The following is a 57,671-nucleotide window of genomic DNA, read 5'->3' on the forward strand; positions in this document are numbered from 1 at the left end:
TTGTCGCCGTCGACGCGGAACTGCAGGATGATGTTGCGGGCGAAGGCGCCGGTGACACGTTCGCGGCGGTGGACGACCGCGTCTTCCGCCAGATTTTCGGCAGGTCGGTTGCCGCGCAGCGTGACCGTGTTCTGGTGGACGGCGATGTCCAACTCCTCCGGCACGACGCCCGGTATCTCGGCCATGACCACGGCCCCGTCGGTTCCGGCCCAGATGTTCATCAAGGGGAACTCGGGGGGCGCCGCGAGCCGGAGATTGTCAAACATCCGGCTCATGTCCGTCTGGGCGGAGCGCATCTGGCGCAGCGGGTTGTACCAGCGCCCCGTGTTTTCAGGAATTTGCAGCATGCCGATCTCCCTTCTTGCCTCGCATGGCGCGACGATATCTGCGCAGCGTGCATCCTCACCGCGTCGGCGGCATTGATGACCGTCAGTTTGTGACTGGGGGAAATCCGGTAGTTGCTTTCGGCAGCACGATGCACGCTACCAGCGATCTTCCTCCTGACATCGGGACGTGCGCGAAGGACAGGTCTGCGAAGATGCCGATGAACAGCGGCGATCCCTATGATGTTCTTGGCGTCAAGCGCGACGCCTCGCAGAAGGATATCCAGTCGGCGTACCGTCGCAAGGCGAAGAAGCTCCATCCCGATCTCAATCCCGGAAACAAGCAGGCCGAGCAGGAATTCAAGGACCTCTCCGCGGCCTATGAGATTTTGCGCGACGAGGAAAAGCGCGGCCGCTTCGATCGCGGCGAGATCGATGCGAAAGGGGCGGAAAAAGCCGAACGTCGCTATTATCGCGACTTCGCCGGCGCCGGCGCCGGTGCCGGAGGCGGACCCTACGACAACAGCGCGGGCTTCGCGGACTTCGGTGACGACATCTTTGCGGAGTTCTTTTCCGGTCGCGGGCGCAGCGGCTTCCGGATGCGCGGGCCCGACGTCAGATACTCCATGGAGATAGATTTTCTCGAGGCGGTCAATGGCGGCGTACGCCAGGTGACGCTGTCCGACGGCAAGAGCCTGGAAATCCGCATTCCGCCTGGCGCGCGCGACGGGCAGACGCTGCGGCTGCGCGGCAAAGGCGGTGCCGGGGAAAGTGAGGCCGAGACCGGTGATGCCCTGATCGAACTCCAGGTGCGTCCCCATCCCTTCTATCGGCGCGATGGGGACGACATCCGCCTCGACCTTCCGGTCTCGCTCGTGGAGGCAGTGCTTGGCGGCAAGATCAGGGTGCCGACGCCTGCCGGCACGGTCGTGATGTCCGTGCCTGAGAATTCTTCGAGTGGCAGGACATTGCGGGTGAAGGGAAAGGGCGTTGCTCGACGCAATGGCACCCGGGGCGACGTCTATGCAACGCTGAAGATCGTGCTTCCGGAACGGCCGGACGCCGATCTGAAGGCATTCGTGGCCGGATGGTCGGCTGGCAAGGAACACAACCCGCGCCATGCGATGGGGGTATAGATGCTTGATTCTCAGGAATTCGCGCGGGTTCTTCACATGAAATTGGAGAGATTGGACCTCTTCATTGCCCACGGGTGGGTCATGCCGATTGTCCGCGACGGGCGGCCAATGTTTCGGGATGTCGACATTGCACGCGCTGCTCTGATCGTCGATCTCACTGATGAGATGGGCGTCAACGACGAAGGCGTCGATGTGGTGCTGGATCTGCTCGACAAGTATTACGGCCTGCGCGTCGCCTTCGCCACATTGATGGACGCGCTGGACAACAGTCACGGCATGTCCAGCCTGAATGACGTCCGGAAGCTGGCTACGTCGGGGCGAGGGGGATCACGGTCCGTAAGCTGAACATCATTGAAAGCCCGGCCATTTCACGCGGCGGCTGGCCCGTCACTATGGCCGTGGCGGGCCGCGACGCCGACCATCGCCGGACGCAGTACGCGGCCGTGAAGCGTGTAGCCGGGTTGCAGCACCTCGACGACGGTGCCTTCCGCGGCAGTCGCATCCGGGCGCTGGAAAACGGCGTGATGATGGTGAGGATCGAACGCGGTGCCAAGCGCGTCGATGCGCTGCACGCCATGGCGAGCAAGTGTTGCCAGCAGATTGCCTTCCGTCGTCTCAATTCCCTTCAAGAGGGGCTCGATCGAGTCCTGACCGGAGGTCTCGGCGTTCACGCTATCGATCGCGCGACGCAGATTGTCGAGCGTGTCCAGGAGGTCTTCGGCCAGATGCGAGGCGGCAAACTTCACCGCCTCTTCACGCTGGCGCTGCATCTGCTGGCGGATGTTCTGCTGCTCGGCCAAGGCGCGCAACAGTCTGTCCTTGGTATCGGCGAGTTCGGCCTGGAGAGTTGCCGGGTCCGCCGGCGCGCTGGCGACCGGCCCATCGGATACAGGTTTCGGTTCCGCGGGGTTTTGTCCGTGGCGCGTGTCAGGCATGGCGCTGACCATCCTTGTCATCGACTTCCTCGAAGTCCGCGTCGACGACGTCCTCGCCTGACGAGGTGTCCGATGGCTCGCCGGAACCGGCCGAGGTGCCCGAAGCCGCATGCACCTTGGCGCCGAAATTCACCGTAGCGATCTGCAAGGCCTTCGTCTTGGCCTCGATCTCGTCCACCGAATCTCCGGCCATTGCCGATTTGAGTTCGCCGATTGCGTTTTCGACGGGCGTGGCGTCGGCAGACGGCGCCTTCTCCTTTGCCTCGTCCACCGCCTTCTCGCTGGTTCCGATCTGCGCATCCGCCTGGTTGCGGGCTTCGACCAGCACACGCCTCTTCTTGTCGGCCTCGGCATTCGCCTCTGCCTCCTTCACCATCCGATCGATATCCGACTGCGACAGTCCGCCGGAGGCCTCTATCTTGATTTGCTGCTCCTTGCCCGTCGCCTTGTCCTTGGCCGTGACATGGACGATGCCGTTGGCGTCGATGTCGAATGTTACCTCGATCTGCGGCATGCCGCGCGGCGCGGGCGGAATACCGACGAGATCGAACTGGCCGAGCAGCTTGTTATCGGCAGCCATCTCACGCTCGCCCTGGAAGACGCGGATCGTCACCGCGTTCTGGTTATCCTCGGCGGTCGAGAAAACCTGGCTCTTCTTGGCTGGAATGGTCGTGTTGCGCTCGATCAACCGCGTGAACACGCCGCCGAGCGTTTCGATGCCGAGCGACAGCGGCGTGACATCAAGCAGCAGCACGTCCTTGACGTCGCCCTGGAGAACACCTGCCTGGATGGCTGCGCCGATCGCCACGACCTCGTCCGGGTTTACGCTCTTGTTCGGCTCCTTGCCGAAGATGTCGGTGACGACCTCCTGAACCTTGGGCATGCGCGTCATGCCGCCGACGAGAACCGCTTCATCGATGTCCTCGGCTTTCACCTTGGCGTCCTTCATCGCGGCCTTGCACGGTTTCTCTGTGCGCCGGATCAGGTCGTCGACAAGATCCTCGAGTTTCGCGCGCCTGAGCTTGATCTCGAGATGCTTGGGGCCGTTCTGGTCGGCGGTGATGAAGGGCAGGCTGACGGTGGTCTCCAAGGCCGAAGAGAGTTCTATCTTGGCCTTTTCAGCCGCCTCGCGAAGGCGCTGGAGTGCCAGCCGGTCGTTGCGCAGGTCGATGCCCTGGTCCTTCTGGAACTCGTCCGCCAGCCAGTCGACGATGCGCTTGTCGAAATCCTCGCCACCGAGGAACGTGTCGCCATTGGTGGCCTTCACTTCGAACACGCCGTCGCCGATGTCGAGCAACGAGATGTCGAACGTGCCGCCGCCGAGATCGTAGACCGCGATCTTGCCGGCCTCCTTCTTGTCCAGCCCGTAGGCCAGAGCGGCGGCGGTGGGTTCGTTGATGATGCGCAGCACATCAAGGCCCGCGATCTTTCCCGCGTCCTTCGTCGCCTGGCGCTGGCTGTCGTTGAAATAGGCTGGAACGGTGATAACTGCCTGGCTGACCTTCGCGCCAAGATAGGCCTCAGCCGTCTCCTTCATTTTCACCAGGATGTGGGAGCTGATCTGGCTCGGGCTGTATTTCTTGCCGTCGACTTCGACCCAGGCATCGCCATTGTCCCCCTTGACGATCTTGTAGGGGACAAGCTTCTTGTCTTTCTCCACGACGGGATCGTCGTATCGGCGGCCGATCAGGCGCTTGATGGCGAAGATCGTTTTCTCGGGATTGGTTACGGCCTGACGCTTCGCCGGCTGCCCCACGAGGATTTCACCGTCCTTCGTGAAGGCCACGACGGAGGGAGTGGTGCGACCGCCTTCGGCGTTCTCGATAATCCTGGCCTGCGTACCTTCCATGACCGCGACGCAGGAGTTCGTCGTGCCCAGATCGATACCGATCACCTTGCTTGCCATAACCGTTTCTCCGTCGAAATTTCGGGTCGGTGCAGCCGTTGCGCCGGCACCATTGTCGTGAGTCTTGCAGACGACGTTGGTCGACGGCGTTGACGGTCGTCAGTTTCGGCTTCTGCAGTTCTCAGCGGTGAGCCAGCGGTTCGTCGCCCAGCCACGGATCGGGCTTGAGCTTTGAGAGCGGAACGTCGTCCAGTCTCTTTTCGATCTCGATTTCGTGGACGCGGATATTTTCGCCACCAAACCGCCCCAGGATTTCCTGCGCTCGCGCCTCGCTTTCGGGATCGCGCGAGCGAACCCAAACCACGATGCCTCCCGACATCAACTGCAGTTCCAATTGTTCGGCCTGCTTCTTGCCGAGAAGATGTATGGCGGACGCCCCGATGCCGGCGCCAACTGCGCCTGCGGCCGCGGCGGCAGCCACAACAAGCGCCAAGCTTCCCCCCGAGGCCACCACGGACATCGCCGCCGTCGCCGCGCCGAGATAAAAGAGCATACCCGCAACGCCGGCGGTCGCGGTGGAGATGTCGTCTCGGGCGATGTAGGCACGGCGCGGCGTTCCCGGCACGTCGGCAATTTCCTCGGACGGCACATAAAGCGCGCCCAGACGCTGCCGCACCGTTTCGATGTCACTCATGATGTCGATGTCGACGCGGTCGAATCCGGCGTGAAGCAGGGCCTGGATCGCGTCCTCGAGAATGTCTTCCCGGTGGAAAACCGCGGCGACCTCGCGCACCACAATCCGTTCGAGCACATCGTCTTTCTCAGTCATGGCGGCAACTCCTCGTCGAGGCGCCGGCCGGATGACTGACGCCGGTGTTTCCACCACCGCGCCCCTACCGCCCGGCGCCCCGATGGCCTAGTCACTCGGCCTTCGCATGATCGTGATGCGGCGTGGACCCTGCAGGGAAATGACGCCCCGCTCTCGCAAATCCGTAAATGCCCTGCAGACCGTTTCGGCAGATATGCCCAGCATGTCGGCGATGTCGTAGCGTGAGATGGGCAGTGCGAGACCGTTGTCATTGCCGGTCGAAAGCCGATCGTGAAAATAGAGCAGGAATTCGCGGACCTTTTCCTGTGCCGTCATCGTGCCGATGACCAGTATCTGCTCCTGCAGCCGTTCCAGCGCTTCGAAGCCCTGCATCCTGATCTCCCGCGCCGTGGCGGGGTCTTCTTCTGCAAGCGCCTCGACGCGCAGGCGCGAGTAGCACGCGATCAATGTGTCGTCCGCAACGGCCTGGACGGCAAATTTGTGATGCGCGCGCGACGTGAACCCGAATAGGTCTCCGGGCAGGTAGATGTCGACAAGCTGCCTGCGCCCATCGGCGCGCATAAGATATTTGCGAGCGGAACCTGAAACGACACGGTACCAGGTGTCGCTACGCTCCTCCTGGCAGTAGATGTCCTGCTCGCGGCGATAGCGACGCAGATGAGCCAAGGATCGGAGCCGTGGTGGTTCGGGCGGCGCGTCCGAGATGCGCTGCAAAGAGACGGGTCCAGCGGCAGCGTCTAGCATGGTGGGTCCCTTCCTTGGTTGGCGTCCCGCACCGTTGCCCTCACCATTGGCCAGACTCTACGGGAAGGGAATTTGGGGACTGCCCGTATCGTAAAATCCCGCAATCTCTTGAGTTCGGCCTCTTCGTACCGCAATGGGACGCCAGTGGATCGAGGTGTGCACGAGCGCGCGCGTTAGCCTGAGGCTCGTGAGTTGGCATGCGTCCCCAAGGCAAGCCGGGCGATCCACCTCTGAAACCCCACAGGTCGGGCGCTCTGACCACCGCGACGTCGACCGCCGTGTAGCGGACAACGGTGCGCGTTCGTGTCAGTCGATGGCGCCGGAGATGATTGCGAGCTTGATGGCTTCGGCCAGGGTGCGCACGCCCAGGCGCCTCATCATCCGCGAGCGATGAACTTCGATGGTCCTGACGCTTATGCCGAGTTCGTGAGCGATCACCTTGTGGGAGTGTCCGGCGACAAGAGCGCTAAGAACCTGACGTTCCCGTTCCGACAGGCTTTCAATACGCGCCACGGCCAGCATCGCCTGGCGGGTTTTTTGCAGGTCCGGTTCGTCGTGCGACCCAGTTTCCGACAGGTTCCAGTTGCGGATATCTATGCTGATCGTGCCCACTGCAACGGGCTCCCCTGTAGGAGCATCGATGCGGAAACACTCGACCAGAAGCGGGGTGGCCATACCTGTCTTGGCATTCAGGAAGGAAAGTTGACCGCTCCACCGTCCGCCGTACAAGACTTCGGGCCAGACCTCGTAACGGGCCCGATCACGATCCCGGAAATCGAGAAAATCGACGACATGAAGCTCCAGTGCTTCCTGGATGCCTGCCATGCCGACAAGCCTGAGGCCGGCCTGATTGACGAAAAGCGGCATGCCTTGAAGATTGGCCACGCCGATGAAATTGGAGGAAAGGCTGACCAGCTTCGCCAGATGCCTGGCAATCGCCAGGCTTTGCTCCCGCTCCATTGCCGCCATCGCCTCGTTGGCTGCCATGCGCAGGATGAGCCTGTCGACCGCCGTGGGATAGTCGCATCGTTTCGAGCCGACGACCAAGGTGGCCTCGCCCTTGAACCGCAACGGTGTCGAAAGGACTGTCACCAGTTCTCCGGTGAGTGCGCTGCAGATCTTGCCAGGGCGGCTGAAAGGAGACCCTGCAAGGGACGTTCGAATTGCGGGGATCAACGCCGCTGGCACGCGTCCTTCGGGCGCCCATGCCAGTTCCACGACATGCTGACGAGCGTTCAGGATCAGGTAGGCGAAATCGGCATCGATGATCTTGACGAGAACCGAAGCAAGACGCCCGGCGATCGCCTCGTCGTCCAGATCGTCTGATAGAAGCGGTAAGCCGGATAGCGGCGTCAATGCCCGCAATACGCGCCGCACTTTGCCAATCTCGGTCTGAGGCATGCGATCCTCCGTCCTCAGAATCAGAGGTGGAGCCGCTTGGTGAGACATTTGGCCGACTTGGCTACGCTGTATCGGTCTTCTTCTATGCCGCCAGTTGCTCCTTCGTTCTCATGATAGCATACCGCGCTCAGCATTCCATCGGCAACGTGCCGCATGTGGTCGTTGCCATCCGTGGTAGCCTACACGAATCCCGCCGCCACCACCGGTTGGTGAACGCCATTCTCGCTGCTTCAAGCCCCATTCGCGCTGTCAAAAAATCGCTCCCATCTGACACTTGACGAAGGGAGCAATATCCATTGAATTTCGTTACACCGCATCGAGCTGGAAATGCTCCGTCCAAGAATCGGGCGATGGGTTCCCAATGGCGATGTCGACAGGCACGAAGAGCTATATCGTTCTTGATGATCCGAACTCGGCAGTAGAGAACGAAGTAATCGTAACGATCTTCAACTGGCACGGAAGCGCGCCGGTGCGTGCGACGGTGGGCTGGAATGCACATTCCCGCAGAGGGCGGGATGTGGGGTCCGACGAAGGCGCCGAAATGGATGTCGAAGCGGCGCTCGCTCAGGCACATCGGCTCGTGAAGCGCTACGGATTTCAATGCATTTACGTCGTGCTCGAACATGAAGATCTATGGGATCCAAAGTGGGGCACGCTCGCCCGGCGGTGAGACGGCCGCATCCACCGGTTCGTCATCGCGCATCGGCTAGGCTGCATTGTCGTCGAGCGCTTCCAACGCTTCGCGAAATGAGATCTGACATTGGGGTTCTCGATAATTGAATTTGCGCACGGGTGCAGACGCGCTGCCGCATCCCGATAGGAACACGACGCAGCTTTCGAGCCATGACGCATGTCAGTTTTCTTCTTCCGATCGCTGGAAATTGGCGTGCACGCCCGACGCAGAAAATTGCTGGCTCTGACGACCGTCAATGAGCCTTCCGCGACACCCTCCTAAGCTTGTGGGCAATCGTGACGGCACGATGGGAGGCAGCGATGATCAAGGTGGTATTGGTGCGGCTTGATGGTACATCCGGCGACGAGTTCCGGCTAGCCGCCGCAGAGAGCCTTTCGAAGCTGTTCGATTCCCATCTTGTCGGGCTGATGCTCAACATATTGCCCGAACCGGCAGTGGCCGAAGCCGGTGTGAGCGTCGAATTCTGGACGCGCCTTCTCGAGCAGGCCCGCGAGCGCGGCAGGGAACTGGAGTCCGCGCTGGGGCCGCGGCTGCGAGCAATCAGTCCGACGTCGGAATTGCGGCGCTTCGACGTCTATACCCATGAGCAGGCGCGCGTTGCCGCCCGCGAATCCCGCACCGCCGACGTCTTTCTCGGCCTCAGGCTCAGCGACATCGACAAGACGGTGGAACTCCATGATGTGGTGGAAGAGGTTCTGTTCGAATCGGGAAGGCATCTGTTTCTCGTTGCCGACCAGAAGGACTTCGAGAACGGCTTCGAGCATGCGGTCATCGCCTGGAACCGGAGCCGCGAGGCCGCCAGGGCGGTCGCCGAGGCGTTGCCGTATCTGGCGAAATCGCGCACCGTCACCGTGGTCGTGATCGACGACAGCGCTCCGTCGGACGTGGTGGCTGGACGTGGGGACGAACTGGTCGGCTATCTGCGTCGTCACGGGATCGCCGCATCCGTTCACGTCGCAAGTGGACGCGGGCTCGATACGTCGTCGTCGCTGCTCGAGGCGGTGACAGAGCGCAAAGCCGATCTCGTCGTCATGGGCGGTTATGGACACTCCCGATTGCGCGAATGGCTCCTCGGAGGCGTTACCTATACCCTGCTGCGTAAATCACCGGTGTCGCTTGTCATTGCTCACTAGCTGAAGGGAGCAATTGTTTGGCGAACCAACGCCGCGGGGCGGAGGCATCTACATGCAGGTCGTCATCTTCGTGCCGTCGAACGTCCACTCTCTCGAGCTTGCCGGCCTGATGGATGTCTTCACCGAAGCGAACGCCCGCGTCGCCGAAGTGAACGCCCGCGTCGCCGAAGCATTCTACGATGTCATGGTTGTGGCGGAAGACGACCGTCCGATCCGCTGCGGGTCCGGACTAAGAGTACTGCCGGATTCAGCGTTCCACCGAATCCTGAATGGTCCGGATACGCTGCTTGTGGCCGGGAGTGCCGGTGTTCCCAAAGCTCCTGGGCGTGATGTCATCGAGTGGCTGAGCCGAGTGATTCCGCAGACGCGACGGTATGGTTCGGTTTGTACCGGAGCCTTTCTGCTGGGCGAAGTCGGTCTTTTCGGCGGCCGACGTGTTGCCACGCATTGGCAATATGCGCCCCTGCTTGCCGAGCGCTTCCCCGAAGCCAAGGTGGAAGGCGACCGCGTGTTCGTTCGCGATGGCCCCATGATTACATCGGCGGGATCGAGTGCGGCGATCGATCTCGGCCTATCGCTGGTCGAAGAAGATCTCGGACGGGATGTGGCGCTCTACGTCGCGCGACGCCTGGTCGTGTTCCTGAAGCGGCCCGGAGACCAGTCCCAGTTCAGCGTGCATCTGGCGGCGCAGGCCGTCGACCGCAGCCGGCTGTACACCGTCCAGCAGTACATCCTGAACCACCCCGCGGCGGACCTGTCGGTCACCGCTCTGGCAAGGATGGCGGCCATGAGCGTGCGCAATTTCGTGCGGGTGTTCACGCAGGAGGTCGGGGTGCCGCCGTCCGACTATGTCGATCTCACCCGGATCGATGTCGCCCGCTATCTCCTCGAAGGCAGCCGCCTGTCGATCGAAGCGATTGCGATCAAGAGCGGCTTCGGCTCCGCGCGCTCGATGCGCCGCGCCTTTCTCGCGCATCTGGGTACGACCCCTTCCGAATACCGCGAACGCTTCAGGAGTTCCGGAGACGGATCAAGGCCGACTTTGTCCGATATCGGCTGACGTTTGTCTTGAAGCGGCTGCGCGCGCGGATTGCCTCGCCGCGGAGAGCGCGCCATTGCTCGGGTCATGGAAGAGTTGAAGCGACTTAAGTTGAGGCCGGTCGGCGACGAAGCAAATCCCAATTCCGGCTCCTCTCGATGGTCCGTTTCCGCAATTGTGATGCTGGGTGAAGCCGAGCTCGAGGGCGACCAACGCGCCCCGGCGCACTGCCAATTTTCACCCCTGTTCCAGGAGCGCTTTACCGAGGCCAAGGCCGATGGCGACCTCATCTTCGTTCGCGACGGCGCACTGATGGTGTCGTCAGGATCGAGTGCGGTGATTGACCTCGACCTTTCGTTGGCTCAGGAGAATCTCATCCGTGATGACTCGCTCCACGGCGCCCGTCGTCTGGTCGTGCTTCTGAAGAGGCCAGGGGACCAGTCCCGGTTCAACGTGCACCTCGCAGCACAAACTGTCGTCCACAGCCGGCTTTACAACGTCCAGCAATATATTCTGAGGCATCCGATTGCGGACCTCTCCGTCAATGCCCTTGCGCGGATCGCGGCGATGAGCGTGCGCAATTTCACGCGGGTCTTCACCCAGGAAGTGGGTGTCTCGCCGTCCGATTACGTCGATATGGCGCGGATCGATGTTGCACGATTCCTCTTGGAAGGCACCCGGATGTCCATCGATTCCATCGCCGCAAAGAGTGGCTTTGGCTCTTCGCGCTCGATGCGCCGTGCATTCCGTGCGCATGTCGGTGCTACACCGACCGACTATCGCGAACGCTGCCGGACTTCGGGGGAGGGGGCACTGCTCAATTTGTCCGATATCGACTGATTGTTGTCTCGAAACGGTCGTGGCCGGAGATTGCCGCGCCGCGTTGACCGCGTCATTGCTGGTCGTGAGAGGCGCGAGAATCGAACGCCAGGGGACGGAATGAGTATCGAGCCAGGTTCGACGGACAGCGCCGGGAATCCCGATTCCGGCTTCATGCATGCATTGATATTCCCGCATCTTGTCGAAGACCTGTCCGATGGCGTCGCGATCGCCCGCGTTTCGGCGGAAAGCGCGCCTCTCCTGTATGTCAACAAGGCCTTCGAACGACTGACGGGATATGAGCGTCACGAGGCGCTTGGAAGGGACTGCCGCTACCTTCAGGGCACCGAACGCGATCAGCCGGAGGTCGCACTCATCCGCGCTGCTCTTGAGAACGGCCAGCCGGTGGACGTCACGTTGCGAAACTATCGCAAGGACGGCTCGGCGTTCTGGAACAACCTCAGCCTCCGACCGATCGTGGTCGGCGACGACCTTCTCTATTTCGGCATTCTGCGGGATGTGTCGGCAATCCGGCATACGGAGATCGCGCTGGATCGCGCGGCGAATCTCGACTTCGCAACGGGATGCCTCAACCGTCAGTCGTTCATGGTTGCGGCGCAACGGCGTTTCTCAATGCCTGCGGGACCGATCATGATCGTGAAGCTGGACGTGGTCGGCTTCCACGATATCAACGCCGGATATGGCTTCGACGTGGGAGATACGCTCCTGCAGGAGATCGGGCGCCGTCTCCGTGATACTGGTGCCAGCCTGGTCGCCCGGGTCGGAGCGAATGAGTTTGCCATGGCCTTCGAGTTGCCGGACGCGGAGAGCGGGCCGCAGATCGCGAGCGACATCTCCGCCATGCTTTCAACCGACTTCATGATCCCCGGGGCAAATGTCTCCCTGCGTTTTGCCATCGGCTACGCGCTCGGTGAATCGGGCGGCAATACGATCTCGCTGATCCGGAATGCGAGTGCCGCTCTGCGCGCGGCCAAGCTGGACCCGCTCGGCGGGCCGCGCGGGTTCCGCCACGCGGATGCGGAAGAGGCTCGCCGCCGCGTCCGGATGACCCGCGAGTTGAAGGTCGCGATCGCAAACGACGAGTTCGTCTACCATTTTCAGCCGCAGATCGAGCTTTCAACCGGCGTTCTCGTGGGGGCCGAAGCCCTGATACGTTGGAACCACCCATTGTTCGGCAGCCAGCCGCCGGGCCTGTTCATCGAGGCGGCAGAACGCAGCGGACTGCTGCTCGATCTCGGCGAGCGTGGCCTCGCGTCCGTGGCGGGTTTTGCACGACGCGTCAACGAGTGCCGCGACCGCCCGCTGCGCTTCTCCGTAAACGTGTCCGCCACGGAGTTCCTGCACCGCGACATGGCCGATCTGCTGGACCGCATCCTGCGCCAGACCGGAGCCGAACCAGGCTGGCTGACGCTGGAGATCACCGAGAGCGTCTTTCTCAACGATACGCCCGCAATGCGGGACGCGTTCCGCCGGCTACGGGACATCGGTGTCGGCCTGTCCGTCGATGATTTCGGGACCGGCTATTCGAACCTCCGCCTGCTCGAGGCATTCCCCGTAACGGAGATCAAGATCGACCGGAGCTTCGTCGGCGAACTCGCCGCAAGTCCGTCGAAGATGGTCATCGTTCAGGCCATCATCGATCTCGGCCGCGCCCTCGGACTGGCGGTCGTTGCGGAGGGGGTGGAGACCGAAGATCAGCGCGCATTGCTGGCCGGCATGGGATGCCAGATCGGGCAGGGCTATCTGTTCGGCGCACCCGTGGACGCGGACCGCTTCGCGGAAAGCCTCCATCTGGCATCGCATCCGCAGGAAAGGGTGACGTGACAACGGAGCCGGGCAATGCGCAGCGGACATTCCAGCTAAATCACCTGGTCTGTGCGCTGCGCTGCTCCGAGCAAAAGGTCCGTCAGGAAAATGTCACGATCACGCCGCGCTGGCGGAAATAGGCCTGCATCGTCTTGCGGCCTGAACGGTTGTTTTGTGCCAACTTGGTCGGATCAAAAACTGCTTCTTTGACACCCTCCCGGGCCATCGCTTTCTTGAGGGAGGCTATATGCGTGTCGAGGTCCGCATTGTCCGATCGGAGTGAAACATAGATGGCATCAATTGCCTCGATCACGGTGGCCTCAGTCACAGTTCGCTCCTCTTTTGCATGTTGATTCACCGGCTACCACGATTTGGCGATTTGACCTACCGCGCCCACGCACACGCCAATGACAGCCAAGCGCCTTGGAGCATTATCATCTGGGCTAGGTATCTTGCTTGCCAAAGATGCTGCGGATGACATTGCGAATCCAGCGCAGCCCTGGATCATTGGCTTTGTCCTCCGGCCAGGCCAGAAACATCTTCAGTTTCGGATAGTCGAAAGGTGCGGGCAGTACCCGAAGCCTGTAGATCGGCGCCACCAGCTTGGCATATCGCTTGGGAACGACGGCGATCAGGTTCGAGATGGAGACGGTGGTCGCGAGATCGGAGGCGTTGGGCAGGACGCAGACTTCCCGGCGCGTGAGGCTTTCCGCCATCAGCATGTGGGGCACCTGAAGACGCCGTTGGATCTGGCTCTTGAGAACGGCATGGCCGCTGGCTTCAAAAAGCTCTCGTGTCAGCTCATGCCCGATGGTCGGATGGCCTTCCCGCACGATGCAGACAGCCTCGGCCTCCGCGACAGGCTCGAAAACGAGGCCCGGCGTCTTTTGTGGATAGACGTCAAGCATGAGGTCGGCCTCACCGCTGGCAAGACCGTCATGCGGTCGCATCCAGTCGGGCGTGATGATCTCGACGCTGCAACTGGACTCCGGGTGATCGAGAATGCGCAGCAGCGGGGGAAGGACCGACGGCACGCTGTAGTCGTGGAGGATGAGCCTGAAGTGCCTGTTGGCCGTGCGGACATCGAAATCGGCTTCCAACTGCAGTCCGCCCCGCAGGGTGTTCAACGCCTCGGCGATCGGACCTGCCAGACTTAGCGCGAAGGGCGTCGGACGGACGCCACGATCGAAACGCACAAAGAGCTTATCGGAAAACTGTGCGCGCAAGCGGTTCAGAGCATTGCTCACCGTCGGCTGGCTCATGCCGAGTGTCTGCGCGGCCTGGCTCACGCTGCCGGTCTTGTGGATCGCCTCGAAGATCACAAGCAGGTTGAGATCGACCCGGCGCAGGTCGCGTGCGTGAGCACCATTGGGAGTGTCAGACGGCGAGTCATTCATTTTCAGATCGAATGTCCTGAGTGCGGAGGCATATCGCGAATAGTGCAGCGTGGTGTGTCAGGCGGCGAAAGATATCAATCGCCGTCTGCCTATCGCAGCAATATTCCGGGTAGGCATATCACATATCAAAATAATGGCCATTGCACTTGAGCAGTTGCGACGTCATCGAAGCCATCAACTCATTGCATAGGGAAGAGGGTGATTAGTATGGCTGGTGGTGCAGGCGGAGGGAATCCGGCGGATGCTGGTGCCGGTGGTGTGTCGCAGCCATTGGGGCCGGGCGCTGCTGGTAAAGATGCCGTTGAAATCCAGAGCAGTCTTACGGGCGGTGGTGGCGGCGGTGCTGGGCAAGCCGGCGGTGCGGGTGGCCGTGGCCAAAGCGGGTTTACCGCGTCGGGAGGGAACGGTGGTTCGGGCGGAAGCCATGGAGGGGTTGGGGCCGGACTTCCAAATTCGGACTTTCTGGGCACCAACGGTGGCGACGGTTCTGAGCCAGTGAGATTCGGCAACGGCGGCGGCGGCGGGGCCGGAGGATATGGCTATGTCGAGACCAACGGTGGAGATCTCGAAGCGGCTCTCGACATCACTGGCGGGAATGGCGGCAGGGGTGGAGATGGCTTGAGTGGATTCTCCGGTGGATACGGCGGGGATGGTGGCGTCGGACTGTACCTCATCGGCACGCGGTCAAGCCTGACGATCAGCGGCAATGTCTCTGGCGGCAACGGCGGCCAACATGGCGGTCCATATAATCAGGAAGGAAACGGCGCTTCAGGCGGCACGGGCATCTATGGGCAGGATCTTACAATTACAATCGACGGGGGCACTGTCGCTGGTGGCCAAAGCCCCGGGACGAATGCACATGCCAGTGCAATCACCTTTGCCGGTGGAGTCAATCACCTTGCGTTGAAGAACAACTGGCAGCTCGATGGCGCTCTCGAAGTTCAAGCAGGATCGCTCACCCTCGGCCAGGATGAAGACATCAGCCTCGGCAATTCAATTACGGGTAGTGGGTCTGTCATAAAGGAAGGCACCGGTACGCTTACCCTCACCGGCGTCAATTCATTCACCGGTGGCTTGACACTCAGCGAGGGAATGCTCGCGGTTGATGGCTCAGTCACGTCTTCGATTGTTGCCTTGGCTGGCACGCAACTGAACGGCGAAGGTTCCACTGGCGCTGTGTCGATCGAATCCGGAGCGACATTGGCTGCCGGAAACAGCGTCGGCGTTCTCTCCACTGGCGATCTCCACCTTCATGCCGGATCAACGCTTCAGGTGGAGATCGCAGGAACCGCGTCGGACCAGTATGACCAGATCGATGTTGAAGGGACCGTGACACTGGCTGGCGAACTCGACCTGTCCTTCCTCGACTCGTTCGCGCCAGCTATCGGCCACAGCTTCATCATCATTGATAATGATGATGGTGATGGGGTGTCCGGCTCTTTCGTAGGATTGGCAGAAGACTCGATCGTTCGTTTCGACGGCCAAGACTTTCAGATCACATATCAAGGCGGCGACGGAAATGACGTTTCCCTGACCGCAATCGGAGAAGCTCCGACCGCGATTGCACTGGACTCGGTGACCGTCGATCCGACTTCTGCTGGCCCGTACGGAACCGTCGGCACCTTCACGACGTCGGATCCCGATGCGGGCGACACCCACAGCTACAGCCTGGTCTCAGGCGGTGCCGACAACAGCCTTTTCTCCGTAGTCGGTGATGAATTAAGACTGAACGATTTTGCAACTGTCTCGGAAGGCGACTACGACATTCGCATTCGCACGACCGATGCTGATGGCCTGACGTTCGAAGAAGACTTCACCATCTCGGTCGACGTTCATCCAACCATCACGTCAGTGGAGGGACCGGCAGAAGGCAGCTATCAAACTGGAGACACACTGAGCTTTACGGTGAATTTCAGCGAGCACGTTCAGCTGACGGGCGATTTTCAGCCTGTCGTCTTTCTCGCTATCGGCGAAGCATATAAGTTTGTCCCGCTCGTTTCGCCCACTGAGACGTTTTTCACTCAATCGACGTTCGAGTATGTCGTCCAGGCTGGCGATCAGGACCTGGACGGCATTCAGCTTGGCTTCGAGCAATCCTACGGCTCCTACGTGGATGAGGCCGGCAACAAGCTGAACTCCATGGTCGACGATCACTTTCCACTCGACTTCGACCCGACAGATATCACCGTCAACGACAAAGCCAACTATGCACCAACTGCGCTTACTCTGGATTCGCAGACAGTGGCTCATTCGGAAGGTGCAAACGCGACCGTTGGCACATTCACGACGACGGATTCCGATGCGGACGATTCGCATAGCTATAGCCTAGTCGACGGGGGCGCAGACAACGCTCTTTTCGCGATCAACGGCGAGGCACTCACCATCAATGATCCCGCTTCGCTCACGCAAGGTGAATATGACATTCGTGTCCGCACGACGGATGCAGCCGGCCTTACGTTCGAAAATGACTTCACCATCTCGGTCGACGACAATATCCAGCCAGCAATTACTTTCGTGGATGGACCGGCAGCCGGAAACTATGTGACGGGCGATGTTCTGCGTTTCACCGTCAACTTCAGCGAGAATGTTCGCTACACAGGCGAATCCACACCTTTCTTCAACGTGTTTCTGGATGGGAAGACTGTCGAGACCGAGCTCTTGCCGCAAGCTGACGGGTACGAGAGCGAATTTGTGTTCGAATACCAAATCCAGGCTGCTGACGTCGATCTGGATGGGCTTGATGGAACGAATTTTCAAGTCCGCCCCTTCGAGGATGCGGCGGGCAACCCCAATCGCTATGGTTGGTTCCAAAGCAATTATGATTTAGGCAGCATAACGGTCAACGTTCCGACCGGCGGCAGCCCTAACCCTAACCCTAACCCTAACCCTAATCCAGGTCCCGATCCCGATACAGATCCCGATCTGGGTGCTGGCCCACCAATATTCATTCCCGGCAGTGTGGTAGCGGTGGGGGCAACCGCGAACGCCGACGGATCGCCGGTCACCGTCATCGGCAACCCCGATACGGTCGACGAGGTGCAGATTGATGGCAGCGTTGTCCTGGGCGAGGATCTCGAAAACGCCTATCTCATGGGCGAGGGCGACTATTCCGTCGAGGGCAACGAACTCGACAATGTCATCTACGGCAACTCCGGCAACACCACGATCATCGCCAGTGGCGGCAACGACACTGTCGATGGAGGGTGGGGCGACAACGTCGTGCGCTTCGGCGGCCCGTCTTCCGACTATGAGATGGCGATTGTCGACGGTGTCGCCGAGGTAACGACGGTGGCGACGGGTGACGTCACCCGCATCGCCAACGTCGCCGAGCTGGAGTTTGCCGACGGCAGCGTGCCGCTGTTCGCAACCAGCCAGGTCGTTATCGCCGGTCTGTATGAAACCTTCCTCGGCCGCGAACTCGATCCGGACGGGTTTGCTTTCTGGATGGGCATCAGCGCCGACGGCAATGACGTCTTCTCCATCGCGGAAAGCTTCTTCAATTCGGCCGAGTTCAACGAGCGCATCGCAGAGACGACGCCAGCCGAGTTCGTCGACTATCTCTATGACGGCTTCCTCGACCGGCAGGCCGGCACGGGAGAGAGCGACTACTGGGTCGAACGCCTTGAGGATGGCGCAAGCCACACCGAGATCGCGCTCAACTTCGTCCTCGCTGATGAAGTCGGCATGCAGTTGGACGCGCTGTTCCAGAGATCGGACTGGATCGAGACTGCGTGAAGCCCGCCGAGGGGTGATCTCCGAACTGGCACCAACTGCAGATGTTGGGGGGAGAGCCAATGACGTCTCCGAAGTCGTTTATTGGATTACCTTGCTCATTTCTTGCCGACTTTTGCCTGCCGAAGAATAAATAATGGATGGAAATGTAATGCCGCCTTCGATTGTAGCAGACAGCTTTGCGACTGATGGTGTTGTCAATATAAACGAATCTAATGGCATCATACCCTTAAGATTTACACTATCGGGCCTTGTTGAAAGTGGTTTGGTGCGCGTTTCCATAAATGGGTCGCTTTCTCCCGCCTACGGTCCACTTAACAATGGAAGCTATCCCATCGACTACGGTGGAAGTCCGCCGCCAGACTCTGGTGATCGCGAAATATATCTGACGTTGGAGTCAGGAGGGGAGATATACACCTCGAATACGCTCACTTATTCCTATGATCTGGTAAGGCCCACTGCAACTCTATCCTTGGCCGACACGACGCTCGAACCCGGTGAAACGTCGCAGCTGACAATCACCTTCTCCGAAGAGACCACTGGCTTGGACCTCGGGGACTTCACAGTTGAAAATGGCACGCTAAGCGACCTGACCACATCGGACAATATCAACTATTCGGCTACCTTCACGCCCGCGACAGGGGTGACAGACACAACAAACGTTATCACCCTAGCAATAAGCAGTGTGGTGGATGCTTCCGGCAATGCCGGAGATGGCGTGGCAACATCAGACAACTATTCGGTCCAAGCACCCCTGCCGCCTGTCAACACGGTGCCTGCATCCTTCAGCGCATCAGAAGACGTACTGCTGACGATCGACGGCATCTCGATCGAAGATCCAGACGCCGGCTCCGCCGAGATCGAGACGAAGCTCTCGGTGACACAGGGCACGCTCGTCGCCACCTCAGGCGGCAGCGTAACGGTCACTGGTGGATCTGACGGAGCCCGAGAGGTGACTCTGACCGGCACTGCTGAGGACATCAACGCCTTCATCGCAGCCGGCAAGGTCGCCTACCAGGCCGATGCCAACTACAGCGGTCCTGATACGCTTACTGTGCGAACGGACGACAAGGGTGCTACGGGAGGCAGCGCAGGGGTCGATACCGATACGGTTGCGATCACCGTCACCGCCGTCAACGACGATCCGGTCCTCAGCGGTCTGCCTGGCGTTTCGATCCCGGCTGTCGTTGGCCAATCGACCGCTCTACCCGACTTCACCATCTCCGATCCTGACAGCGCCGACACGCTCACCCTCACCCTGACGGCCACGAATGGCACCATCAGCGGCTTGGACGACGTGGATGCAGTCGCCGCCGGCATTCAGCTGACGGGTACGCCGGCCCAGATCAACGCCGCGATCGCCGACGCGACCTTCACGGCATCGGCTACCGGCACAGCCAGCATTGGACTCAGCGTCACGGACGGCGTTGTGTCTAGTCCGATCACCGGAGCGTTGGACTTCAGCGTTACGGCGCAAAATAGCGGTGGTGGTGGCTCGCCTCCGACGCCCCCCGGCCCCGCCACCGTCGTCACCAATCCTGACGGTTCCACCACCGTCACGCTCAACGAGCCCCAGACACCAGAGCAGTTGGCCAAGTTTGCCACTCCCGGCATCGACACGGTCGTCTCGCCCTTTTCGGTGATCCTGCCGGACGGCATCGAAAACGTGACCCTGACGGGCACAGGGAACATTTCCGCCACCGGAAATACCGGTGACAACCGCATGACCGGCAACAGCGGCAACAACCAGTTCACCGGCGGCGGCGGTAACGACATCATTGATGGCGGCGACGGAATCGATGGGATTCAGCTGCGCGGTGGTAGCCTCGCCGACTACGACCTTGCCGTTGAAGACGGCCGCGTCGTCTTCGTGGACCGGAGTGGTGCCGACGGAACGTTGCAACTCGGCGGGATCGAGATGTTCAACTTCGCCGATGGGAGCATGATCTCGATCGCAGAGAGCGAAGTGGGCTCGCTGGAGCGGACCTACGAGGGCCTGTATGGGCGCTTGCCGGATCTGGGCGGAATCAACTTCTGGCTGGATGCCGTCAATGACGGTGTCAGCCTGGGCACGATCGCGAACGCCTTCGCCTCCTCGGACGAGTTTGCCAACCTTTATGGCAGCCTCGACAACCTCACCTTCATCGAGACGATGTACCGGAACATCCTTGATCGTGAAGGCGACGCGGGCGGCATCGAGTACTACCTCGACAAGCTGGAGAACGGCGGCGTGAGCCGCGGCGACATCCTCGGCAATTTCATCGCTTCTGACGAGGATATCGCCCTTGCAGGCCAGGTCAGCACCAGCATCGAGTACATCTGATCCCTCGCATGTGAGTTCTCCTCGGCCTTGTTTGGCCGAGAGAGAAACCTCGCAGGACACCATCGATCAGGGGCCAGAAGCGCCCGTCCGCTTCCGGCTGGAGCCGGGCATTGAACGGCCAAACCAGGTCGGCAGCGGACTGATGGCATGCGCCGACGAGGTCACTAAGCGGGACCGTCAGGGCAGGGGGGCGTAGCTTATCCGTATTACATTGTCGTCGATCTGTTCGCTACTGACCAGACGCAAGGGCGGACGAGCGGCAGCGAAGAATGGCGTTCCTTTTCCGAGAACTTCCGGATGAAGGTAGATGCGATACTCGTCGATCAGACCCAACTCCGTCAGCCTGCTCGCCAGGTTGGGTCCCCCGATCTCAATTTCCCCGTCAAACTCGGCCTTGAGCCTTCGCACTTCGGTCTCGAGGTCCGATCCTAAGAGCTCGGCGTTTGGCCCCACCGAACCTAGCGTACTGGATACCACCCATTTGGGTGCCTTGCGCCACGCTGCCGCGAATTCATACTCGGCACCTCCCCAGCCGGCCTGGTCATCATCCCAGTAGCGCATGAGGCCGTACAGATTGCGGCCGTAAAGGCTACCGGCAAGTCGATCGGTTTGGTCAATGAAGTGGCGAAAGAGCCTTGGGCTCGGCGGCGTCATCCGATCATGATCCACGTAGCCATCCAGTGACTGGTTCATGCCGAAAAAAAGCGTTGCCATCATTTCACTCCCTTAAGCCCGTCGCAGATCTCACTGCGTTCAAAACCTACTGGAATGTGGTAGCAGTTTGCGTGCAGCGAAAACCATAGTTGTTTTGCAACCAGTTTACGGATCATTTGACGAGGCTTGAGCGCTCTGCCCGAAACCAGCGATTTATGGACCTGCCGCCAGCCTGCGTGCTGTGGGGGCCTTGAGCAAGCAGGGCGATCGGACGGCGCCCGTTTCGACGTAATCGATGTCCTGCACGCTCACGCCTCACTTGGCTCAACGGGTTATCATCGCGTCAGCAGCGCACCAAGGCGCAGCGTCTCTGCGACCAGCAGGTCCAGATCCGCGCGCCGGGTCCGGTGATTGTTGATGGCCACCCGCAGGCAATGCTCGCCATGGACGGTGGTATCCGAAAGGGCGGCGATTCCTTCTTCCTGCAGCCGCAGCATGATCTCGATATTGAGCGCCTTGAGAGCACCTTCTTCGAGACCCTCGGGACGATAGCGGAAGCAGACGATGTTGATGCTGGTCGGCGCGACCAGTTGGAACAGGGGTTCCTGCTCGATCAGTCCCGTGAGATAGCGCGCCTGCGCGATGTTCTGGTCGATCAGGCGGCCGAACTTCTCGACGCCATGTTCCTGCAGCGCCATCCACACCTTCAGCGCCCGGAAGCCGCGCGTCGTCTGCAGCCCGTATTCATACAGCCATTCGGCGGACGCGAGGCCGCGCGGCGTCGACTCGAGATATTCCTGCGAGACGGCAAAAGCGCCGCGATGTGCTGAGGCGTCGCGGATCAGGACACAACCGACCTCGAATGGGGCATGCAGCCATTTGTGCGGGTCGAGCGCCACGGAATCGGCGCGTGAGATGCCCGAGACGCGATGGGCATTGGCAGCCGAGATGGCCAGCAGGGCGCCGATGCAGCCGTCGACGTGAAGCCAGAGAGTCTCTTCCGCCGCCAGGTCTGCCATAGCGTCCAGATCATCTATCGCGCCGGTGTTGACCGTGCCGGCTGTGGCGATGACGCAGGCCGGTTGAAGGCCTGCCGCGCGATCTTCCGCAATCGCGGCACGAAGTGCTGCGACGTCGATCCGCAGCTTGGCGTCCGTGGGGATGCGACGCAGTGCCTTGTTTCCAAGCCCCAGTGCCTCCATTGCCTTGCGGTGACAGCTATGGACCTGATCCGAAGCATAGAAGCGCAGGGGTTTTCCGATGGCGCTAACACCGTCTTCGCGGACATTGGCTCCCGCCTTGACGTTGCGTGCGACGGTGAGGGCAATCAGATTTGCCATCGACCCGCCGCTGACCAGCGTGCCGCTGGCCGATCGGGGAAAGCCCATCATTTCCTTGCACCAGTTCACCACCTGGTTGTCCATCGACGCGGCGGCATGGTTGCCGCCGCCGAGGTTCGATCCCTGGACAGCGGCCAGGAAATCCGCAAGGGCGCCGGTGAAGTTGCTCGACCCCATGTACCAGGACCAAAACCGAGGATGGATGTTGCCCATCGGATAGGGCATCAGGTTCTCGGCTACCTGCCCGTAGACGTCATCGAGCGGTGTCGGAAGCCGCGGCAGGGGCCCGTCGTATGTGGCCTTCACCGCGTCCGGCATTCCCTGCCACACGGGACGCTCCCGGACGTCGCGGAGATAACCGATCGAGTCATCGACCACTCGATGCGCAAGCGCCCGCACATCGCTCCAGTCGGCCGGATCGAGCGTTTCCTCGGTGTCCGAGATTGCGGGACTGCGTATCGCGTCCATCGTGTCACTCCCTCGCAGCACCATCACGCGGCAACAAGTTGGAAGCCCGGTGTCGAAAGGGAGAGGGCGCGTTCCTCCTCGTGCATGTCCGCCTCGATCCCGTCGAAGAGCGGCGTCGTCATGTACCGCTCGCCGGTGTCGGGGAGCATGCACAGGATGACGGAGCCGGCTGGCGCCCGTTCGGCGATCTGATGGGCAATGGCGAAGCTGGCGCCGCCGGAGATCCCGGTCAGAATGCCCTCCTTCTGCGCGAGGGCCTTTGCCCATTTGATCCCGTCCGCGCCGGCGACGGCGGTGACGTCGTCGTAGAGGCCGGCGTCGATCGCGTCCTGCAGCACGTGCGGAATGAAGTCCGGCGTCCAGCCCTGGATCGGATGGGGCTCGAAGGCGGGATGGCTCGAGGCCGGCGCGCCGCCGGGCTCTCGCTCCTGCAAATGACCGCTGCCGAGCAGTTGCGCGTTGGCGGGTTCGGCGAGCACGATCCGTGTCTCGGGGCGCTCCCGGCGCAGCACGCGGCCGACCCCTGCCACCGTGCCGCCGGTGCCGTAGCCGGTCACGAACCAGTCGAGACGCGATCCTGCAAAATCGTTGATGATCTCGCGCGCTGTCGTCGCCTCGTGAATGGCGGCGTTTGCCTTGGTCTCAAACTGGCGCGCCAGGAACCAGCCATTCGCCTCGGCCAGTTCGACGGCCTTCTTGTACATGCCGAAACCTTTCTGGGCGCGCGGTGTGAGAACGACCTTGGCGCCGAGCATGCGCATCAGCTTGCGGCGTTCGATCGAGAAACTGTCCGCCATGGTCACGACCAAGGGGTAGCCCTTCGCCGCGCAGACCATGGCAAGGCCGATGCCGGTATTGCCCGACGTTGCCTCGATCACCGTCTGGCCGGGCTTAAGACTTCCGTCGCGTTCGGCCTCTTCGATGATGTTGAGCGCCAGCCGGTCCTTGACCGACCCAGCCGGATTGAAGGCTTCCGCCTTCACATAGAGTTCGACACCGGCCGGGGCGAGGTTGTTGACCCGGATTGTTGGGGTGTCGCCCACGGTTTCGAGGACGCTGGCAAAAAGCCTGCCACGCCCCTGTGTTGTGCGCATTGTCTTCGCGTCCATCGAATATCTCCGTTCTTGTTTACATGAGCCGAAGCGAATGCTCGCGATCGGCGGCGTGTCAGTGGTCCTCGGGCGGCGAGAACAGGATCAATTCGACCCGGTCTGCGCCTTCAACATAGGCATCACGTCCTGGCGGTATTTCGAAGAAGTCGCCGGTACGGATGCCGGTGTCGATCATGCGGACCACCAGCTTGCCCGAGATGCAGTCGCGCGTATGTCGCATCGGGCAGGAAGTCCGGCGAACCCAGCAACGGCTTCTCGTCAGCCTCCCAGGTCCAGCCGGGCTCGAAGATCGCGTGCATTCCCGCGCTGCCATCGGCAATCTGGACGATGGCGATTCCGCCGCACTCTTTCATGTCGAGGCGTCGGACCGGCCTTTCGAGCCGTCGTGTTTCTGTCGCGTTGCCTTGCATCGTTGTGCTCCTTCTCTGCTTCTGACTGGCGAGGCACGTTCCGCTCGCTTAACGTGCGCCATCCGCTTTGAGCAGGCTTGAAGGAGTTCTGAAGAAGTACTGTAGAAGCCGACGATTCTGCGATATGCTACTCTTATGGCCTGGTCATTCGACACCTATCGACTCGACCCGGAGCGATTCCAGCTCAGTTGCCGCAACGAGCCAGTGCGGGTCGAGCCGCAAGTGCTCTCCTTGCTGATCCATCTGGTTCGAAACCGTGATCACATGGTCACGAAGGACGAAATCATTGCCGCCGTCTGGCAGGGGGAGGCGGTCTCAGACGCCAGCATTTCCAGTCGCATCCGCTCGGCTCGCCAGGCGGTCGGCGACGATGGTGTGCGACAGGGCGTGATCCGCACGGTTCATGGCCGAGGATTCCGCTTCGTCCCGGAGGTGAGCAACTCGTCTCCCGCACATGCGACTGCGGAGGCATATCTCCCCGCGCAGCCAGATCGTCCAGGCGGGCGCCCGTCGATCGCCGTTCTGCCCTTCCAGCAACTCGGGATGTTGCCGGAACTCGCTATCCTCGGCGACGCGATCCCGCACGAGATCATCGAAGCTTTGTCGCGACTGCGATGGCTTGCTGTGATCGCGCGGGGGTCGACCTTCCGCTTCCGAAAGGTCACCTCCGACCTCGATCTGGTGTCGACGGCGCTTGCCGCGCGCTATGTCCTGTCGGGGGTGATCGAGAATCCCGGTCGCACCATCGCGGTGACCCTTGAATTGACCGATTCCAGCTCGCGCGAGATCATCTGGGCAGACCGGCTTGCGGCACCCGTTGACGAGGTGGGCGACTTGCGGGCGCGGATCGTGGCGCACCTTGTATCGGCGCTCGAGGCCCACATACCTTACAACGAGGCGCGCATTGCGCGCCTAAGCGATCCGACCGGCCTGGACGCCTGGGCGAACTATCACATCGGTCTCGGTCATCTCTATCGCTTCACTGCTGCCGACAACGCACTGGCGAAGCGTTGTTTCGAGCGGGCAATCGGGGCGGATCCTCGACTGGCGCGCGCCCATGCGGGATTGTCCTTCACCAGCTTCCTTGAAGCATTTCTGCGCCTGACGCCCGATCCGGCGTCGGCCTCGCGCGATGCGCGGCGTCATGCCGAACGTGCGCTGGAACTGGATCCGCTCGATCCGTTTGCGAACTTCACGATGGGACGCACATTCTGGCTCTCCGACGAGCCCGACATCGCCAGCGACTGGCTGGGGCGGGCAACGGCTTTGAACCCGAATTACGCGCAAGGCTTCTACGCCTCGGCTTTTACCGCAATGCTCACGGGAAATGCGCCGGTCTCGCTCGCCGCACTGGACACCGCGCTGAATCTGAGCCCTCTCGACCCGCTGCTTTACGGCATTCACGGTGTTCGGGCACAGATACTGATACAGCAGGAGGACCATGAAGCCGCGGCCGGCTGGGCCGACCGTGCCGCCACCACGCCCGGAGCCCACTATCTGATCGCCATGATCGCGCTCGTCGCGAACGGCCTGGCCGAGCGGCATGAGCAGGCGGCCCGCTGGCGACAGATGATCCGCAAGCTCAAGCCCGACGCCACTGCGGCGGATTATTTTGCTGCTTTCCCCACGCGCGAAACGAAGTCTCGTGCACGCATCGCAGCGGAACTTCGCCGGCACGGCTTCTGATCCCGGCATTCATTTGACAAAGACCAGTCACGTCCCTTCGAATGAGGGATGCCGCAGACGCCGTCGGGCTTGGCCCACTCCACCGACGGGACGATGGGGATGAGTGCGCCATCATGAAAGTGCCGCCGCGAGGCATCAACAGGCCCGGAGATGTTTGACGACCAGCAGACTTGTCGTGAATGTGAGGTACGCAGAGAGGTACTGTCAGAGGTACGCGAGCCACACCCCGCCCAGCGTAACATGCTGAAATGACTGCGTTATCGGCTTCTGAAAAAGTCTGGCTGGGGAACCTGGATTCGAACCAGGACTAACGGAGTCAGAGTCCGTGGGTCTACCGTTAACCTATTCCCCAACGCTGCCGACCAAGCGATCGGTTCGGAACCGGATGTCGAGCTTGTCGTCGGATGCGCCGGATATAGACGGCGAGGCGAAATAGTCAACCCTAAAGATAGGCGGGTGTGGAGCTCGCCAGGCAGGGCGGCTTTGGCCCTTGGTGTTTGTCGCGGTCGCTGCTAGTCTGTCGCCAACAGAAGAGTTGATCGCGCCCGCTGCGTCCTTTCCGGTTCGCGCGGCGCTGAAGGAAAACGAGAGTGGAAGACCCCCATCGAGGCGCGATCGCGCCGCAAGACGGGGCGTCGGGTGGTGAAAGTGGCGCGTCGCGCGCCTCCGAGCCGCCTGCAAGCCGGGAGACCGTCCCGGAAGGTGCCCAGCCGCATATGACGCGGACGGCCCGTGACGCCCAAAACGGCAAGGCGCAGACGAAGAAGCGCCGCAAGCGCCGGCGCGGCCGCAAGGTGTTCGCGCGCGACACTCTCGGGGACATCCAGAAAGCAACGCAGCTTGACGCTGCAAACGGGCAGATGGCTTCATCTTCGGATGCACGCGTCGATGCCCGGATGGTGCTCGAAACGCAGGGTGCGGCTACCGAAACACTGGAAGCGGCCGGCGTTGATCGTACTGGTGCGCGTGAAGGGCCGGGGGAGCATTCCCCAAATGCGCCGTCCTCAGCACGTTCGGGTCGTGCGGGGGATGCCCCGGTCTATGCCGCGCTGGATCTCGGCACGAACAATTGCCGGCTGCTGGTCGCCATCCCGGGCAAGCCGGGACAGTTCCGGGTGATCGACGCGTTCTCGCGAATCGTTCGCCTGGGCGAGGGGCTATCCGCATCGGGCCGTCTCGGCGACGCCGCGATGGACCGTGCCGTGGACGCTCTGAAGGTATGCGCCGACAAGCTGCGCTCGCGCCAGGTGCGCAAGGCGCGCCTGATCGCCACCGAGGCCTGCCGGTCGGCGGACAACGGCTACGAGTTCCTCAAGCGGGTCCAGGCCGAGGCCGGTCTCGACCTGGAGATCATCGACCGCAAGACCGAGGCGCGGCTGGCGGTTTCGGGATGCGGCTCTCTGGTCGAGCGCGACACCGACGGTGTCGTGCTTTTCGACATCGGTGGAGGCTCTTCGGAAATCGCCCTGATCGACGTGTCGCGCCAGCGCACCCCACGGCTTGCCAATCACATCGTCTCGTGGACATCGCTGCCGGTGGGCGTGGTGTCGCTCGCCGAGCGCTTCGGCGGGCGCGATGTATCTCCGGCGGTGTTCGAGGCAATGGTCGAGGATGTCGCGGCGATGCTGGCGCGGTTCGAGGGTCGCACGCGGCTTTCGCATCTGGGCAAGGATGCGCGTTTCTACCTGCTCGGCACCTCGGGCACGGTGACTACGCTCGCCGGCGTGCATCTGGGCCTCGAACGCTATGATCGCCGGCGTGTCGACGGATTATGGATGGACAACGCGAATGTCGATGCGATGATCGCAAAGCTGCTGGGCTGGGGGTTCGAGGAGCGCATGGCCAATCCGTGCATTGGCGCCGACCGGGCCGACCTCGTGCTGGCCGGCTGCGCGATTCTCGAGGCAATCCGGCGCTATTGGCCATCGGAAAGGCTGCGTGTCGCCGACAGGGGCCTGCGCGAGGGAATGCTGTCGGAACTGATGGCCGACGACGGGGCCTGGCGGCGCAATCGCAGGCGGGGAGCGGTGTTGCGATGAAGAAGCCGGTGAAGGGTGGGGGCCCAGCGAAGCCGAGCGGCGCGCGCGCGCTGAAGACGCGGATCAAGAAGAAGAGCGGGCTGAAGAATTCGTCGCGCCGCTGGCTCGAACGGCATCTCAACGATCCATACGTGCATCGGTCCAAGGCCGAGGGCTACCGGTCACGTGCTGCGTTCAAGCTGATCGAGATCGACGACAAGCACAAATTGCTCAAACCTGGCCAACGGATCATCGATCTTGGCGCGGCACCCGGCGGATGGCTACAGGTGGCGGCCACGCGCGTCAGGTCGCCCGAATCCGCGCCGTCCGTGGTCGGCATCGACTATCTGGAGATGGATCCGGTGCCGGGCGCCACGATCCTGCTGCTGGACTTTCTCGAAGACGACGCGCCTTCCCGCCTGATGGAGGCACTTGGTGGCGAACCGGATCTCGTGCTGTCCGACATGGCGGCACCAACGACTGGACATCGCCGCACCGACCATATTCGCACCATGCATCTTTGCGAGGTCGCCGCCGATTTCGCCGTCCAGGTACTCAAGGAGGGGGGCCACTTCCTCGCCAAGACGTTCCAGGGTGGAACCGAGAGCGGACTGCTGGACCTGCTGAAGCGCAACTTCCGCACCGTGCACCACGTCAAGCCGCCGGCATCCCGCGACGAATCGGTCGAACTCTACATTCTGGCAAAACACTTCAAGGGCAGGACCGTGGCGCCCGACGCCGCCTCAGACGATTGATGGCGGGTTTTCGTCTTCGGGCTTGAGCCGGCGATGCCCCGAGACACCGACGCCCGCGTCGGGAGACAGGCCGAGCAGCGGGATCACCGCGCAGGCCGCCAACACGGCAATCATGATAAAGGCGGTGGAGAATGCAGCAAGCCCTGTAGGCTCTCCGGTGACGATGTGGTGCGCTTCGAGCAGCATACCTGCCACCGAGACGCCGAGAGCGATCGAGATCTGCTGCGAAACCGCCGAAAGCGCGGTCGCCTGGCTCGCCTGCCGATCATCGATTTCCGCGAATGTAAGCGCATTGTTGGAGGTGAAGAACAGGGACCGGGTGAAGCCGGACGCGATGAGCACCGCGATGATCAGCCAGTAGGGTGTCTGCGGCGTGAAGAAGCCGTTGGCGCCGATCAGCAGCGCACCGGTGAGCACGGCGAAAATCAAAACGTTGCGGAAGCCCGCCGCCCGCAATGCCGTCGTGGCGAAGAACTTCAGCGATATCGCGCCGATGGCGCTGGCAAAGGTCAGCATGCCTGACTCGAACGGATTGAGCCCGAAGCCGATCTGAAACATCAAGGGTAGCAGGAAGGGCGTCGCGCCGATCCCGATGCGGAAGATCGAGCCGGAGAGTATGGCGATGCGCGGCACCGGATTGTCGAACAATCGCAGATCGAGGATCGGCTTCATTACCCGCCGAGCATGGCGAACGTAGAGGACGGCGGCTATCGTTCCGATGACGAGAGTTGCAATCCCGACCAGCGGCGGCAGCGCCGGCATGCTGACGACGGAGAGCCCGAAGACGATGCCAGAGCAGGCGACGGCGGCAAGAGCGAATCCGGGCCAATCGATCCGCCCGACCGGCACCGGCGGCATGTCAGGCAATACCCGTCCGGCAACCAGAACGCCCAGGACGCCGATCGGCACGTTGATGAGAAAGATCCAGTGCCAGGTAAAGAATGTGGTTATGAACCCTCCGACCGGAGGGCCGACGAGCGGCCCGATCAGCGCAGGAACGCTCAGCCACGCCATGGCCGAGACCAGTTGTGCACGCGGGGTCGAACGCACGAGGACCAGTCGGCCGACAGGCGTCATCATCGCGCCGCCCATGCCTTGCAGGAAGCGCGCTCCGACGAACTCGTAGAGCGTTCCCGCAGCCGCGCAGGCCAGCGACCCGCATACGAACACTCCGATCGCGATGCGGAACACGCGTTTGGCGCCGAAGCGGTCCGCCATCCAGCCCGACACTGGTATGAAGATGGCTAGGGCGACGAAATAGGTCGTGAGTGCGAGCTTGAGCGTGATCGGGCTGGTGCCGATATCCGCAGCGATCGCCGGCAGCGAGGTGGCGATAACGGTCGAGTCCATCTGTTCCATGAACAGGGCGACCGCCAGGATGAGCGGCACGGTACGGTTCAATGGGATGGTCCGGAATGCACCGCAAATTGCGTTCGCGGCAAAAGGATCGTCAGCATGGCGGCGAGGTAGCATGGATTGTGCAGATTCTTCAATCCGTAAGTCAGCCTTATTATATTTTGGACGTCGGTCGATTCTCACTTGGCGGTCACGTTGGTGTGAGTCCCTTGCCTTGGGTTTGTCACAAGTCCATTTCGGCTTGCATCGATTGCAACCAAGGGAGACGAAGATGATGATTTCGACTGATCGCCGGTCCGCGATGAAACTGGGGTTGGTGGGTGCCGCGGGATTGGCGGCGCCGCAGATCCTGACGCGCGCGGCCCAGGCGCAGGCGCCCATGTCGGATATCGGCAATGCCGGCTTTCACCGTTTTACCCTTGGCGATTTTGAAGTCACTTCCATTCAGGATGGCACGCGGGCGATGGATGAGCCGCACACGATCTTCGGCCAGGACCAGGCGCCGGAAGATGTGGCCGCGTTGCTTGAGGAAAACTTCCTGCCAACAGACCGCTCGCTCAACGGATTTACGCCAGTGTTGGTCAATACGGGATCAGAAGTCGTGCTTTTCGACACAGGCCTTGGCGCCGGCGCCCGCAGTAACGGCATGGGGCAGTTGCGCGCGCGGCTGGAGGCGTCAGGATACAATGCCAGCGACGTTTCGATCGTCGTGCTGACGCATTTTCATGGTGACCATATCGGCGGTCTCATGGAAGACGGCGCGCCTGCGTTTCCGAATGCACGCTACGTGATGGGACAGGTCGAGTATGATTTCTGGACCGCCGACGAGCGGCTGTCTGGCCCGACGGAAGGCAGCGCCAATGCAGTACGGTCCGGCGTCGTTCCGCTGGCAGAAAATGCCACCTTCGTTGCGGATGGCGACGAGGTCGTACCGGGTATCACGGCGATGCTGGCTCCGGGGCATACGCCCGGGCACATGATCTTCAATCTCGAATCTGGGAGCAGCCGGCTCGTGCTGACGGCCGATACGGCCAATCACTACGTCCTGTCGCTGCAGCGGCCCGACTGGGAGGTTCGCTACGACATGGACAAGGAAGCGGCAGCACAAAGCCGCCGTCGCGTCTTCGACATGATCGCAACCGATCGGGTGCCGTTTATCGGCTATCACATGCCGTTCCCGGCCGTCGGCTTCGTGGAAAAGATGGACCAGGGCTACCGGTTCGTGCCGGTCAGCTACCAGATGGCGCTCTAGCCTTCGCCAGAATGAAGGGGCCGGCAGCGATATCGCGTCGCTGCCGGCTTCGTCTCAGAGAACCGTTACCACTTTCGTCGCGAGCTCATCGAGGCGATTCCCCGGCAACCCGGCGACGTTGAAGCGGCTGTCGCCGACGATATAGACGCCGTGATCCGCGCGCAGCCGCGCCACCTGCTCGGCTGTCAGGCCAAGGCGGGAGAACATGCCGCGCTGCCGGGCGATGAAGTCGAAACGATCGGAATTCGACTGGAGGCGCAGCGCGTCGGCAAATCCTTGGCGCAGGCCCTGCATGCGCATGCGGACCGTCTCCAGCTCTTGCTTCCAATCCGCACGCAGATCGTCGTCGTGAAGCACGATGCGAACGCACGCTGCCGCGTGGTCCGGCGGCATCGACCAGATGCCGCGTCCAAGGCCGAGCATCTGGCCATGGGCGACGTCGGCTTCCGCCGCGTTGCGTCCGAGGATGATGGCCGCGCCAGCGCGGTCGCGATAGACCGAGAAGTTCTTGGAGCAGCTCGCAGCCGCCATGAGTTCCGGCACTGTCTTGGCGAGGAGCCGCAGACCGCCGGCGTCCTGCTCCAGCCCATCGCCAAAACCCTGATAGGCGATGTCGACGAAAGGCACGAGACCGCGCTCGGCGAGCAAACCGGCAAGCGCCTTCCACTGTTCCTGCGATAGATCCGCGCCGGTCGGATTGTGGCAGCAGCCGTGCAGCAGCACCACGTCACCCGCTGGCAATGTGTTCAGCTTGGCCATCATCGCGTCGAAGTCGATCGCGCCGGTTGCCGCATCGAAATAGGGGTAGCTCTGCGTGGCAAGTCCCGCCGCGCGCAGGATCGGCAAGTGGTTCGGCCAGGTCGGATCCGGGAGCCAGACGGTCGCATCGGGGCGCGACAGGCGTATCAGGTCGGCCAGGAGCCGAAGCGCGCCGGTGCCTCCGGGTGTCTGGGCGGACCGGAGGCGTGTGCGATCCGCCTTCTCGCCGAAGACAACGCCGATCATCAGTTCGTTGAAGACCGTATCGCCGGCAAGGCCGAGATAGCTCTTCGTCGCCTGAGTCTCATGCAGGCGGCGTTCGGCCTCGCGCACGGCGCGCATGACTGGCGTCTTGCCATCGACATCCTTGTAGACGCCGACGCCGAGATCGAGTTTGCCCGGGCGCGGATCGTCACGATAAAGCGACATCAGCATCAGGATGCCGTCGGGTGCTGCAGGTTGAAGTGTCTCGAACATGGGGCCCCTCTGAAAAAGCGCCGCCACAAAGCCTCAAAACGAGCGCCGGCGCAACAGATTTGGTCGCATCCGTGATTGTGCCAGAAGCCCTGCTGCCCTTATAGCTCGCGATGTCGATTCCAGTGCCGGGAGAGGGCGAGCGTGACGAGGCGTTATTCGGCTTTCAGTCTGTTTCGCGAAGGACTGCGCGGTCATACCGGGTGGCAACCCGCGTGGCGTTCGCCGCAGCCGAAGCGGCGCTACGATGCCATCATCATCGGAGGCGGCGGACAAGGCCTGGCGACCGCTTACTATCTGGCGAAGAACCACGGCATGACGAATGTCGCGGTTCTGGAGAAGAGCTGGATCGGCGGCGGCAACACCGGCCGCAACACCACCACCATCCGCTCGAACTATTTCTATCCCGAAAGTGTCGCCCTCTACGATTTCGCGCTGAAGCTTTATGAAGGGCTGTCGCGCGAGCTCAATTACAACATCATGCTGTCGCAGCGCGGGGTCGTCACGGTTTCGCATTCCGATGCCGAGATGGAGATGGCGGCGCGCCTCGTCAACGCCATGCAGATCAATGGCACCGATGCCGAATTGCTCGACCGGGATGGCGTGCTGGAAAAGGCGCCGCTGCTGAATGCAAGCGACGAGGCCCGCTACCCGATTTTCGGCGGCACCTGGCAGGGCAGGGCCGGTGTCGCCCGCCACGACGCGGTTGCCTGGGGCTATGCGCGGGCGGCGGACGCAAAAGGTATCGACATCATCCAGAACTGCGAAGTGACGGGCTTCATCGTGGAGGACGGCCGATGCGTCGGCGTCGAAACGTCCCTTGGCCCGATCCGCAGCGATGCGGTGGGGCTGGCAGTCGCCGGCCATTCCGGTGTGCTGGCGGCAAAGGCCGGATTTGCCCTCCCCATCCGTTCCTACTCGCTGCAGGCGATGGTGTCGGAGCCAGTGAAGCCCTGCCTTGACACCGTGGTGCTTTATCTCGGGACCGGCACGTACCTTTTCCAGTCCGACAAAGGCGAAATCGTGGTGGGCGGCGGACTCGACCGGGTGCCGTCCTATGCCCAGCGCGGCAACCCGCCGATGCAGCAACATGTCATATCCGGCATGCTGGAAATGTTTCCCGCGTTCGGCCAGCTCCGGATGCTGCGCCAATGGGCCGGTGTCGTCGACGTGGTGCCGGACTCCTCGCCGATCATCGGCCCGTCTCCGGTGCCAGGGCTTTATCTCAATTGCGGCTGGGGTACGGGCGGATTCAAGTCGATCCCGGCGGGAGGCTGGCTGATGGCGCATCTGATTGCCACGGGCGAGCATCACGACATCAGTCGACCGTTCGACCTCGAGCGATTTGCGACAGGCCGCCTCGTTGACGAAGCGGCTGGCTCCGGCATCGCACATTAGGAAACCTGGCCATGCAGCTCTTTTCCTGTCCTTTTTGTGGGTCACGCGATGAGACGGAGTTTGTGTTCGGGGCTGAGGCCGGCAAGACGCGGCCGGAGCCAGCGGCCGAGGTTTCCGCCGATACCTGGGGCCGCTACCTGCATTTCGCCGACAACCCCCGTGGTCCGACCCGCGAGATATGGCAACACGTGACCTGCGGCGAATTCTTCCTCATGGAGCGCGACACTGTGAGCCACGCGGTCGCGGCAACGGTCGATCTTCGCGGAGACAAGGCATGAGCGGGCGCCGGATCGGCAATAACGCGCAGGCTGCACTGCGCTTCACTTTCGACGGCAAGCCGCACCAAGGTCAGGCAGGCGACACCATCGCCTCCGCGCTGCTCGGCAGTGGCGTCAGGATCGTCGGGCGATCATTCAAATATCATCGCCCACGGGGCATTTTCGGATCCTGGAGCGAGGAGCCCAATGCGATCGTCGACGTCACGTTGGCGGGCGTCACCACGCCTAACCTGCGTGCGACGACGGAACTGCTGCAGGATGGGATGGACATCCGCTCGGTCAATGCGCGGCCAACCGCCGAGGGAGATCGTCTCGGTCTTCTCGATCGCTTGTCGCCGTTCCTGCCCGCCGGCTTCTACTACAAGACGTTTCTGTGGCCGGACTGGCATGTCTTCGAGCCGCGCATCCGCGGAATGGCTGGTCTGGGCCGCCTCGACCCGGGAAACGAGCCTCCGGCGGAGGCGGCCATTGTCAATGCCGTCTGCGACGTGCTGGTGGTCGGCGCAGGGCCGGCTGGCCTCGAGGCGGCAAGAGACGCGGCCATTGTCGGCGACCGGGTGATTCTCGTCGACGACCAGTTCGCGCCCGGAGGCTCGATGCTGCATCGGGAGCCGGAGGGCGCGGCGTGGGCCGCAAAGCTGGTGGCGGAGTTCGAACAGGCTGGTGGCAGGCTGCTCCTCCGCACCACTGCCTTCGGCATCTATGACCACAATCTCGTGTGCTGCTGGGAGAGGCGGATCGGCGCGTCCGACCGGCAGTGGCGCATACGGCCGCGCCGCATCGTGCTTGCGACCGGCGCCATCGAACGGCCGCTGGTGCTGCCCGACAACGACCGACCCGGCGTGATGGCGGCAGAAGCCGCGCTCGTCTATCTGCGGCGCCACGGCGTCATGGTCGGGCAGCGCGTGGTTCTGGCAACCAACAATGACAGGGCGCTGGCCGTCGCCGATGCGCTCCGGCAAGCCGGCGCGCAGGTCACGGTCGCGGATTTGCGCGACGGTGCGACCATCGACGCCATCCACGGCGCGAACGGCGTCGAAGCAGTGACCGTCTCCGGTAAACGCGTCGAAGCGGACTGCGTCCTGCTTTCCGGCGGGCATACGCCCACCATCCATCTGTTCTGCCAGGCCAAGGGAAAATTGCGTTACAGCGAGGACATCGCCGCTTTCGTGCCGGGTGACCCGGTCGAGGGCGTGTCGGTCATTGGTGCCGCCGCCGGCGATCTCGGCGACTATTCGGTCACACCTGCCTGGCCGAAGCCAGGTTCGAAATCGCGCCAATGGGTCGACTTCCAGAACGATGTGACGCTCAAGGATGTCGAACTTGCCGCGCGCGAGAATTTCCGGTCCGTCGAGCATCTCAAGCGCTACACGACGCTCGGTATGGCGACCGACCAGGGCAAGACATCCAACATGAACGGGCTGGCGGCGATGGCCGCCATCACCGGGCGCACTATCCAAAAGACCGGCACCACGACCTATCGGCCGCCATTCACGCCGGTACCGTTCACCGTGGTCGCGGGAAGACGCCGCGGCGAACTTTTCAACCCGACCAGGCGGCTGGCGCTGGAGGCCGAGCACCGGGCTGCCGGAGCGGTGTTCCGCGAATATGGCGGCTGGCTGCGCGCTGCCTGGTACGGACAAGGCACGGCCACCGATGAGGTGACACGCGAGGCCCGCCAGGCGCGTGAGACGGTGGCGATCTTCGACGGCTCGCCGCTCGGCAAGATCGAGGTCTTCGGCCCGCAGGCCGGCGCGCTGGTGGACTACAATTCCTACAACACGCTTTCGACGCTGAAGCCGGGCCGCATCCGCTACGGCTTCATGCTGACGGAGACAGGCGTAATCTATGACGACGGCGTCGTCTCGAAACTCGCCGACGATCACTATGTGGTCTCATGCTCTTCCGGCCATGTCGCGGGCGTCGTCGCGCGCCTGGAGGAATGGCGACAGGATCGTTTCGACCCGCGCCAGGTCTTCGTCCACAACCTGACGCCGCACTGGTCGACGCTGACGGCCTGCGGGCCGCGCGCCAAGGCGCTGGTCGACGCACTGTCGCTGGGCGTCGATCTCGACGATGCCGCGCTGCCGCACATGGCCACGGCTGATGGCAGCTTCGAGGGCGCGCCGGCACGGGTCGCACGCGTCAGCTTCACCGGCGACCGCTCCTACGAGATTTCCGTGCCGGGCTCGAAGGCCGCTTCTCTGTGGCAGGCGATGAACGAGGCGGGCAGGACGCTCGACGCGGTGCTGATGGGGTCCGAGGCGCTGCTGCTGCTGCGCGCCGAGAAGGGGTACATCATTGCCGGCAAGGACACGGACGGTACGTCGATGCCGCAGGATCTCGGGTTGACGGGGCCGCGCGACAAGCGGGCGGGGGAGTATGTCGGGAAACGATCGCTTTTCACGGAGAACGCGATGCGCGACGACCGCCAGCAACTCGTCGGGCTGACGGTCTCCGACGGCGGCGCGGCGCTGACGACCGGCTCGCACGCGGTTGCGCAGTCCGGCGGTTCGCGCCGGTCGATCGGCTTCGTCACGTCGAGCTATGACAGCCCGACGCTCGGTCGCCCGATTGCGCTGGGGCTCATCCAGAACGGCCTTGCGCGCATGGGCGAGGAGATCGAGTTCGTCCATCTGGGAACGCCGCGCCGCGCGACCGTTTCTGCGCCGTGCGCATTCGATGCCGAAGGGAGCCGCCTCAATGCTTGAGACCATGCGCGATCGCGGCAAGTTCTGGACGCCGGCACCGGGATTGAGCGCTCGCATAGAGCGAAACGATTTTTCGGCGGGCTTCGTCACAGGCCTCCAGCAGGTGCTGATTTCGGGCGACCTGGACAAGGCCGCTGCGGCGATCGCACCATCCGCGCGTGAAGTCGGCCTGTGGGGATTGGCGGAGGGGACGCAAACTTGGGTGCGCTTCGCGCGCGACCGGGCATTGCTGGTCTCAACGGCATCGTTGGAGATCGCGCCTGGATGGCGGGACGGCTATGTGGCCACGCCCTGCGATGATGGCTATGCCGTGATCGACCTGTCCGGCCCGGCATTGCCCGAAGTTGTAGCCGAAGCGACCTCCGCCGATCTGGAGGCTGGCAGCCCATCGGCCGCGATCCTGTTCGCCGGTGTGACCGCGTTGCTCTACCGCTCCAACCCCAGAACCGCGCGACTGCATGTCGAGAGCCCGCTTGCCGCCTATCTCTGGCGTTGGCTGGAAGAGCGGAAGTAGGTCAACCGCCCGAACGCGGGTCGATCGGGTTTACCGTTCTGAGATCGAGCAGCGTTTCGAGCTGGCGGGCGCCGGCCAGGAGTTTTGCCTCACCGCGCGGACGCGCGACGACCTGCAGCCCGACCGGCAGCCCTTCCGACGTGAACCCGCATGGCAGTGACAATGCAGGCGCGGTCGACAGCGTGATCGCATAGGCGAGCGCCAGCCAGTCGATATAGCTGTCGAAGGTGTGGCCGGCGCATTCCGCAACGTAGCGCTGTTCGATCGGGTAGGGCGGCACGATGGTGGTGGGCGTCAGAAGAAGGTCGTAATCACCGAAGAAGGCGAGCGTGCGCTTGATGATTTCGGCGCGCTGCGTCTCTGCCTCGATGATCTCGGTAAGCGGCAGCTTCAGACCCTTCTCGATGTTCCAGATCACCTCCGGCTTGAGCAGGTCGGGGTAGTCCTTCAACTTCTGGGCATGGCTGGCAGCGAACCCGCGCGCGCGCAAAACCTGGAATGCGTTGTGAGCATCGGAGAAATCCGGGTGGGCATCCTCCACCTCGATACCGAGTTCGATGAAGCGATAGGCCGCCTTGCGACAAATCTCCGCCACCTCAGGATCGACCGGCGTGATGCCGAGATCGGCGCTGAAGGCGACCTTGCGCAGATTGGCAGGGCGGCGCGCTGCCTCGAGATAGCGCGTGCCATCACGAGGCAGGGAGGTCGGGTCGTGGGGATTCTCGCCCGTCATCGCATCAAGAAACAGCGCGACATCTTCCACCGTGCGCGCCATCGGTCCCTCGACAGACAGGATGCTGTCGACGAGCGTGCCGGGATCGCTGGCCACGCGGCCTGGGCTCGGACGCATGCCGACGATGCCGCAGAAACTTGCGGGGCTGCGCAGCGAGCCGCCGAGATCCGAACCCTGCGCGACCCACGCCATGCCGGTGGCAAGCGCCACCGCCGCACCGCCCGACGAACCGGCTGCAGAGCGGCTGGTGTTCCACGGGTTCAACGTCGCGCCGAACACTTCGTTGAAGGTATTGGCTCCCGCGCCGAATTCGGGCGTCGCCGACTTCGCATAGACGATGCCGCCTTCCGCCTCGATGTTCTCGACCATGATGTCGGACCGCTGGGGGACGAAGTCGGCGAAGATCGGCGAGCCCCAGGTGGTACGCACGCCTTCGACCTCGGTCAGGTCCTTGATGGGGACCGGCAGTCCCGCCAGCCGGCCGCGCTGCGCGACCGGCTTTTCCATTAACGCGCGTGCCCGCTCTCGCGCGCGGTCGAAACACAGCGTCGGCAGCGCATTGACCACGGGATCAACGGTCGCGATGCGTTCTTCCAGTGCATCGAGAAGGTCGAAGGGCGAGATTTCCTCGGCCTTGAGGCTGTCGACGATCTCGCTTGCTGACCGGTTGATGAGCGACGCTGTCATGGGAACTCCTGGCGCATTCGTAGGGCTCAGGATGACCGGCGGTCGAGTAGAAGGCAACCGCTTCGTCAGCCCTGCGGCGTGAAACGCGCGACGACGGTGTGGTTGGCGCCTGGATAGGTGAGGCACACGTGCGTGACCGGCATGTCCCCGGTCCAGGTGCGGCGCTCGATCACCAGGCATGCGGTTCCGGCTTCCACCGCGAGCAACCTCGCGGCGCCGCGGTCGGCAACCATCGCACGAATCGCGTGTTCGGCGCTGCTCCACGGTACGTGGCTCAGGAGCCACGGCCCCGGTGAAAGGCTCTCGAAGGTTTCGTGGCGCGCTTCCGGCACGGCGTCGAGACTGATGAGGCGCTCTTCAAGGCAGAACGGCGCCTCACCGGCCCAATGCAGGCATGTCAGAGCAAGGAGTGGAGCAGACGGTGCAAAGCCGAGCGCGGTGTCGTGAGGGGCGGTTGCGGTTCGGGTGCCGTGCGTGATGCGCTGGTAGCGATAGGGTTGGCCGAGCGCCTCGACTTCCGCGCGGATGTCGTGGATTTCGAGCACCGCCGCCTGGGACCGTGGCCGCGCGACGAAGCTGCCGGCGCGCTTGCGGCGATCGATCAGACCCGCCCGCGCAAGCTGCGTCAGCGCCTTGTTCACCGTCATCCGAGAGCAGCCATACTGTTCGGTCAGTTCGTGCTCGAACGGTATCCGGTGGCCCGGCGGCCAGTCGCCCGAGACGATCCGGGCGCCTATGTCGGCGAGGATGCGTTCATGCAGAGAATTGCCGTCTCCGCTGCCACTCATGATCTTGACTCGGCCCGAGCTATCATTTCTTATGTATATACATAATGTCGGCCGCAGGGAAAGGTCGATGTGCCCAACCCCGGACGCAGGAGGAGCCCATGAAGGTCTGGCGAAACGCAAGAGTGGCGACTCTCGCGCCGGATGCCTCAGGCCTGGGCCTCGTCGACGATGGAGCTGTGGTGGTCGAAAGTGGCCGCATCGTGTTTGCAGGTGCGCAGGCAGACATGCCCACGGGGCTTGAAGCGGCCGAGACGGTCGACTGTGAAGGACGGCTGATCACGCCGGGCCTCATCGACTGCCACACGCACCTCGTCCATGCGGGCAACCGCGCCAATGAATTCGAGATGCGGCTTGCCGGTTCTTCTTATGAGGAAGTCGCGCGTGCCGGCGGCGGGATCGTCTCGTCGGTGCGGGCGCTGCGCGCAGCGAGCGAGGACGAGCTCGTTGCGCAATCCTTGCCGCGGCTCGACGCGCTCATTGCCGAGGGCGTCACCACTATCGAGGTCAAGTCAGGCTACGGTCTCGACCTCGACAACGAGGTGAAGTCGCTGCGGGCGGCGCGGCGTCTTTCCAGCGAGCGATCGGTGACGGTCAGCACGACGTTTCTCGGGGCGCACGCGTTGCCGCCAGAGATGGATGGCGACAAGGACCGCTACATCGAAGCTGTGGTCCACGAGATGCTGCCTGCCATCGCCGAGGCCGGGCTTGCGGACGCTGCGGACGGTTTCTGCGAAGGCATCGCCTTCTCGCCGGAGCAGATTGCGCGCGTGTTTGATGCCGCGACGGCCCTGGGGTTGCCGGTCAAGCTGCACGCAGACCAGCTCTCCGATCTTGGCGGTGCGGGGCTTGCGGCACGCTACGGCGCGCTGTCGGCCGATCACCTGGAATACACGGGTGAAGCAAGTGCCAGGGCGATGGCCGATGCCGGCACAGTCGCGGTGCTGCTGCCCGGTGCGTTCTACTTCATTCGCGAAGAAAAGCGTCCGCCGGTCGATCTCTTCCGCAGGCACGGCGTGAAGATGGCGCTCGCGACCGACTGCAATCCAGGCACCTCGCCGCTGACGTCGCTGCTGCTCACCATGAACATGGGGGCGACCTTCTTCCGAATGACGGTCGATGAATGCCTCGCCGGGGTGACGCGGGAGGCAGCGCGCGCGCTGGGCCTTCTTGGCGAGACCGGAACGCTGGAAGCCGGCAAGTGGGCGGATCTCGCGATCTGGGATGTCGAGCGGCCCGCCGAACTCGTCTACCGGATCGGGTTCAACCCGCTTCATGCGCGGATATGGAGGGGGCAATGACACAGGTCACGATCGTGCCGGGTTCCGTCACCCTGGCGCAGTGGCGTTCGATATGGCTGGGCGCCGTCCCAAAGCTCGACGAGGAGTGCAGGAGCCAGATCGCCGCAAGCGCTGAAGCCGTGGCGCGCATCCTGAGCAAGGGCGAACCGGTCTACGGGATCAATACCGGCTTCGGCAAACTCGCCAGCGTGCGCATTCCGGCCGAGGATCTCGAAACACTTCAGCGCAACATCGTTCTCAGCCACGCCGCAGGCACGGGTGAGCCGATGCCGATCGCGGTCGCCCGGCTGATGATGGCGCTCAAGCTGGCGAGCCTCGCGCAGGGCGCTTCCGGGGTCAGGCAGGAAACGGTGGACCTGCTGGAGGCTATGCTTGCCAATGGTGTGATACCGGTCGTGCCGGCACAGGGCTCCGTTGGCGCATCGGGGGATCTCGCGCCGCTGTCGCACATGACGGCGGCAATGATCGGTGTTGGCGAAGTATTCCTCGATGGCAAGCGAATGCAGGCAGCGGAGGGACTGGCTGCTGCCGGTCTCGCGCCCGTCACGCTCGGCGCCAAGGAAGGGCTGGCGCTGCTCAACGGAACGCAATTCTCGACCGCCTACGCCTTGGCGGCGCTCTTCGAAGCCGAAAACCTGTTCCGCTCGGCGCTTGTCACCGGCGCGCTGTCCACGGATGCTGCCAAGGGTTCGGACGCGCCTTTCGATCCGCGCATCCATGCGCTGCGCCGCCATCGCGGTCAGATCGAGACGGCGGAAGCATTGCGACGCCTGATGGAAGGCAGCGCCATTCGTGAATCTCATCGCGTCGGAGACGAGCGTGTGCAGGACCCGTACTGCCTGCGCTGCCAGCCGCAGGTGATGGGCGCGGCGCTCGACGTGCTGCGCCAGGCGGCCGATACGCTGGGAACCGAAGCAAACGGCGTGACCGACAACCCGCTGATCTTCGCAGAGGACGACACCGCGCTTTCAGGCGGCAACTTTCACGCCGAGCCGGTCGCCTTCGCGGCCGACATGATTGCGCTTGCCGTCTGCGAGATCGGCTCGCTTGCCGAGCGGCGCATCGCGATGCTCGTCGACCCGGCCCTGTCCGGCATGCCGGCGTTTCTCACGCCGAAGCCGGGGCTTAATTCCGGTTTCATGATCCCGCAGGTGACCGCGGCAGCACTGGTGTCGGAAAACAAGCAGAAGGCCTATCCGGCAAGCGTGGATTCCATCCCCACCTCGGCCAACCAGGAGGACCACGTTTCGATGGCGGCGCACGGGGCGCGGCGGCTTCTTGGGATGATCGAGAACGCCACGGCCGTGGTCGGCATCGAGTTGCTGGCGGCAGCCCAGGGCTGCGACTTCCACGCACCACTTGCGTCGAGCGCGCCCATGGAGGCCGTCCGGATGCTGTTGCGTGCAACCGTGCCGCATCTCGACAATGACAGGTATTTTCATCCCGACATGGAGGCGGCCAACGCGCTCGTTCGCGCCGGCGCTGTCATCGCCGCTGCCGGGACGATCGAACTGCCGGGCGTCTCGGCACGCTAAGAGCATCTTCAGCCGCCTCAGTGCGCGCAGATATATCGGAGGCAATCATGACCCGTATCGACAATTCCCGCACGATCCGCGCCGCTACCGGCACCGAACTCACGGCCAAAAGCTGGCTGACCGAAGCGCCGCTGCGCATGCTGATGAATAATCTCGACCCGATGGTGGCTGAAAAGCCGGGCGAACTCGTCGTCTATGGCGGCATCGGGAGGGCGGCGCGTGACTGGGACAGCTTCGACAGGATCGTCTCCACCCTGCGCCGTCTGGAGGGCGACGAGACGCTGCTGGTCCAGTCGGGCAAGCCCGTCGGCGTGTTCCGCACTCATGCCGACGCGCCACGGGTCCTTATCGCCAACTCCAATCTGGTGCCGCATTGGGCCAACTGGGACCATTTCAACGCCCTCGATAAGAAGGGCCTGATGATGTACGGCCAGATGACTGCGGGCTCGTGGATCTATATCGGCTCACAGGGCATCGTGCAGGGCACATACGAGACCTTCGTCGAGATGGGCCGCCAGCATTTCGGCGGCGACCTTTCCGGTCGCTGGCTGCTGACGGCTGGACTGGGCGGCATGGGCGGGGCGCAGCCGCTGGCGGCGACGTTCGCGGGCGTCTCCTGCCTTGCGGTGGAATGCCAGGCCAGCCGCATCGAGATGCGCCTGAAGACCGGCTACCTCGACGTGCAGGCGGGCGATCTCGACGAGGCCTTGGCAATCATCGACAAGGCCTGCAAGGAGAAGAAGGCCATCTCGGTGGGGCTGCTCGGCAATGCGGCCGATGTCTTCCCCGAACTCGTACGGCGCGGCGTCAAGCCCGACATGGTCACCGACCAGACTTCGGCCCACGATCCCGTCAATGGCTACCTGCCGCAGGGGTGGACCGTCGCCGAGTGGGAAGACAAGCGCGAGCGCGATCCGAAAGCGGTCGAAAAGGCTGCCCGTGCGTCGATGGCGGTGCATGTGCGCGCCATGCTCGACTTCCACCATGCCGGCGTGCCGACCGTCGACTACGGCAACAACATTCGCCAGATGGCCAAGGAGGAGGGGGTCGAGAACGCATTCGACTTCCCCGGATTCGTGCCGGCATACATTCGTCCGCTCTTCTGCCGGGGCGTGGGGCCGTTCCGCTGGGCGGCGCTGTCGGGCGACCCGGAAGATATTGCGAAGACGGATGCCAAGGTGAAGGAGCTGCTGCCGGACAACGCCCACCTGCACAACTGGCTCGACATGGCGGGCAAGCGCATCAAGTTCCAGGGGCTTCCGGCGCGGATCTGCTGGGTCGGGCTCGGCGATCGCCATCGCCTTGGGCTCGCTTTCAACGAGATGGTCGCCAGCGGTGAACTCAAGGCACCGGTGGTGATCGGCCGCGATCATCTGGACTCGGGCTCCGTCGCCTCGCCCAACCGCGAGACCGAGGCGATGCGGGACGGTTCCGACGCCGTATCCGACTGGCCGCTGCTCAACGCGCTGCTGAACTGCGCGTCCGGCGCGACGTGGGTGTCGCTGCACCATGGCGGCGGCGTCGGCATGGGCTTTTCGCAGCATTCCGGCATGGTCATCGTCTGCGATGGCACACAGGAAGCGGCGCGTCGCCTTGAGCGGGTGCTCTGGAACGACCCGGCGACCGGGGTGATGCGCCACGCCGACGCCGGCTACGAGATCGCGATCGATTGCGCCAAGGAGCATCAGCTCGATCTGCCAGGCATCCTCGGCGGGTGACCCTGCTGCCATCGACAGGCCATATTGCTGCTGATAACACCCCGTGTCGCTAGTAGTTCGGGATGGAGGCGGGTGTGAGCGAAAGCACGATTTCGAAGGTGGTGATCGTCGGCAGCGGCCAGGCGGGTGTCGAATGTGCCGCGGCGCTGCGGCATAGCGGCTTTGCCGGCGCGGTGACGATCATCGGCGACGAGCCGGACCTTCCGTATCAGCGGCCGCCGCTGTCGAAGGAGTTTCTCAAGAGCCCGGCCGATTCGTCCCTGCCGCTCAAGGGCGAGGCGTTCTACGGCCAGAATGACATAGAGGTCCGGCTGGGGGGCTTCGTCAGGCGCATCGACCGTGAAGCGCGCGAGGTCGAACTCGCCTCTGGCGATAAGATCGCCTATGACCACCTCGTTCTCGCGACCGGCGCGCGCAACCGGTTTCCTCCAGTAGAAGGGCTCGATCCCTCGCTGGTGCTGGAACTGCGCACGCTCGCTCATGCGCGTGCGTTGACGGCCCGGCTGGAGGCGCTGAAACACGTTACCATCATCGGCGGCGGGTTCATCGGCCTTGAGGTCGCCGCGCTGCTGCGCCAGCGCGACATCGCCGTCGACGTGCTGGAGGCGGCCGACCGGCTGATGGGCCGTGTCCTGTCACCGATGATGAGCGAGGAATTCCGCAAGATTCACGAGGAGATCGGCACGCGCCTGCGGCTCGGAGCCGTCGCCACGCAGATCAGCGGAGGCACCGTGTCGCTCTCCGACGGCGAAACCATCGAGACCGACGCCGTGATCGTCGCGGCGGGCATCCTGCCGAATGTCGAGCTCGCTCAGGACGCGGGGCTCGCGATCGAAAACGGCATCGTCGTCGATGCCAATCTCGTCACGTCCGATCCGGCAATATCGGCAATCGGCGACTGCGCTGCCCACCCAAACCCCTGGGGCCTGGGCATGATCAGACTGGAATCGGTGCAGAACGCGGTTGACCAAGGCAAGTGCGTCGCCGCGCGGCTTACCGGCACGCCGGCCGCCTATGACGCGCTGCCGTGGTTCTGGTCGCATCAGGGCAAGGCCAAGCTGCAGATCGCCGGACTTGCCATGGGCATGGACGAGACAGTCATGCGCGGCGATCCGGCAGACGGAAAGTTCTCGGTCTTTGTCTATCGACAGGGGCGATTGATCGCGGTCGAAAGCCTCAACAGCCCGGCAGACCATATGGTCGCGCGCCGGATGCTTGCGGCAGGGCTGTCGATCCCCAGGGATGTGGCGTCGGATCCGGCCGTCGACCTGAAGACCCTCATCCCGCGCCCGGCTGCATAGGTTTGTGAGTCAATCCAACGCGTTGTTCGGATTCACTCCACAAACACGTTGACGCTTGCGGTGCGGCCTACCGAGTCCACGACCGTGAGCGTCGAGAAGCCGGCGCCATCCGGCTGCCAGCTTGCCGTGCGCCGGCGGGAAATGCCGTCGAACGGCCTGCCGTTTGCCAGCCAGCGAAACGGCGCCCGCCCGCCCTGCAACTTCAGCGCCACAACATCGCCACTGGCCGCAGCCAGCTCGACATGGGCGCCTTGCGGCGGAAATACGATTTGCGGCGCAGGCTCGGCGACACGCGCATCGTCGAACCCGGCACGTGCCGACTGGAACCGGCGCATGGTGACGGGCAGGTCGGCACGGGCCATCCTGAGCGCGCCCGCCGGTGCCTTGCGGAAGGCGGTGTGGCCGATGCCCGCCTTGGCGAAGGCTTCGAACAGGATGGGGGCAGCGGACGCATATCCGGACAGGCCGGGAACCGCGGCACCATCGGGTCTGCCGACCCACACGCCCAGCACATGCCTGCCGTTGAACCCGACCGACCACGCATCGCGATAGCCGTAGCTCGTGCCGGTCTTGTAGGCGATACCCTGGCTGGTCGCGCCTTGCGGCGGAAGCACGCCTGCGAGCATGTCCGACACCTGCCATGCGGCACGCCGGTCGAGCACGGTTGCGGTGCCGCGTTCGGAGGCGAGCATGTCGATGCGAACGGCTTTGCCGCCATTGGCCAGGCCGGAATAGAGTTGGACGAGGTCGTACAAGGTCAGTCCTGCCCCGCCGAGCGCGATCGCAAGGCCGGGTGCCTCGCCGCGCGGGAGAACGAGATTGACGCCGGCCTGCTTAAAGCGGGTTGCAAGACGCGCCGGGCCGACCGAGTCGAGCAGGTGCACCGCCGGCACATTGAGCGACATCTGCAGCGCCGTGCGCACGGAAACGTCGCCCTGATAGGCGAGGTCGAAATTGCGCGGCCGGTAGCCGGCAAAATTGGAGGGCCGATCCTCGATGATCGTCTCCTGCTCGATCAGACCCTGCTCGAAGGCCAGGCCATAGATGAAGGGCTTGAGCGTTGAACCGGGGGAGCGCACGGCGCGCGTCATGTCGACCCAGCCGGATCGGCGATCGTCGAAGAAACCCGCCGAGCCGACTTCCGCCAAAATGTCGCCATTGCGTGCGTCGGCGAGCACCATGGCCACAGACAGCCTCGGCCCCAGCTGGCGCGCGGCGTTTCGCGCCACGCGCTCAAGCCGCTCTTGCACGGGGCGGCTGATGGTCAACTGGTGGCGCACACTGCGCGTGTCCTGACGCAGCACCCGTTCGGCCGCGTGGGCGGCAAGAAACGGCAGGTCAAGTCGCGCCTGCGGAACGCGCGCTTCCTTGCCGCGCAAGGTTTCGCGCTCGTCGAGGATTTCCGCCGAGACCATGCGGTCGAGCACTCGGTCGCGGGCGGCCTCTGCCGCGGCGGGATGGCGATCGGGGCGACGGCGCTCGGGCAGTTGCGGCAGCGATACGAGAAGCGCGGCTTCGCCGAGCTCCAGGCGCCTGGGCTCCTTGCCGTACCACGCAAGTGACGCGGCGCGAATGCCTTCGAGATTCCCGCCATAGGGCGCCAAAGTCAGGTAGCGCTCCAGTATCTCGTCTTTGGAAAGCCGCTTTTCGATCTGCAATGCACGCGCCATCTGGCGCAGCTTCGCGGGTATCGAACGTTCCTCGCGCGGCTCGATCAGGCGTGCGAGCTGCATCGTGATGGTCGAGCCGCCGGAGACGATGCGCCCGTTTGTGACGAACTGCATGGCGGCACGGCCGACCGCCAGCAGGTCGATGCCATGATGCGAGCGGAAACGCCGATCCTCATAGGCGACAAGCATATCGATAAAGCGAGGGTCGACATCCTCCAGCGCGACGCGGAAGCGCCATGCGCCTTCGTGTGTCGCCAGCGCCCGCAGCAATGCTCCATCGCGGTCGACCACCTCGACAGACGTCTCGGGCAGATCGAGCGGCGGTGGGTAGGCGCGGTCCAGCGCGTCCAGTCCAGCCATCGCCGAGACACCGGCGACCGCCGTCAGCGTCAGGGCGAGCAACGGGCGCCGCCAGTGGCTCATCGCGCCGCGACCACCTCCATCATTCCTGCGGCCGTGCGGGCGTTGAACTGGGGCCGATACATGTCCTCGACCACGGCCGCCGGATGCGAGTAGATGCCGGGTGTAGCCGCACGCACCACATAGGCGACGAAGAACGAACCACCGCCATCACGGTCGAAAGCCGCCACGAAACGATCGTCGCGGAACTCGCTGTGAACGGCCGCAGCCTCGCCCAGCCACTCGAAATTGGCCAGCTCCGCGCTGCCGACGAGACGTGGGTTGTCGATCTCGAAACCAGCCGGCAACAGGTCGGTGACGGCCACCCGCGACTGCCAGTCATTCAGTTCCTCGACCCGAAGCACGACCACGAAGCGCTCGTTTTGTGCCGCCCCGGTAATGTTGGCTTCCTCGCCGTCGAGCGTGAAATAGGTGCGATCGATGGTGAAGCCTTCGCCACCGGCGGGCAGCGGCTGGGATGAGGCGGCAACCGTCGTGATGACCGCATCCACCGGATCGGTACCTCTATTGGCGACGAGCAGCGGTGCTGTCTCCAGTTCCTCCCCGCTCATGCGGCGGGCAAAGCTGCCCTCATGAGTGGCTCCGTCGACCTCAAGGGTGATCGCATCGCTGGCCTCGCTCAGGGCGCGTGCCGCCAGCACCATCCAGACCTCTTCCTGCGTCGAGGTGTGGGACTTGCCAGCCCGTTCATCCGCCACGAAACGCATCATCGCGGGGATCGCGCCGGGTTCAGGCCGGGTCTCTGCGGCGAGCGCCAGCATCGCGGCACCGTCGCGCAGGGAGGAGCCGTAGTCGGAGCGATAGAACCCGGTATCCGAGCCGGCCTGCGCCTGCCGGAAAGCCGAGGCAAAGGCGCGTTCGGCCCGCTGGCTGTCGCCATACAGGGAAAGTGCCGCTGCCAACTGGGCGCGTGCCATCGGGCTGGAAAACTCTTCGATCCTGGCGTCCGCGTAGTAGCGCAAATCTCCAACCGATGCCCTGCGATTGCGGGCCAGTACGTAAAGGGCATAGGCGATCTCGGTGCCGCGCTCTGCAACGTCGGTCGTGTAGGAAAGCTGGTTCTGCAGATTGTCGAGCGTGCTCGTCATTCCTTGCGCCGGAACGGAATAGCCCCCTTCGCGCGCCCGTGTCAGGAATTCGCCGACATAGGCATCGAGCCACATGTCGCCGTAGCCTGGTCCCCAGAGACCGAAGGTGCCGCTCGACGATTGCGCATTCATCACGCGGCCGATCGCGTCCTGTACGCGATCGCGCAGCCCGGGGTCGTCCTCCATGCCCGTGGCGCTCGACAGTTCGCTGACATAAAGCAGCGGCAACGCACGGCTGATTGTCTGCTCTGTGCAGCCATATGGATACCGGTCGAGCGTCATCAGTAGCGATGGCAAGTCGAAGGCGGAAACTGGCGAGATGCCGACGGACACCGAGGCGCCGTCGAGCAGGCTGGAGGCCAGCAGCTGCTCGTCGATCCGCAACGATCCACCCGGCGGGACGCTGACGACCTGACGGCTTGCCGTTGGCATCGCGGGTTGGCGGACTGGCAAATAGAGGGTGCGCTCGACGATAAGACCGTCTGGATGGGCAAGTGCGACGGTTATGGTTGCGTCGCCGGTGGAGAGTGCGGAGACCGGCAGCACGACCGTGGTGCGTTCGTCTTCTCCCAAGGACACTGCTTGCGGCGCGTTCCCGAAATCGAATGTCGCGGTGCCATCTGGAACAATCGACAGCGCGTAGTCTCCGGCAGGACCGTCGGTGTTGTGGATGTCGAGGCGGATTTCCGCTTGGTCGCCAGTCGCCATGAAACGCGGCTGCCCAGCCGTGACAACGACCGGATCGCGTATCACCACGTCGCTGCTTGCTTGACCGACGCCCGATTTGGACCATGCGACGGCCATAATGCGCGCGGTGCCGTTGAATTCCGGCACCGGAACGACGATCTCGGCATTGCCCTCGCCGTCGACGCGAACAGGTCCCGAGAAGTAGGCGAGCAGCTTTTCGGTGGGCGGGCTACCCTGGGCGGTGAGGCCACCGCCGTCGCCGCCGGTGCGCAGCCGGCCGAATGCTCCTGCCGAACCGTCGATCAGCCGACCGTAGATGTCGCGCATTTCGAGGCCCAGCCGGCGCTGGCCGAAATACCAGCCTTCCGGATCCGGCGCCTCGTAGCTGGTCAAGGTAAGGATGCCGACGTCGACGGCGGCAACCGAGACATATGCCTCTTCGCCCGGAGCCAGCCCGGCGAGGGTGACGGGGATGGACAGGTCCTCGCGTGGCGCGGCCTGTTCGGGCGTATCGAGGGATACCTCCAACTTGCGCTCGGCCGGATCGATCGACAGCCATTTGACGCCAATCGCGCGGGCGGGCATACGTCCTTCCTCGCTACTGCCGGAGCGGTAGAGCACCGCCGTCACGTAGGCACCTGCGCCCCAGTCGTCGGACACGGGGATTTCGATCTCCGCGCCGCCTTCCGGCACCGTGGCTTCGATGGTGTCGAGGAGGCGTTCGGAGCCGATCGCGACCATCAGTTCGCCAGCGAAGCGCGGCGAAACTCTGAGCCTCGCGGTCTCACCAGCTTCGTACTGCTCCTTGTCGAGCGCGATTTCGAGGCCGTCGGGCGTCTCGGTCGAGGCGGCCTCGACGAACCAGCCGGCATCGAACTCGAAGCTGGCGACAGGTCCTGTTGCGTCGCCGCTCTCCACGTCGACGCGATAGCGACCCCATTCGACGGGCGTGCGCAGCAATGCAGGCTCGTCGGCACCGATGTCGAAGGCGCCGCCGTCGACGCGGCGTTCGGTCTCGATCGCCTCGTAGTTCCAGGAATTATCGCTGCGGTACCACTGATAGTTCCGCTCGATCTTTGTGAGCGTCCAGTTCGCATCGCCAAGGGCAATACGGGTGCCGTCCGGTTCGACCGCAATCAAGCGGAAGGCCGCCGTTGAGTTCTCAGGCACCTCCGTACCTGCGAATTCCGGGCGGATACCGATGACGGGCTCCTGCGGTCGGATCGTCACCGAGCCGCGCCGCTCGACCGCCCGTCCGCCGGGCTCGCGCATGCGCACCACCACCTGGGCGTCCAGCAGCGCGGTGGTGTAGGGAAGGGTGTCTAGCGGCGCTTCGAATTCCGAATGACCGTCCTCGTTGGCCGGCTCAAGAGCGAGCGGCACGGAAACCGTGTCGATCTCCTCGTCGGCAAGTCCGAAACTGAAACCGGGAAACCGGTCCCATTCGCGCCGGGCGCCGATCGCGGCTTCGCCTTCGAGTGCTAGGCCCGCAGCGGGCGCGCCGTAGAGGTAGCGGCCGTCGACGGAGAGGCGGGCGACGTCGCCTGGCTCGACCTCGGGCGTTTCAACAGTGAGGTCAAATTCGATGCGGTCGGGGACGAACTCTTCGACGAGGAAGACCGATTGCGCGACGGGTGCCTGGTCAGGATCGGTGTGGATTCGCAGGTTCCACGAGCCAAGCATCGCCGTCTGCTGAAGTTCAAGCGGGACGTGATGGCCACCCATGGCGCGGCCATCGCTGACGATGCGGCGTTCTTCGACGCCGTCGGGGCGGGTGAAGATGAAAGTCAGCGGCAAGGCCTCGATTGCCTCCGCGCTGTCGTCGCGCACCAGGGCCGATGCATGGACCGTTTCGCCCGCACGATAGATGCCGCGTTCGGTCCAGGCGAAGATGTCGAGTGCCCCGGGTGCCGCGCGGCCGGTGACGCCACGATCCGACAGATCGAAGCCGGCTCGCGTCATGTCGAGAAAGACGAAATCGCCACCGCTTTTGGCTGCCGTCAGCACTGCGGGGGCCAGACCGGAGGTGCCGCGTATCAAACCAGGCGTGAAGACGGCGCGACCCTTCTCGTCCGTCGTCGCATTTCCAAGGACTTCGTTGTTGCGGGCCAAAAGCTGGAGTTCGACGCCGGACAGCGGCTTGGCGCTCGCCAGTGAACGCGCGAAGACCGTCAATCCATCTTCACCGGCATAGGTCGACAGGCCGATATCCGACACGACGAACCATTGCGTCGCCTTTGCAGCCCAGCTTTCGCTCAGGTCGCCCTTGGGTGTCGCGGTGAGGACATAGACCCCAGGCTCCCGTTCGGGCAGCGCCTCAGCGACCGGAAAACTGGTGGTCACATCCTCGTTGAGCGCGTCGTCGAGTTCGATCGTGCCCTCCCAGACCAACTCGCCGCTGCTTTCCGCAATCTCCCCGATTCCATAGGTGTCGAGCTGCCGCAGGAACTGGGAGCCGGTGAGCAGTCCGGCGAGCGAGCGGTCGCCGACGCGGTGGAGCTTGAGCTCCGCCGAGGGGGCGTTGACGCTGACCATGGGGATGGCATGACGCCCGGCGGCCGGGAGCACGAAGTTCTCGCCGGAAAATCGGAGGGAGGGCGCGCGGTCGCGCACGTAGATCGAGAGGGCCACGGGGTTTTCAAGCACTTCGCCGATCGCGGAAGGAAGCCCTTGCCGCACACCGATGCGGTAGTGCGCGCCATGTTCGAGGCCTTCGACGCAGATCTGGCGGGCGCTCACCTCAATCGCCTGCGGCTGGGCATCGTCCAGGGTGACGAAGGAAGAATAGTCGACGCCCGATTTCACGAGGTCTTCGGAGAACTGGATGCAGGCGCGCGGCGCCACTACGTCGGCATCGACGCTGTTGTCCACCACCCTGAAGCCACGGCGCGATTTCAGATCGGCATAGCGTTCGCGCACGCCGGCATCGTTGACCAGCAAGAGGCTTGCCTCATAGGCCCGGAGGGCGGGGCGGTAGAGTTCGCGCCGATCGAGACCGGCGGCAATCTCCGCAAGGCTTCGTGCACGCGCGTTGACCGTTCTGGACAGGTCGTATGCGTTGAGGGCAGCCGAGGTTCCGTTGCGGGCGAATTCGGTCTGCTCAGTGCTGTTTTGCGGCTCGATGGACAGGGTAGCGCGCGCCAATGATACCCACAGCTCCCGATCGTCGGGGTCAATGGCCAGGGCCGCGGCATAGGAAGCGGTGGCCGCGCGCGGATCACCCGCCTCCAAGGCGCTGCCCGCGCTTGACGACAGGTAGACGATGCCGATCTCCTCGTTTGGCTGCGCCTGCAGGATCGTCGTGCGATAGCGCCGCGCGTCCTCCTTCACGTGATCCGGCACGTAGGCGAGCGGCGGAGGGGCGCCCAGATCAGGCTCACCTGAAATGTCGACCACCCGGCCCGCCACTGCTCCCGTGAACGGCTTCAGCACGCTGAAATCGGATTTGAGGAAGCACCACTGGGCGCGGGTATTGTAGGTGAAGGCACGGCATTGCGTGTCGGCCAGGCAAACGGCGGTGCATTGATCGAGCGTGACGTCGCGCTCGGTGCGCAGGTCGAATCCGAAATAGTCGCCGTCGGGAGAGGTCTCTATGGAGCGCAAGCCATCCTGCGCCGAAGCGGCGGCTATGCCGGCGAGCACAAAGAAAATCACGGAGAAGTAGCGGGCTGCGCGCAACGACATCATGTCCTCCAGACGCTCGCAATGTCCCCTAAGGGAAGTTGAGCAACTTAGCACGCTTCTTGTCAACAGATCTCAGGGACAGGAGTACCGCGGATACTGCATCGCCAAGATGACGGCTGCACCGGAGAATCACCTCCGGATGAAAAAAATGCGGCAACTTTGTCGCAATTACGCCATCTGCCCTTTCGTCAACGTTGCACATTCTCGTACGATGGCTTGAACGGCCGTGACTTTGACATGGCCGGCCAGATGCGGAATGCTAGCGTCAGTGGGTTCAAACGGGAGAACGTCGATGAAGTTTTACAAAAGTAACGGCAACCGCGTTCCGGGGCACATCGAGTCGCTCGCGGAAGACGCGAAGGCCGGGAAGACGAATCGCCGCGAGTTTCTGGCCATGGCCAGCATCTTCGGCGCGTCCACGGCCATGGCGTATGGCATGTCGGGGCTCGCGCTGCCGACGATGGCGGCTGCCCAGGAGCCGAAGAAGGGCGGCGTTCTGCGCGTCTCCATGTTCGTGAAGGCCAACAAGGACCCTCGCACCGCGGACTGGTCCGAGATCGCCAACGCGATGCGCCAGTCTCTCGAGCCTCTGGTCAAGTTCACCAAGGACGGCACGTTCGAAGGCCGCCTGCTGGAGAGCTGGGAAGTCAACGAGGATGCTACGGAGTACCTGTTCAACGTGCGCCAGGGGGTGACGTGGAACAATGGCGACGCCTTCACCGCCGATGATGTCATCTACAATATCGAACGCTGGTGCGACCAGACCGTCGAAGGCAACTCGATGACGCAGCGGCTGTCGTCGCTGATCGATCCGGACACCAAGAAATTGCGTGAAGGTGCGGTGGAACGCGTCGACGACCACACGGTCAAGCTGACACTGGCGGCACCGGACGTCACCATCATCCCCGGCGTATCCGACTATCCGGCGCTGGTCGTGCATCCGAGCTTCGACGAAACCGGAGCCGACTGGGTCGCGAACCCGATCGGAACCGGCCCGTTCGATCTCGTTTCCTACGATGTCGGCAATCGCGTCGTTTACAAGCGCCGCGAGAACGGCACGTGGTGGGGTGGCGAAGCCTATCTCGACGGGATCGAGTTCATCGACTACGGCACGGACCCGTCCGCGGAAGTCAACGCCTTCGAGGCCGGTGAAGTTCACACAAACTACGAGACCACCGCCGACTACGTGATGATCCTCGACGATCTGGGACTGACGAAGTCGGAAGTGCAGACCTCGACGACGCTCACCGTTCGCATGAACGTCGCCAACGAGCCTTATGGCGACCAGAAGGTGCGCAAGGCGATCCAGCTTGCCGTCGACAACAACGTCGCGCTGCAGCTCGGCATCAACGGCGCCGGCACCAAGGCCGACAACTATCACGTCGCGCCGATCCAGCCCGACTGGGCCGAGATCGGAACCCATGAGCGCGACGTGGAACAGGCCAAGGCGATGATCGCCGAAGCCGGGCTCGAGGACTACGAGCACGAGATCATCTCGGTCGACGAGAACTGGCACAAGAACACCTGCGACGCGGTTGCCGCACAGCTTCGCGAGGCCGGTTTCAAGGTCAAGCGCACCGTGCTTCCGGGTTCCACGTTCTGGAACGACTGGACGAAGTATCCGTTCTCGGCAACGAACTGGAACATGCGCCCGCTGGGCATCCAGGTCGTGGTGCTTGCGTACCGCACAGGCGGAAGCTGGAACGAGACAGCCTACTCCAATCCCGATCTCGACGTGCTGATCGACAAGGCACTGACGATCGGCAGTGATGCCGACCGCAAGCCTGTGATGCAGGAGATCGAGCAGATCATCCAGGATTCGGGCATCATCATCCAGCCCTACTGGCGCAACCTCTACAACCACTCGGTTGCCGCGGTGAAGAACCACAGCATGCACCCGATGTTCGAACTCGACCTTCAACAGGTCTGGCTCGACGAAGCGTGAGACTAAGGGCGAGGGCGGAATTTCCGCCCTCGCTTCAACTCCGGGGTCAACCGGAGAGAAAATTGGACCAAGGGGAACACGACAAGCCGGCATAACCGGCTTCGTCAAGGCGAAGGCCGGGTCGTATCCACTGTGAGACGGCCTGCTCATGTGGCTTTCGAATGGCGGGGACCAAGCGGCGCGCCTGTTCTCTCCCAACCTGATCGGCAGGGGGTGACATGCTGAATTTCATAACGCGGCGTCTGGGCACGATGTTGCTTACCATGCTGTGCCTGACGCTCGTCGTCTTCTTCATGATCAATCTCGAGCCGAACCTGCGCAAGCTGTCGATAAGCCAGCTCGACATGCGCTCGTCCGACGCCGACATCGAGCAATGGCTGGTGCGAAACGGCTATCGGGACAATTTCTTCGTCCGCTATGGACGCTGGCTCGGCGTCGTCGAAAAGCAGCCCAACATCAGCCCCACCACCGGCGAGCCGGTGCCGCGGTTCTCGTTCTGCAACGAACCGGCGGAGCCCTATTATGGCGGCATCATCCAGGGCGATTTCGGCTGTTCCACCAAGTTCCGCGTTCCGGTCGCCGAAAAGCTCTTCCCCGCGCTCGGCGCAACTGGCCTGCTGATGTTCTGGGTGATGGTGGTGATGGTCCCGGTGTCGCTGCTGATCGGCGTGCTTGCCGGCATGCGCGAAGGGTCGCGAACCGACCGAAGTCTGTCCATCGCCTCGATCACCACGACGGCCACGCCCGAATACGTATCGGGCGTCATCTTCACGGTGATCTTTGCATCCTGGCTGGGCATCCTCAACGGTTCGGCGGCGAGCGCGACGTCGCAAGGCATCACCTTCTCGAACTTCACGCTTCCCGTGATGACGATGGCAATCTACGGCATCGGCTACATCGCCCGCATGACCCGCGCGTCGATGGTCGAGGTGATGACGCAGCAATACATCCGCACGGCCAGACTCAAGGGCCTCGCCTTCAATGCCGTGGTGATCAAGCATGCGCTGCGCAACGCGCTGATCGCGCCGTTCACCGTCATCATGCTGCAGTTTCCGTGGCTGCTGACCGGCGTGGTCATCGTCGAGGTCATGTTCCGCTACCAGGGCTTCGGCTACACGCTGGTGGAAGCAGCCGGCAACAACGACATCGACCTGCTGCTCGGCTGCTCGCTCGTGTCGGTGTTCGTGGTTCTGTCGACCCAGCTCATTTCAGACGTGGGCTACGCCTACCTCAATCCGCGTATCCGCGTCAGCTAGGGGCAAAGACCGATGCAACATGAATATGTCGGCGCATTCCAGATTGTCCTCGGCGTTCTGTGGCAGTTCTGGCCTGTCTGGATAGCGCTCGCAATCGTGCTCGCCCTGTCGCTTGCCTTCAAGGCGAGGCTTGGCCTGTACGGTCAGCTCTTCGACACCAGCGTCGGCATTGCCGGCGTCATGATCTGCCTGTTCTGGACTTTCACCGCGATCTTCGCGGACATCGTCTCGCCGTTCGATCCGCTGGCGCAACTCTTCGTCATGAAGGATGCTTTGCCAGGGGCGATCGAACCGGAAAGCGGGAACGTGTTCCTGTTCGGCGGCGATCGGCTGGCGCGTGACATCTTCTCGCGGATGGTGTTCGGCAGCCAGATCGTGCTCGTCATCGCACCGGCTGCTACGATGTTCGCGCTGATGGTGGGCACGACGCTGGGCCTTCCGGCAGGCTATTACGGCGGGCGCATCGACTCGTTCCTGTCGTTCCTGGCAAACCTGGTGCTGGCGTTTCCGGTGATCCTGCTGTTCTACCTGCTGGTCACGCCGGGGATCATGGACACCCCCATTCCCTACGCCATGGCGGGCGTCTTCTTCCTTTTTCCGATCATTTTCTTCTGCGCACTTTTCTACACGCGCTACAGGCACCGCACCGGACTGCTGGCGATCCAGATCGGCCTGACCCTGCTGATCGGCGGGTGGATCTATGCCGGTCTGGTCTTCAACGCCGATCCTCTGGGCATCATTTCGATCCGCTCCAACGAGCTCAACATCTTCGTGGCGGTCGTGTTCGCGTCGTCGCCAGGCGTGTTCCGCATCGTTCGCGGGCTCGTGATGGACATCAAAACCCGCGACTACGTCGCCGCAGCCCAGACCCGCGGCGAGAACCCATGGTACATCATGCTGTGGGAAGTCCTGCCCAATGCGCGTGGGCCGCTGATCGTCGATGCATGCCTGCGCATCGGCTACACAACCATCCTGCTCGGCACGCTGGGGTATTTCGGCCTTGGCCTGGCGCCCGAAAGCCCCGACTGGGGCACGGCGATCAAGGAATCGAGCCGCCTGTTGCGTGCTTTCATCCATCCCGCGCTGCCGCCTGTCATCGCGCTGATGTCCTTCGTGCTCGGCCTCAATCTCCTGGCCGACGCCCTTCGCGAACAATCCCTCAAAGACTGAGTCACGATGATGAACGAAGCCGTCAAAGCCACGCACATCGACAAGGACGCCGAGCCGATCATCGAGATCGAGAACCTGTCGATCTCGTTCTTTACCCGCAAGGGTGAAATACCGGCCGTCATGGACTTTTCCTGCGAGGTCAAGCCAGGCGAGGCGATGGGCATCGTCGGCGAGTCCGGTTGCGGGAAATCGACGGTGTCGCTGGGCATCATGCGAGACCTGTCGAATGTCGGGAAGATCGTCGGGGGCCGGATAAAGTTCAAAGGCCGCGACATGGGAGACCTGAGCGAAGAGGAGCTTCGTTCGATCCGCGGCAACGAGATCGCCA

43 protein-coding genes and 1 tRNA gene (2 of these 44 running past the window's edge) are annotated in these 57,671 nt (G+C 63.1%); 25 read left to right on the forward strand and 19 right to left on the reverse strand.

Annotated features, from left to right (window positions below; all coding sequences use genetic code 11):
• Positions 1 to 347, reverse strand: the 5' portion of a protein-coding gene (locus AAFN84_RS03800) for an Hsp20/alpha crystallin family protein (protein ID WP_347513173.1). The gene continues 94 nt to the left of window position 1, outside the view; the window shows 347 of its 441 coding nt (coding positions 1-347); its start codon is at positions 345 to 347; its stop codon lies beyond the left edge, outside the window.
• 191 nt (positions 348 to 538) lie between these two features.
• On the opposite strand from AAFN84_RS03800, the gene AAFN84_RS03805 reads away from it, so the two are divergent.
• Both AAFN84_RS03805 and AAFN84_RS03810 read left to right on the forward strand, forming a co-directional pair.
• Positions 539 to 1,459, forward strand: a complete 921-nt coding sequence (locus AAFN84_RS03805; RefSeq protein ID WP_347513174.1) for a J domain-containing protein — start codon at positions 539 to 541, stop codon at positions 1,457 to 1,459.
• Positions 1,460 to 1,804 carry a chaperone modulator CbpM gene (locus AAFN84_RS03810; RefSeq protein WP_347513175.1) on the forward strand — a complete coding sequence of 115 codons (345 nt, stop codon included), beginning with the start codon at positions 1,460 to 1,462 and terminating at the stop codon, positions 1,802 to 1,804.
• Positions 1,805 to 1,827: 23 nt separating this feature from the next.
• Here the strand turns inward: AAFN84_RS03810 and AAFN84_RS03815 are convergent, their stop codons facing one another.
• The 5 genes from AAFN84_RS03815 to AAFN84_RS03835 all read right to left on the reverse strand — a co-directional run bounded on the left by AAFN84_RS03815 (position 1,828) and on the right by AAFN84_RS03835 (position 7,214).
• A complete protein-coding gene (locus AAFN84_RS03815) occupies positions 1,828 to 2,394 on the reverse strand; it encodes a nucleotide exchange factor GrpE (RefSeq protein ID WP_347513176.1) in 567 nt (188 codons plus the stop codon).
• Complete coding sequence (gene dnaK / locus AAFN84_RS03820; RefSeq protein ID WP_347513177.1) at positions 2,387 to 4,300, reverse strand: molecular chaperone DnaK; 1,914 nt, start codon at positions 4,298 to 4,300, stop codon at positions 2,387 to 2,389. The genes AAFN84_RS03815 and dnaK overlap by 8 nt, the downstream gene beginning before the upstream one ends.
• Positions 4,301 to 4,421: 121 nt before the next feature.
• Positions 4,422 to 5,069 (reverse strand): hypothetical protein, encoded by a 648-nt coding sequence (locus AAFN84_RS03825; protein ID WP_347513178.1) that lies wholly within the window; start codon positions 5,067 to 5,069, stop codon positions 4,422 to 4,424.
• Between the two features lie 87 nt (positions 5,070 to 5,156).
• The gene (locus AAFN84_RS03830; protein ID WP_347513179.1) at positions 5,157 to 5,735 is read right to left on the reverse strand and encodes a helix-turn-helix domain-containing protein; all 579 of its coding nucleotides are present in this window, start codon (positions 5,733 to 5,735) and stop codon (positions 5,157 to 5,159) included.
• 384 nt (positions 5,736 to 6,119) lie between these two features.
• Positions 6,120 to 7,214 (reverse strand): LuxR C-terminal-related transcriptional regulator, encoded by a 1,095-nt coding sequence (locus AAFN84_RS03835; RefSeq protein WP_347513180.1) that lies wholly within the window; start codon positions 7,212 to 7,214, stop codon positions 6,120 to 6,122.
• Positions 7,215 to 7,575: 361 nt separating this feature from the next.
• On the opposite strand from AAFN84_RS03835, the gene AAFN84_RS03840 reads away from it, so the two are divergent.
• The 5 genes from AAFN84_RS03840 to AAFN84_RS03860 all read left to right on the forward strand — a co-directional run bounded on the left by AAFN84_RS03840 (position 7,576) and on the right by AAFN84_RS03860 (position 12,744).
• Positions 7,576 to 7,884: a hypothetical protein gene (locus tag AAFN84_RS03840; protein ID WP_347513181.1), complete on the forward strand. Its 309-nt coding sequence runs from the start codon at positions 7,576 to 7,578 to the stop codon at positions 7,882 to 7,884.
• Between the two features lie 323 nt (positions 7,885 to 8,207).
• On the forward strand, positions 8,208 to 9,041 hold the full coding sequence (locus AAFN84_RS03845) for a universal stress protein (RefSeq protein ID WP_347513182.1): 834 nt from the start codon (positions 8,208 to 8,210) through the stop codon (positions 9,039 to 9,041).
• Between the two features lie 52 nt (positions 9,042 to 9,093).
• A complete protein-coding gene (locus AAFN84_RS03850) occupies positions 9,094 to 10,101 on the forward strand; it encodes a helix-turn-helix domain-containing protein (protein WP_347513183.1) in 1,008 nt (335 codons plus the stop codon).
• Between the two features lie 66 nt (positions 10,102 to 10,167).
• Positions 10,168 to 10,920: a helix-turn-helix domain-containing protein gene (locus tag AAFN84_RS03855; RefSeq protein WP_347513184.1), complete on the forward strand. Its 753-nt coding sequence runs from the start codon at positions 10,168 to 10,170 to the stop codon at positions 10,918 to 10,920.
• A 99-nt stretch (positions 10,921 to 11,019) separates the two neighbouring features.
• The gene (locus tag AAFN84_RS03860; RefSeq protein ID WP_347513185.1) at positions 11,020 to 12,744 is read left to right on the forward strand and encodes an EAL domain-containing protein; all 1,725 of its coding nucleotides are present in this window, start codon (positions 11,020 to 11,022) and stop codon (positions 12,742 to 12,744) included.
• Between the two features lie 82 nt (positions 12,745 to 12,826).
• On the opposite strand, the gene AAFN84_RS03865 is transcribed toward AAFN84_RS03860, so the two are convergent.
• Together AAFN84_RS03865 and AAFN84_RS03870 are read right to left on the reverse strand one after the other, a co-directional pair.
• Positions 12,827 to 13,054 (reverse strand): hypothetical protein, encoded by a 228-nt coding sequence (locus tag AAFN84_RS03865; RefSeq protein WP_347513186.1) that lies wholly within the window; start codon positions 13,052 to 13,054, stop codon positions 12,827 to 12,829.
• Positions 13,055 to 13,169: 115 nt separating this feature from the next.
• Positions 13,170 to 14,123, reverse strand: coding sequence for a LysR family transcriptional regulator (locus tag AAFN84_RS03870; protein ID WP_347513187.1), 954 nt, complete (start codon positions 14,121 to 14,123; stop codon positions 13,170 to 13,172).
• Positions 14,124 to 14,330: 207 nt separating this feature from the next.
• Here AAFN84_RS03870 and AAFN84_RS03875 point away from each other — a divergent pair, with 207 nt between their 5' ends.
• A complete protein-coding gene (locus tag AAFN84_RS03875) occupies positions 14,331 to 17,858 on the forward strand; it encodes a DUF4214 domain-containing protein (RefSeq protein ID WP_347513188.1) in 3,528 nt (1,175 codons plus the stop codon).
• Between the two features lie 148 nt (positions 17,859 to 18,006).
• Positions 18,007 to 20,178, forward strand: a complete 2,172-nt coding sequence (locus tag AAFN84_RS03880) for an Ig-like domain-containing protein (protein ID WP_347513189.1) — start codon at positions 18,007 to 18,009, stop codon at positions 20,176 to 20,178.
• A 177-nt stretch (positions 20,179 to 20,355) separates the two neighbouring features.
• On the opposite strand, the gene AAFN84_RS03885 is transcribed toward AAFN84_RS03880, so the two are convergent.
• The 4 genes from AAFN84_RS03885 to AAFN84_RS03900 all read right to left on the reverse strand — a co-directional run bounded on the left by AAFN84_RS03885 (position 20,356) and on the right by AAFN84_RS03900 (position 23,972).
• Positions 20,356 to 20,892 (reverse strand): dihydrofolate reductase family protein, encoded by a 537-nt coding sequence (locus tag AAFN84_RS03885; protein WP_347513190.1) that lies wholly within the window; start codon positions 20,890 to 20,892, stop codon positions 20,356 to 20,358.
• Positions 20,893 to 21,167: 275 nt separating this feature from the next.
• Positions 21,168 to 22,640 (reverse strand): aspartate aminotransferase family protein, encoded by a 1,473-nt coding sequence (locus tag AAFN84_RS03890; protein ID WP_347513191.1) that lies wholly within the window; start codon positions 22,638 to 22,640, stop codon positions 21,168 to 21,170.
• A 23-nt stretch (positions 22,641 to 22,663) separates the two neighbouring features.
• Positions 22,664 to 23,749 (reverse strand): pyridoxal-phosphate dependent enzyme, encoded by a 1,086-nt coding sequence (locus tag AAFN84_RS03895; RefSeq protein WP_347513192.1) that lies wholly within the window; start codon positions 23,747 to 23,749, stop codon positions 22,664 to 22,666.
• A 58-nt stretch (positions 23,750 to 23,807) separates the two neighbouring features.
• Positions 23,808 to 23,972, reverse strand: coding sequence for a hypothetical protein (locus tag AAFN84_RS03900; RefSeq protein WP_347513193.1), 165 nt, complete (start codon positions 23,970 to 23,972; stop codon positions 23,808 to 23,810).
• Between the two features lie 325 nt (positions 23,973 to 24,297).
• Between AAFN84_RS03900 and AAFN84_RS03905 the strand changes: the two genes are divergently transcribed.
• On the forward strand, positions 24,298 to 25,848 hold the full coding sequence (locus tag AAFN84_RS03905; RefSeq protein ID WP_347513194.1) for a winged helix-turn-helix domain-containing protein: 1,551 nt from the start codon (positions 24,298 to 24,300) through the stop codon (positions 25,846 to 25,848).
• Between the two features lie 278 nt (positions 25,849 to 26,126).
• Here AAFN84_RS03905 and AAFN84_RS03910 read toward each other — a convergent pair.
• A tRNA-Gln gene (locus AAFN84_RS03910) sits at positions 26,127 to 26,200 on the reverse strand.
• A 364-nt stretch (positions 26,201 to 26,564) separates the two neighbouring features.
• Here AAFN84_RS03910 and AAFN84_RS03915 point away from each other — a divergent pair.
• Together AAFN84_RS03915 and AAFN84_RS03920 are read left to right on the forward strand one after the other, a co-directional pair.
• Complete coding sequence (locus AAFN84_RS03915) at positions 26,565 to 27,887, forward strand: Ppx/GppA phosphatase family protein (protein WP_347513785.1); 1,323 nt, start codon at positions 26,565 to 26,567, stop codon at positions 27,885 to 27,887.
• Positions 27,884 to 28,621 (forward strand): RlmE family RNA methyltransferase, encoded by a 738-nt coding sequence (locus tag AAFN84_RS03920; RefSeq protein ID WP_347513195.1) that lies wholly within the window; start codon positions 27,884 to 27,886, stop codon positions 28,619 to 28,621. The genes AAFN84_RS03915 and AAFN84_RS03920 overlap by 4 nt, the downstream gene beginning before the upstream one ends.
• Here AAFN84_RS03920 and AAFN84_RS03925 read toward each other — a convergent pair.
• Positions 28,610 to 30,022 carry an MFS transporter gene (locus AAFN84_RS03925; protein ID WP_347513196.1) on the reverse strand — a complete coding sequence of 471 codons (1,413 nt, stop codon included), beginning with the start codon at positions 30,020 to 30,022 and terminating at the stop codon, positions 28,610 to 28,612. The two genes, AAFN84_RS03920 and AAFN84_RS03925, sit on opposite strands and share 12 nt — an antisense overlap.
• A gap of 229 nt (positions 30,023 to 30,251) precedes the next feature.
• Here AAFN84_RS03925 and AAFN84_RS03930 point away from each other — a divergent pair, with 229 nt between their 5' ends.
• The gene (locus AAFN84_RS03930; protein WP_347513786.1) at positions 30,252 to 31,229 is read left to right on the forward strand and encodes an MBL fold metallo-hydrolase; all 978 of its coding nucleotides are present in this window, start codon (positions 30,252 to 30,254) and stop codon (positions 31,227 to 31,229) included.
• A gap of 54 nt (positions 31,230 to 31,283) precedes the next feature.
• On the opposite strand, the gene AAFN84_RS03935 is transcribed toward AAFN84_RS03930, so the two are convergent.
• Positions 31,284 to 32,465 (reverse strand): amino acid aminotransferase, encoded by a 1,182-nt coding sequence (locus AAFN84_RS03935; protein WP_347513197.1) that lies wholly within the window; start codon positions 32,463 to 32,465, stop codon positions 31,284 to 31,286.
• 141 nt (positions 32,466 to 32,606) lie between these two features.
• Here AAFN84_RS03935 and AAFN84_RS03940 point away from each other — a divergent pair, with 141 nt between their 5' ends.
• From AAFN84_RS03940 to AAFN84_RS03955, 4 genes are read left to right on the forward strand one after another with little or no spacing between them, the layout of a single operon-like run.
• Positions 32,607 to 33,860, forward strand: a complete 1,254-nt coding sequence (locus AAFN84_RS03940) for a sarcosine oxidase subunit beta family protein (RefSeq protein ID WP_347513198.1) — start codon at positions 32,607 to 32,609, stop codon at positions 33,858 to 33,860.
• 11 nt (positions 33,861 to 33,871) lie between these two features.
• Entirely contained in the window at positions 33,872 to 34,138 is a 267-nt protein-coding gene (locus AAFN84_RS03945; RefSeq protein ID WP_347513199.1) for a sarcosine oxidase subunit delta, read from the forward strand.
• Positions 34,135 to 36,849 carry a 2Fe-2S iron-sulfur cluster-binding protein gene (locus AAFN84_RS03950; RefSeq protein WP_347513200.1) on the forward strand — a complete coding sequence of 905 codons (2,715 nt, stop codon included), beginning with the start codon at positions 34,135 to 34,137 and terminating at the stop codon, positions 36,847 to 36,849. The genes AAFN84_RS03945 and AAFN84_RS03950 overlap by 4 nt, the downstream gene beginning before the upstream one ends.
• The gene (locus AAFN84_RS03955; RefSeq protein ID WP_347513201.1) at positions 36,842 to 37,363 is read left to right on the forward strand and encodes a hypothetical protein; all 522 of its coding nucleotides are present in this window, start codon (positions 36,842 to 36,844) and stop codon (positions 37,361 to 37,363) included. The genes AAFN84_RS03950 and AAFN84_RS03955 overlap by 8 nt, the downstream gene beginning before the upstream one ends.
• Position 37,364: 1 nt before the next feature.
• Here the strand turns inward: AAFN84_RS03955 and AAFN84_RS03960 are convergent, their stop codons facing one another.
• Together AAFN84_RS03960 and hutC are read right to left on the reverse strand one after the other, a co-directional pair.
• Complete coding sequence (locus tag AAFN84_RS03960) at positions 37,365 to 38,783, reverse strand: amidase family protein (protein ID WP_347513202.1); 1,419 nt, start codon at positions 38,781 to 38,783, stop codon at positions 37,365 to 37,367.
• A 65-nt stretch (positions 38,784 to 38,848) separates the two neighbouring features.
• The gene (gene hutC, locus AAFN84_RS03965; protein WP_347513203.1) at positions 38,849 to 39,571 is read right to left on the reverse strand and encodes a histidine utilization repressor; all 723 of its coding nucleotides are present in this window, start codon (positions 39,569 to 39,571) and stop codon (positions 38,849 to 38,851) included.
• A gap of 98 nt (positions 39,572 to 39,669) precedes the next feature.
• On the opposite strand from hutC, the gene hutI reads away from it, so the two are divergent.
• The 4 genes from hutI (at position 39,670) to AAFN84_RS03985 (ending at position 45,423) form a co-directional block, all read left to right on the forward strand.
• Positions 39,670 to 40,869, forward strand: coding sequence for an imidazolonepropionase (hutI, locus tag AAFN84_RS03970; protein WP_347513204.1), 1,200 nt, complete (start codon positions 39,670 to 39,672; stop codon positions 40,867 to 40,869).
• Positions 40,866 to 42,404, forward strand: a complete 1,539-nt coding sequence (hutH, locus tag AAFN84_RS03975; RefSeq protein ID WP_347513205.1) for a histidine ammonia-lyase — start codon at positions 40,866 to 40,868, stop codon at positions 42,402 to 42,404. The genes hutI and hutH overlap by 4 nt, the downstream gene beginning before the upstream one ends.
• 44 nt (positions 42,405 to 42,448) lie before the next feature.
• A complete protein-coding gene (hutU, locus tag AAFN84_RS03980; protein WP_347513787.1) occupies positions 42,449 to 44,122 on the forward strand; it encodes a urocanate hydratase in 1,674 nt (557 codons plus the stop codon).
• 74 nt (positions 44,123 to 44,196) lie between these two features.
• On the forward strand, positions 44,197 to 45,423 hold the full coding sequence (locus AAFN84_RS03985) for an FAD-dependent oxidoreductase (protein ID WP_347513206.1): 1,227 nt from the start codon (positions 44,197 to 44,199) through the stop codon (positions 45,421 to 45,423).
• Between the two features lie 32 nt (positions 45,424 to 45,455).
• On the opposite strand, the gene pbpC is transcribed toward AAFN84_RS03985, so the two are convergent.
• Together pbpC and AAFN84_RS03995 are read right to left on the reverse strand one after the other, a co-directional pair.
• Positions 45,456 to 47,516 (reverse strand): penicillin-binding protein 1C, encoded by a 2,061-nt coding sequence (gene pbpC / locus AAFN84_RS03990; RefSeq protein WP_347513207.1) that lies wholly within the window; start codon positions 47,514 to 47,516, stop codon positions 45,456 to 45,458.
• Positions 47,513 to 52,972, reverse strand: a complete 5,460-nt coding sequence (locus AAFN84_RS03995; protein WP_347513208.1) for an alpha-2-macroglobulin family protein — start codon at positions 52,970 to 52,972, stop codon at positions 47,513 to 47,515. Before AAFN84_RS03995 ends, pbpC begins: the two co-directional genes overlap by 4 nt.
• Before the next feature lie 292 nt (positions 52,973 to 53,264).
• Here AAFN84_RS03995 and AAFN84_RS04000 point away from each other — a divergent pair, with 292 nt between their 5' ends.
• From AAFN84_RS04000 to AAFN84_RS04015, 4 genes are all read left to right on the forward strand, one after another.
• Entirely contained in the window at positions 53,265 to 54,917 is a 1,653-nt protein-coding gene (locus tag AAFN84_RS04000) for an ABC transporter substrate-binding protein (RefSeq protein ID WP_347513209.1), read from the forward strand.
• A gap of 218 nt (positions 54,918 to 55,135) precedes the next feature.
• Positions 55,136 to 56,173 (forward strand): ABC transporter permease, encoded by a 1,038-nt coding sequence (locus tag AAFN84_RS04005; RefSeq protein WP_347513210.1) that lies wholly within the window; start codon positions 55,136 to 55,138, stop codon positions 56,171 to 56,173.
• 12 nt (positions 56,174 to 56,185) lie between these two features.
• Positions 56,186 to 57,343 (forward strand): ABC transporter permease, encoded by a 1,158-nt coding sequence (locus AAFN84_RS04010; RefSeq protein WP_347513211.1) that lies wholly within the window; start codon positions 56,186 to 56,188, stop codon positions 57,341 to 57,343.
• A gap of 9 nt (positions 57,344 to 57,352) precedes the next feature.
• On the forward strand, positions 57,353 to 57,671 hold the beginning of the coding sequence (locus AAFN84_RS04015; protein ID WP_347513212.1) for an ABC transporter ATP-binding protein. Its footprint extends 1,820 nt past the window's final position; the window shows 319 of its 2,139 coding nt (coding positions 1-319); its start codon is at positions 57,353 to 57,355; its stop codon lies beyond the right edge, outside the window.

The organism is Mesorhizobium sp. CAU 1741, from assembly GCF_039839275.1.
GTDB lineage: Bacteria > Pseudomonadota > Alphaproteobacteria > Rhizobiales > Rhizobiaceae > Aerobium.

Excerpts from the sequence above, each read along its gene's own strand:
- AAFN84_RS03890 (WP_347513191.1), bottom strand. The coding sequence starts at position 22,640 with ATGGACGCGATACGCAGTCCCGCAATCTCGGACACCGAGGAAACGCTC.
- AAFN84_RS03960 (WP_347513202.1), bottom strand. The coding sequence starts at position 38,783 with ATGACAGCGTCGCTCATCAACCGGTCAGCAAGCGAGATCGTCGACAGC.
- AAFN84_RS03805 (WP_347513174.1), top strand. The coding sequence starts at position 539 with ATGCCGATGAACAGCGGCGATCCCTATGATGTTCTTGGCGTCAAGCGC.
- hutC (WP_347513203.1), bottom strand. The coding sequence starts at position 39,571 with ATGAGTGGCAGCGGAGACGGCAATTCTCTGCATGAACGCATCCTCGCC.
- AAFN84_RS03920 (WP_347513195.1), top strand. The coding sequence starts at position 27,884 with ATGAAGAAGCCGGTGAAGGGTGGGGGCCCAGCGAAGCCGAGCGGCGCG.
- AAFN84_RS03855 (WP_347513184.1), top strand. The coding sequence starts at position 10,168 with ATGGAAGAGTTGAAGCGACTTAAGTTGAGGCCGGTCGGCGACGAAGCA.
- AAFN84_RS03875 (WP_347513188.1), top strand. The coding sequence starts at position 14,331 with ATGGCTGGTGGTGCAGGCGGAGGGAATCCGGCGGATGCTGGTGCCGGT.
- AAFN84_RS04010 (WP_347513211.1), top strand. The coding sequence starts at position 56,186 with ATGCAACATGAATATGTCGGCGCATTCCAGATTGTCCTCGGCGTTCTG.
- AAFN84_RS03905 (WP_347513194.1), top strand. The coding sequence starts at position 24,298 with ATGGCCTGGTCATTCGACACCTATCGACTCGACCCGGAGCGATTCCAG.
- AAFN84_RS03815 (WP_347513176.1), bottom strand. The coding sequence starts at position 2,394 with ATGCCTGACACGCGCCACGGACAAAACCCCGCGGAACCGAAACCTGTA.
- AAFN84_RS03900 (WP_347513193.1), bottom strand. The coding sequence starts at position 23,972 with ATGCGACATACGCGCGACTGCATCTCGGGCAAGCTGGTGGTCCGCATG.
- AAFN84_RS03860 (WP_347513185.1), top strand. The coding sequence starts at position 11,020 with ATGAGTATCGAGCCAGGTTCGACGGACAGCGCCGGGAATCCCGATTCC.
- pbpC (WP_347513207.1), bottom strand. The coding sequence starts at position 47,516 with ATGAGCCACTGGCGGCGCCCGTTGCTCGCCCTGACGCTGACGGCGGTC.
- AAFN84_RS03955 (WP_347513201.1), top strand. The coding sequence starts at position 36,842 with ATGCTTGAGACCATGCGCGATCGCGGCAAGTTCTGGACGCCGGCACCG.
- dnaK (WP_347513177.1), bottom strand. The coding sequence starts at position 4,300 with ATGGCAAGCAAGGTGATCGGTATCGATCTGGGCACGACGAACTCCTGC.
- hutI (WP_347513204.1), top strand. The coding sequence starts at position 39,670 with ATGAAGGTCTGGCGAAACGCAAGAGTGGCGACTCTCGCGCCGGATGCC.
- AAFN84_RS04005 (WP_347513210.1), top strand. The coding sequence starts at position 55,136 with ATGCTGAATTTCATAACGCGGCGTCTGGGCACGATGTTGCTTACCATG.
- AAFN84_RS03810 (WP_347513175.1), top strand. The coding sequence starts at position 1,460 with ATGCTTGATTCTCAGGAATTCGCGCGGGTTCTTCACATGAAATTGGAG.
- AAFN84_RS03885 (WP_347513190.1), bottom strand. The coding sequence starts at position 20,892 with ATGGCAACGCTTTTTTTCGGCATGAACCAGTCACTGGATGGCTACGTG.
- AAFN84_RS04000 (WP_347513209.1), top strand. The coding sequence starts at position 53,265 with ATGAAGTTTTACAAAAGTAACGGCAACCGCGTTCCGGGGCACATCGAG.
- AAFN84_RS03915 (WP_347513785.1), top strand. The coding sequence starts at position 26,565 with ATGACGCGGACGGCCCGTGACGCCCAAAACGGCAAGGCGCAGACGAAG.
- AAFN84_RS03930 (WP_347513786.1), top strand. The coding sequence starts at position 30,252 with ATGATTTCGACTGATCGCCGGTCCGCGATGAAACTGGGGTTGGTGGGT.
- AAFN84_RS03995 (WP_347513208.1), bottom strand. The coding sequence starts at position 52,972 with ATGTCGTTGCGCGCAGCCCGCTACTTCTCCGTGATTTTCTTTGTGCTC.
- hutH (WP_347513205.1), top strand. The coding sequence starts at position 40,866 with ATGACACAGGTCACGATCGTGCCGGGTTCCGTCACCCTGGCGCAGTGG.
- AAFN84_RS03835 (WP_347513180.1), bottom strand. The coding sequence starts at position 7,214 with ATGCCTCAGACCGAGATTGGCAAAGTGCGGCGCGTATTGCGGGCATTG.
- AAFN84_RS03950 (WP_347513200.1), top strand. The coding sequence starts at position 34,135 with ATGAGCGGGCGCCGGATCGGCAATAACGCGCAGGCTGCACTGCGCTTC.
- AAFN84_RS03870 (WP_347513187.1), bottom strand. The coding sequence starts at position 14,123 with ATGAATGACTCGCCGTCTGACACTCCCAATGGTGCTCACGCACGCGAC.
- AAFN84_RS03880 (WP_347513189.1), top strand. The coding sequence starts at position 18,007 with ATGCCGCCTTCGATTGTAGCAGACAGCTTTGCGACTGATGGTGTTGTC.
- AAFN84_RS03825 (WP_347513178.1), bottom strand. The coding sequence starts at position 5,069 with ATGACTGAGAAAGACGATGTGCTCGAACGGATTGTGGTGCGCGAGGTC.
- AAFN84_RS03840 (WP_347513181.1), top strand. The coding sequence starts at position 7,576 with ATGGCGATGTCGACAGGCACGAAGAGCTATATCGTTCTTGATGATCCG.
- AAFN84_RS03935 (WP_347513197.1), bottom strand. The coding sequence starts at position 32,465 with ATGTTCGAGACACTTCAACCTGCAGCACCCGACGGCATCCTGATGCTG.
- AAFN84_RS03895 (WP_347513192.1), bottom strand. The coding sequence starts at position 23,749 with ATGGACGCGAAGACAATGCGCACAACACAGGGGCGTGGCAGGCTTTTT.
- AAFN84_RS03945 (WP_347513199.1), top strand. The coding sequence starts at position 33,872 with ATGCAGCTCTTTTCCTGTCCTTTTTGTGGGTCACGCGATGAGACGGAG.
- AAFN84_RS03850 (WP_347513183.1), top strand. The coding sequence starts at position 9,094 with ATGCAGGTCGTCATCTTCGTGCCGTCGAACGTCCACTCTCTCGAGCTT.
- AAFN84_RS03845 (WP_347513182.1), top strand. The coding sequence starts at position 8,208 with ATGATCAAGGTGGTATTGGTGCGGCTTGATGGTACATCCGGCGACGAG.